Origin of the sequence: Stutzerimonas stutzeri (assembly GCF_024448985.1) — a bacterium.
Classification (GTDB): Bacteria; Pseudomonadota; Gammaproteobacteria; order Pseudomonadales; family Pseudomonadaceae; genus Stutzerimonas; species Stutzerimonas stutzeri_AP.
Window position 1 is genome coordinate 284408 of record NZ_JAMOII010000003.1, and the last position, 55894, is coordinate 340301.

A 55894-nucleotide genomic window follows, 5' to 3' on the forward strand; every position below is an offset into this window, starting at 1 on the left:
GAGAATGCGCAATGAGGCTTCGTGCAACGGCTTCGATTCGGCCAACAGCCAGCTGGGGCGTGGCGCGGTGCTGAATGAAGGTTCGTTCCGGTCAGCGTGCTGTGATCGCCAGGCACACTCGGGGCGATGGTCGTAGCGAGCCCCGAGTCCTTGCACGGCATCGTCACCCAGCCGGGCCCGCAGACGTTCGCGCAGCTGTTCCCAGGGTAGTGATTGATGTGGCCGTTCATCGAACAATTCGCGGTGCTTGGGGGTGAAGGCCGGTAGCTCGCGCGCTATCAGGCGTATCGCCAATACCGGGGCCGGCAATTGCAGATTCTCCAGACGTCCACGGGACAATTCGAACAACATGGCCGGATCACGCTCGGCGCTAAGCAGGCCGACCGGCACTTGACTGTCCGCCAGGTTGCGGTGTTCCAGGTGCAAGGCGAAGCGCTGCACGCCACTGTCGCGTCCGGCCAGATAGGCGGCGAGATCGGCTGTCAGGCGGCGCAGCGGGAATAGCAATGCCTGATGCGACTCGACTTCGAAGTTCAGCTCGAGTCGAGCCTTGAACACGTCTGGCGGTCGATGGAAGTCCAGCGCCAATGGCTGATGGCCGAGCAGGGTGTCGATGTGTTTCAGCGCGCCGGTCGGAAAGCGCTGCGCCAGGCCATGTCGAGGCATTTCAAGAATCTGCTTCAGTGTTCGCAGACCCATGCGTGAAAGGGCGGTCGCCACTTCACGGGGCACTCCGATGCGCTCTACGGGCAATGCAGCGAGCACGCCAGGCAGCGTTTCGGTATCCATCACCGCCAGACCGTCATGCGCGTTGGCCAAGACTCGCGCGGCGGCAGGGTTCGGCGCCAGGGTAATGCGATGCTGAAAACCCAGCATATTCAATTCTTCGCGTAAGCGTATCTCCAAACGAGGCCAGGGTCCGAACAGGCCGAGACTGGATTGCACTTCCAAAAGCAGGCAACGCGGATAGTGCAGGCTGACCTGCGAGCTAAAGCCGTAGGCCCAGGCGGCGAGAAATTGTTGCCAGCGCTCGATCGACGCCAGGTCATATTCAGCCGTGGCAAAGGCGTGAGTCAGCGCCTGGGCAGCGATCAACGATTGTCCTGGCTTGAGGCCGAGAGCCCGAGCAGCGGGATTGACTGCCTGCAGCACACGGCGTTGTGGTGTGCCGCTCAAGAGCGCCAGCGGCGATTCGGCATCGGCTCGGCTTCGCAGCACGCCGTCCATGGCCAGTTGAGGCAGCAATATGCAGACCCACAGCATGCTGACCTCAGCCCAACGCCGCAGCGGAAATGGGTAGCGTTCTGGGCAGGCCGCCGCGGCACTTGAGAACGCGCAGCTGCGACGGTCGGGTTTCGACCGCCAGGCGCAGCGCTGCCGGGGAAGGATTGGCCTCTTCGCGTAGCGGACGATAGGCGAAGGCCAATGTCTGGCCTGTTTCAGCCGCAACCTGCAGGCGGCGCAGAGCGCGATCATCGACCTGTTGCGGCCAGCACAACACCGCACCGCAACTGCCCGAGCGCAGGCATTGTTCGGTAGCCCACAAGGCGTCACGGCCCCGTGCGTTGATAATGAACAGCTGACGCAGATCTATGCCGGCAGCCAGCCAAGCTTGGGGATAAGGCACATAGGGCGGGGCCACCAGCACTACGCGCTCGCCGGCGGCGGTGAGGCGCGCCAGGGTGGGCCAAAGCAGGCGTAACTCGCCGATTCCGGTAGTGGCGAAGAGAATCTCGCTCAATGCCGATTCAGGCCAGCCGCCACCGGGTAATACTTCATCCAGCGCAGCATGCCCGGTTGGCTGGGCGTTGGGTGTAAGGACTTTGGTCTGGCCGCGCCAGAGCCGGCGCGTATCGATCAGGTGATTAAGGGCGACCACGGACGTCATGGTGGTGAATAATCCTAATACTGTATATAGGTACAGTATTCTGGCTGCCGGCTACAGGTCAAGGTGAAACGATGAAGAACGCTTTTTCAAATCTAAAACTGAAGCCCAGCTTGCAGACGCTGCCAGCACGCCTAGTGCCACTGATCACTGCATTCGTCCGTATCGAGTGCGGCAGACGGGCTTTGCTTGTGCTGAAAAAATCAGTCGATTAGGATTCGCGCCCGGGTATGAGTGCGAGCGCGAATGACGCTGCATATTCATGCCGAATGTTGAAGCCCGGCTCGAAGATGACCGGGCTTTTTCATGCGCCGGCTCGTAGCCATGAGCGGGCCGGTTCTGTCCCTGGTTATCCAGGGTGCCAGTCAAGAACAGAGAGGATTGCCATGCGCGAACGCTTGTTGGCCGCGGAAAAAGTGAAGGCTATCGAGTGGCAGGACGGGCAGTTGCGTTTGCTCGACCAGCGCAAACTGCCGCTGGAAGAGCTATGGCACACCTATGATTCTGCTGCGGCTGTCGCCAAGGCTATCCGTGAGATGGTCGTGCGCGGCGCGCCAGCGATTGGGATCAGCGCGGCGTATGGACTGGTTCTGGGACTCAGGGCGCGGCTCGCCGAGGGAGGTGACTGGCGCGCGGCGTTGGAGGCAGACTTCGAGGTGCTTGCCGACTCCCGTCCGACCGCCGTCAATCTGTTCTGGGCATTGAATCAGATGCGCGAACGGCTCGGCCGTCTGAAACCGGGCGAAGACCCGTTGACAGCGGCCGAGGCCCAGGCGACCTCCATTCACGACAGCGACCGCGAAGCCAATCTCACCATGGCGCAGTTCGGGGTCGACCTGATCCGCAAGCATCAAGGTAATCCGCAAAACCTGCTCACCCACTGTAATACCGGTGCGCTTGCCACCGGTGGTTTCGGCACTGCCCTCGGCGTGATCCGCGCTGCGCATCTGGAAGGGCTTGTCGAGCGTGTTTATGCCGATGAAACCCGTCCCTGGCTGCAGGGTTCGAGGCTGACCGCATGGGAGCTGGCCGGCGAAGGCGTGCCGGTGACGTTGAATGCCGACTCGGCTGCCGCGCACCTAATGAAAACGCGAGGTATCACCTGGGTGATTGTCGGGGCCGACCGGATCACCGCTAATGGCGACGTCGCCAACAAGATCGGTACCTATCAGCTCGCCGTACTTGCCATGCATCACGGGGTGCGGTTCATGGTCGTGGCGCCCAGTTCGACCATCGACATGGAGCTAGAATCTGGCGATGACATTCCCATCGAGGAGCGTGCCGGCAGCGAGTTGCTGGAAGTGAACGGCCAGCGGTTGGCGGCGGAGGTCGAAGCCTTCAACCCGGTATTCGATGTGACCCCGGCGGATCTCATCGATGCCATCGTGACCGAGAAGGGCGTCGTCGAGCGGCCAAGCGCGGCTAAACTCGCGGCCCTGATGAGCCGTAAGCGGTTGCATTAAGGTGCAAGATGACTAAAGCGGCTGGAGGCTAGGGGCGGCACGTTCCTTTGTAGTTGGCGCGTGCCTTTCCCATCGAGAAGCGGCGCGATCGAGCGCTTTCTTCGTTACGCCTCCAGCCTCCAGCGACCTCCCGCCTTGTGATACCATCCCGCGCTTAATCGCAGGACCCTGCTGACTATAAGGAACCAGGCTTCCATGGGCGAACTGGCCAAAGAAATCCTCCCGGTCAATATCGAAGACGAACTCAAACAGTCCTACCTCGACTACGCCATGAGTGTAATCGTCGGTCGTGCGCTGCCGGATGCGCGCGACGGACTGAAGCCCGTGCATCGCCGTGTGCTTTTTGCCATGAGTGAGCTGGGTAACGACTGGAATAAACCGTACAAAAAATCCGCCCGTGTGGTCGGTGACGTCATTGGTAAATATCACCCTCACGGTGATTCTGCTGTCTATGACACCATCGTGCGGATGGCGCAGCCATTCTCGCTGCGCTACCTGCTGGTCGATGGCCAGGGCAACTTCGGTTCGGTCGATGGCGACAGCGCCGCGGCCATGCGATACACCGAAGTGCGCATGGCCAAGCTGGCCCATGAGCTGCTGGCCGATCTGCACAAGGAAACTGTCGACTGGGTGCCGAACTACGACGGCACCGAACAGATCCCTGCAGTCATGCCGACCAAGATCCCGAACCTGCTGGTCAACGGCTCCAGCGGTATCGCGGTGGGCATGGCGACCAACATTCCTCCCCATAACCTGGGCGAAGTGATCGATGGCTGTCTGGCGCTGATCGCCAATCCGGATATCACTATCGATGAGCTGATGACCCATATCCCCGGTCCGGATTTCCCGACCGCAGGTATCATCAATGGCCGTGCTGGGGTCATCGAGGCTTATCGCACCGGCCGCGGTCGCATCTATATGCGTGCCCGCTCGACCATCGAAGACATCGACAAGGTTGGTGGTCGTCAACAGATCGTCATTACCGAGCTGCCTTATCAGCTGAACAAGGCGCGTCTGATTGAGAAGATCGCCGAGCTGGTAAAGGAGAAGAAGCTCGAAGGCATCACTGAGCTGCGCGACGAGTCCGACAAGGACGGTATGCGCGTAGTGATCGAGCTGCGCCGCGGCGAAGTGCCGGAAGTCATCCTCAACAATCTCTATGCTCAGACGCAGCTGCAGAGCGTGTTCGGTATCAACGTGGTGGCGCTGGTCGATGGTCAGCCGCGCACCTTGAATCTCAAGGAGCTGCTGGAAGCCTTCGTACGCCACCGTCGCGAAGTGGTCACCCGCCGCACGGTATTCGAACTGCGCAAGGCGCGCGAACGCGGTCATATTCTCGAAGGTCAGGCGGTCGCGCTTTCCAATATCGACCCGGTCATCGCGCTGATCAAAGCCTCGCCGACGCCGGCCGAAGCCAAGGAAGCGCTGATCGCTACCGCCTGGGAATCCAGTGCGGTGGAAGCCATGGTCGAGCGCGCCGGAGCCGATGCCTGCCGCCCGGAAGACCTCGATCCGCAATTCGGGCTGCGCGATGGCCGTTACTACCTGTCGCCGGAGCAGGCGCAGGCCATCCTTGACCTGCGCTTGCATCGCCTGACGGGACTCGAGCACGAGAAGCTGCTCAGCGAATATCAGGAAATTCTCACCCAGATCGGCGAGCTGATCCGCATCCTGACCAGCCCGGTGCGGCTGATGGAAGTCATCTGCGAGGAATTGGAAGGTGTTAAGGCCGAGTTCGGCGATGCGCGTCGAACCGAGATTCTCGAAGCGCGTTTGGATCTGACGCTGGCCGACCTGATCACCGAAGAAGAACGTGTCGTCACGATTTCCCATGGCGGCTACGCCAAGTCCCAGCCGCTGGCTGCCTATCAGGCGCAGCGCCGGGGCGGTCGCGGCAAGGCGGCAACTGGGGTCAAGGAAGAGGATTACGTCGAGCATTTGCTCGTCGCCAACAGCCACACCACGCTGCTGCTGTTCTCCAGCAAGGGCAAGGTGTACTGGCTCAAGACCTACGAGATTCCCGAGGCCTCACGCACTTCGCGCGGTCGTCCGCTGGTGAACCTGCTACCGCTTTCCGAAGGCGAGCACATCACCGCGATGCTGCAGGTCGACATCGAAGCAGCGCGCCAGCAGCAACTGAACGGCGATGAAGATATCGAAGACGCTGAAATCATCAGCGAAAGCGATGAAGTGGAAGAGTCGCTCGACGGTGAGGACGCCGACGAGTCGGTGGACGAGCCGACCGGTACCTACATCTTTATGGCGACCGCCAAGGGCACCGTCAAAAAGACTCCGCTTTCGCAATTCAGTCGTCCACGCAGCGTTGGCCTGATCGCGCTCGGCCTGGAGGAGGGCGACACGCTGATCGCCGCTGCGGTTACCGATGGTGCGCGCGAAGTGATGCTGTTCTCCGATGGCGGCAAGGTGATTCGCTTCAAAGAGAAACACGTTCGCACCATGGGCCGTACCGCCCGCGGCGTTCGTGGCATGCGTCTACCGGAAGGCCAGCGTCTGATTTCCATGCTGATTCCCGAGCCCGATGCGCAGATCCTCACCGCGAGCCTCAATGGCTACGGCAAGCGCACGGTGATCGACGAGTTCCCGCGTCGCGGTCGCGGTGGTCAGGGTGTTATCGCCATGGTGACCAATGAACGCAACGGTCCGCTGGTCGGTGCCGTTCAGGTGCAGCAGGGCGAGGAAATCATGCTGATTTCCGATCAGGGCACATTGGTGCGTACGCGTGTCGATGAGGTTTCATCGCTGGGGCGCAATACCCAGGGTGTAACGTTGATCAAGCTGGGTAAGAACGAGCACCTGGTTGGTCTCGAAAGGGTTCAGGAACCATCCGAAGAAGATGTCCTGGAAGATATCGAGGCGGTTCTTGATGACGAGGCGCTGGATAAGGAAATGCCTGTCGTCAGCACCGAGCCCAGCGAGGACGAGCTGCTTGGTGGGGGCGGGGACGTTCCTCCGGATGTAGTGCCTACCGACGACGAAAACTGATTCGGCAGATGCGGCGCCCAAGGGCGTCGCGCGTATCGATCGGCAACCCGCTACGGGTGAAGAAATTGCAAGCGCTGGACCTGAGCGCCTCGGCGACGGGCGGAGCGAGCATGGTATCGACCGTTTTTTGAGAGAACGAAGATGAGCAAACGCGCCTTTAATTTCTGTGCCGGTCCGGCCTCGCTTCCCGAAGCCGTGCTGCAGCGCGCCCAGGCTGAACTCCTTGACTGGCAGGGCCGAGGCCTGTCGGTAATGGAAATGAGCCACCGCAGCGACGAATACACGGCCATCGCCGAGAAGGCTGAGCAGGATCTGCGCGATTTGCTGAACATTCCCACCAACTACAAGGTGTTGTTCCTGCAGGGTGGCGCCAGCCAGCAATTCGCTGAAATCCCGTTAAATCTGTTGCCAGAAGACGGCGTCGCCGATTACATCGATACGGGTATCTGGTCGCGCAAAGGCATCGAAGAGGCTAGACGTTTCGGTCATATCAATGTCGCTGCCAGCGCCAAACCCTACGACTATTTCGCGATTCCAGGGCAGAACGAGTGGGCGCTCAGCGACAACGCGGCCTATCTGCATTACGCCAGTAATGAAACCATCGGCGGACTGCAGTTCGACTGGACGCCCGAACTGGGCGACACGCCGTTAGTGGTGGACATGTCTTCGGACATCCTCTCGCGTCCCATCGATGTGTCGAAGTTCGGCCTGATCTATGCCGGGGCGCAGAAAAACATTGGCCCGTCGGGCCTAGTGGTGGTGATCGTTCGCGAGGACTTGCTCGGTCGCGCGCGTTCCAGCTGCCCGACCATGCTCGATTACAAGATCGCAGCTGACAACGGCTCGATGTATAACACGCCAGCGACCTTTTCCTGGTATCTCTCCGGCCTGGTGTTCGAGTGGCTGAAGGAGCAGGGTGGCGTCGAAGCGATGGAGAAGCGCAATCGCGCCAAGAAGGACATGCTTTACGGCGCGATCGATTCCAGCGACTTCTATTCCAACCCGATTGCCAGCAATGCCCGCTCCTGGATGAACGTACCCTTCAGGCTGGCCGATGAGAAACTGGACAAGGCCTTTCTGGCAGGGGCCGATGCGCGCGGCCTGCTCAACCTGAAAGGCCATCGCTCGGTTGGTGGCATGCGTGCCTCCATCTATAACGCGGTCGGGCTGGATGCCGTCGAGGCACTCATCGCCTACATGTGCGAATTCGAGAAGGAGCAGGGCTGATGAGCGATGCCGATCGGCTGAAGGCACTGCGCGTCCGCATCGACAGCCTCGACGAGAGAATCCTCGAGCTGATCAGCGAGCGCGCTCGGTGTGCCCAGGACGTGGCCCGTGTCAAAACGGCTTCGCTGGCGGAAGGCGAGGAGGCGGTTTTCTACCGTCCCGAGCGCGAAGCCTGGGTGCTCAAACACATCATGGAGCTGAACAAGGGTCCGCTGGACAACGAGGAAATGGCGCGCCTGTTTCGCGAAATCATGTCCTCATGCCTAGCGCTGGAGCAGCCGTTGCGGGTCGCTTATCTCGGACCTGAAGGCACCTTCTCACAGGCGGCGGCGCTCAAGCATTTTGGCCACTCGGTGGTTAGCAAGCCCATGGCCGCCATTGATGAGGTCTTCCGCGAGGTGGTCGCCGGTGCGGTGAACTTCGGCGTAGTGCCGGTGGAAAATTCCACCGAAGGCGCCGTCAACCACACGCTGGATAGTTTCCTTGAGCATGACATCGTCATCTGCGGCGAGGTCGAGCTGCGTATTCACCATCACTTGCTGGTGGGTGAGACGACCAAGACCGACCGCATCACGCGCATCTATTCCCATGCGCAGTCGCTGGCGCAATGTCGCAAATGGCTGGATGCCCATTATCCAAGCGTCGAGCGCGTAGCGGTTTCCAGCAATGCCGATGCGGCCAAGCGCGTGAAGAGCGAGTGGAACTCCGCAGCGATCGCCGGTGACATGGCCGCTCAGCTTTACGGTCTGAGCAAGATTGCCGAAAAGATCGAAGACCGTCCGGACAACTCCACGCGCTTCCTGATCATCGGTAGCCAGGAAGTACCGCCTACCGGCGACGACAAGACTTCGATCATCGTCTCCATGCGCAACAAGCCGGGCGCGCTGCATGAGCTGCTGATGCCGTTCCATTCCAACGGCATTGATCTTACGCGGATCGAAACCCGCCCTTCGCGCAGCGGTAAATGGACCTATGTATTCTTCATCGACTGCATCGGCCACCATCAGGACCCGTTGATCAAGGACGTTCTGGAGAAAATCGGTCGTGAAGCGGTGGCGTTGAAGGTGCTGGGGTCGTATCCCAAGGCGGTACTTTAATAAGCAGCTGGAAGCCGGAAGCTGGAAGCCGGAACTTTGGGCAATGCGGATTGCTTCAAGCTTCAAGCTTCAAGCTTCGAGTTTTCAGCTTCAGCGGAGCTGAATATGTCCTGTGATTTCCTCGCCCTGGCACAGCCGGGCGTTCAGAAGCTGTCGCCCTACGTACCCGGTAAGCCCGTGGATGAGCTGGCTCGGGAGCTCAATCTCGATCCGCAGTCGATCATCAAGCTGGCCAGTAATGAAAATCCGCTGGGTCCCAGTCCGAACGTCATCAATGCGATCAGGGCTCAGCTCGACGAATTGACCCGCTATCCCGACGGCAACGGTTTTGTGCTCAAGCAAAAGCTGGCCGAGCGATGCGGCGTCAATATTGACCAGGTCACCCTCGGCAACGGCTCCAACGATATCCTTGAGCTGGTTGCGCGTGCCTACCTCGCGCCCGGGCTCAACGCGGTATTCAGCGAGCACGCCTTTGCGGTCTATCCGATTGCTACCCAGGCCGTCGGTGCACAGGCGAAGGCTGTGCCCGCCAAGCACTGGGGCCACGATCTCGAAGCCATGCTGGCAGCTATCGATGAGAACACCCGCGTCGTGTTCATTGCCAACCCCAATAACCCAACGGGTACCTGGTTCGATGCCGACGCGCTCGGCAGCTTCCTCGCAAGTGTTCCAGCGCACGTTCTGGTCGTTCTGGATGAGGCGTATATCGAATACGCGGAGGGTGGCGAGCTGCCGGATGGGTTGACCTTTCTGGCTTCGCATTCCAACTTGCTGGTGTCCCGCACCTTCTCTAAAGCCTACGGTCTGGCTGCGTTGCGTGTGGGATATGCGATCTGTTCGGCGCGGATTGCCGATGTGCTGAATCGTGTTCGTCAGCCGTTCAACGTCAACAGCCTCGCTCTTGCGGCCGCCTGCGCCGCACTTGACGATACCGAGTATCTGAGCCAGAGCAGGGCATACAATACCGCAGGCATGCAGCAGCTCGAGACGGGGTTCAAGCAGCTGGGACTGGACTGGATACCGTCTAGGGGGAACTTCATCGCGGTTGATTTTGGGCGTGATGCGTCACCGATCAACCAGGCGTTGCTGCGCGATGGTGTCATCGTTCGGCCTATGGCTGGCTATGGAATGCCAACTTTCCTTCGTGTGTCGATCGGAACCGAAGCCGAAAATGCACGATTTCTCGACGTTCTGCGCAAGGCGCTCGGGCGTTGAGTCGCGAAGTTGGAATGGCGAGCGCCGACGTACCGCTGGTGCGTCGTCTGGCTGTGATCGGTCTCGGACTGATTGGTGGCTCGTTCGCCAAAGGGCTGCGTGAGCGTGGGCTGTGTGGTGAGGTGGTGGGCTTCGATCTCGATGCCCGTTCTCGCGAGCTTGCCGTCGAACTTGGTGTGGTGGATCGCTGCGCAGACAGCCTTGCGGACGCTTGCCAGGGCGCGGATGTCATTCAGTTGGCCGTCCCGATCCTGGCGATGGAGCGTCTGCTGGCGGAGCTTGCAATGCTCGATCTCGGAAGTGCGGTGCTTACCGATGTTGGCAGCGCCAAGGGCAATGTGGTGCGTTGTGCTCGTGAGCGATTCGGGCGGATGCCGCCGCGTTTCGTGCCGGGCCATCCGATAGCTGGCTCGGAACAGAGCGGCGTCACCGCTGCCGAAAGCACGCTTTTTCGTCGGCACAAGGTGATCCTCACGCCATTGGAGGACACAGACCCTGCCGCGCTAACACTTGTGGATGGCTTGTGGCGGGCGTTGGGCGCCGATGTTGAACATATGGATATTCAGCATCACGACGAAGTGCTCGCAGCGACCAGCCATCTACCCCACCTGTTGGCGTTTGGTCTGGTGGATTCGTTGGCCAAACGCAACGAAAATCTAGAGATTTTCCGTTATGCGGCAGGTGGGTTTCGTGATTTTACTCGTATAGCAGGTAGTGATCCGGTTATGTGGCACGACATCTTCCTCGCCAATCGCGAGGCCGTGCTGCATACCCTTGATGATTTTCGTGCCGACCTCGATGCGCTACGCGCCGCGGTCGATGAAGGAGACGGGCATATGTTGTTGGGCGTATTCACGCGCGCCAGGGCTGCCCGAGAACATTTCAGCAAAATACTGGCTCGCAGAGCCTATGTGGACGTTATGCATTCCAAAGATCTGATCTTCCTCGCCAATCCTGGCGGCAGCCTTAGCGGCACACTTCGAGTACCAGGCGACAAATCCATTTCCCACCGATCGATCATGCTCGGCTCGCTTGCCGATGGGATCACCGAAGTGGAAGGATTTCTCGAGGGTGAGGATGCCCTTGCGACCATTCAGGCATTCCGCGACATGGGTGTGGTGATCGAGGGGCCGAACCAAGGGCGCGTCACTGTTCATGGTGTTGGCCTGCATGGTTTGAAACCCCCGCCAGGTCCGATCTACCTTGGTAATTCCGGAACCTCGATGCGTCTGCTGTCCGGTTTGTTGGCGGCGCAGCCGTTCGACACCACGCTGACCGGCGATGCCTCTCTGTCCAAGCGCCCGATGAATCGCGTCGCAAAGCCCCTGCGTGATATGGGTGCAGTGATCGAGACGGCCGCCGAGGGGCGTCCGCCGCTAACCATTCGTGGCGGGCAGAAGCTTTCCGGGATGCATTACGAAATGCCGATGGCCAGTGCTCAGGTCAAGTCCTGCCTGTTACTGGCGGGACTGTATGCTGCCGGGCGGACGTCCGTGACCGAGCCAGCCCCTACCCGTGACCATACCGAGCGGATGCTCCAGGGCTTCGGTTATCCGGTTATGGGGGAGGCCTGCACCGCTGCCGTCGAATCGGGCCATAAACTGCACGCCACGCAGATCGAGGTGCCTGCGGACATCTCTTCTGCGGCCTTCTTCATGGTCGCTGCCAGCATTGCGGAAGGTTCGGACGTCACCCTCGAGCACGTGGGGATCAACCCGACGCGTACCGGCGTCATCGACATTCTCAAGCTGATGGGCGCCGATATCGAATTGACCAATCAACGTGAGGTAGGCGGCGAACCGGTTGCGGACATACGGGTACGCGCTGCGCAGCTCAAGGGTATCGAGATACCGGAAAACCTCGTCCCGCTCGCCATCGATGAGTTCCCGGTGCTGTTTGTCGCGGCGGCTTGCGCCGAGGGCCGGACGACTTTGCGTGGTGCCGAAGAATTGCGGGTCAAAGAGTCCGACCGTATCCAGGTAATGGCCGACGGTCTGCAAACGCTCGGCGTGCAGGCTGCACCTACGCCGGATGGGATTATCATCGAAGGCGGCGCTGTCTTCGGTGGTGGTGAGGTCTGGGCGCACGGCGATCATCGAATCGCGATGTCTTTCAGTGTCGCTGCGCTTCGCGCCGGTGCTCCGATACGCATACACGATTGCGCTAACGTCGCCACTTCGTTCCCAAACTTCCTGGCGCTGGCCGAGCGGGCTGGGCTGCGGGTGGCTGTGGAGGGTGATTCATGATCAGACAGGTTCCGGTCATAACCATCGACGGTCCTAGCGGTTCCGGCAAGGGCACGGTGGCGGCGCTGCTGGCTGCAAAGCTGGGATGGAATTTCCTTGATTCCGGTGCGCTTTATCGTCTGCTTGCCTTCGCTGCACGCAACCATGGAGTCGATCTGACCAATGAAGAAGCGCTAAAGCTGCTCGCGGCTCATCTTGACGTCCAGTTCGGCGCAGGGGGTGGCCATGGCATGCAGATCATTCTTGAAGGAGAGGACGTCACCAGCGCGATTCGCAACGAGCAGGTCGGCGCTGGTGCGTCCCAGGTGGCCGCGCTACCGGTCGTTCGAGATGCACTCTTGCAGCGTCAAAAGGCCTTTCGTGAGCCGCCCGGGCTCGTCGCGGATGGGCGAGACATGGGGACCGTGGTGTTTCCGGACGCTCCGCTGAAGATTTTTCTCACCGCCAGTGCCGAGGAAAGGGCACGCCGGCGCTTCCTGCAGTTGAAGGCCAAGGGTGATGATGTTAATCTCGCGAGTCTTCTCGATGAGATAAGGGTGCGCGATGAGCGTGATACCCAACGTGAAGTGGCTCCGCTGAAGCCGGCAGACGATGCGGTACAGCTGGACTCTACTGATCTTTCCATCGAGCAGGTGTTAGGACAGATTCTGAGCGAAGTCGCCAAGCGCGATTTCGCCTGAAGAGCCACCGCCGAGGTGCGGTCCGACGGTTCTTGTTTAGAGAGCTGTTAACAAGGAGGCATGTGGGAGACCAGATCCAGTCCCGCAGGCCTTTTTTTATATGAATGAACCCACGTTATCTGGGGCGTGGAGATAGGGCGGATCCTCGCCCGAAAACAGCAGGAATAAACATGAGCGAAAGCTTTGCAGAACTTTTTGAAGAAAGCCTGAAATCCCTCGACATGCAGCCGGGCGCCATCATCACCGGCATCGTGGTCGACATCGATGGTGACTGGGTCACTGTCCATGCCGGTCTGAAGTCCGAGGGCGTCATCCCGGTCGAGCAGTTCTACAACGAGCAGGGCGAGCTGACCATCAGCGTGGGTGACGAAGTTCACGTGGCGCTGGACGCGGTTGAAGATGGCTTCGGTGAAACCAAGCTGTCCCGCGAGAAAGCCAAGCGTGCCGAGTGCTGGATTGTTCTGGAAGCGGCTTTCGCAGCTGAGGAAGTGGTTAAGGGCGTTATCAACGGTAAGGTTAAGGGCGGCTTCACTGTCGACGTTAACGGCATCCGTGCGTTCCTGCCAGGTTCCTTGGTTGACGTTCGTCCAGTGCGTGATACCACTCACCTGGAAGGCAAGGAACTCGAGTTCAAGGTCATCAAGCTGGACCAGAAGCGCAACAATGTTGTCGTTTCCCGTCGTAGCGTTCTGGAAGCCGAGAACAGCGCCGAGCGTGAAGCTCTGCTGGAATCGTTGCAGGAAGGCCAGCAGGTCAAGGGTATCGTCAAGAACCTCACCGACTACGGCGCGTTCGTGGATCTGGGTGGCGTCGACGGCTTGCTGCACATCACCGATATGGCCTGGAAGCGCATCAAGCATCCGTCCGAGATCGTCAACGTTGGCGACGAGATCGACGTCAAGGTGCTGAAGTTCGATCGCGAGCGTAACCGCGTATCCCTGGGTCTGAAGCAGCTGGGTGAAGACCCATGGGTTGCCATCAAGGCCCGTTACCCGGAAAACACCCGCGTCATGGCCAAGGTCACCAACCTCACCGACTACGGCTGCTTCGCCGAGCTGGAAGAGGGCGTCGAAGGCCTGGTGCACGTGTCCGAAATGGACTGGACCAACAAGAACATCCATCCGTCGAAGGTCGTACAGGTCGGCGACGAAGTGGAAGTCATGGTTCTGGACATCGACGAAGAGCGTCGTCGTATCTCCCTGGGCATCAAGCAGTGCAAGTCCAACCCATGGGAAGACTTCTCTGGCCAGTTCAACAAGGGCGACCGTATCTCCGGCACCATCAAGTCGATCACCGATTTCGGTATCTTCATTGGTCTGGACGGTGGCATCGACGGCCTGGTTCACCTGTCCGACATCTCCTGGAACGAAGCTGGCGAAGAAGCCGTGCGTCGCTTCAAGAAGGGCGACGAGCTGGACACCGTCATCCTGTCGGTCGATCCGGAGCGTGAGCGCATCTCCCTGGGTATCAAGCAGCTGGAAGACGATCCGTTCTCCAACTACGCTGCCGTCAACGACAAGGGCAGCATCGTTCGTGGCACCGTGAAAGAAGTTGATGCCAAAGGCGCCATCATCGATCTGGGCAACGATATCGAAGCAACTCTGAAGGCGTCCGAAATCAGCCGTGACCGCGTTGAAGACGCGCGCAACGTACTGAAGGAAGGCGATGAAGTCGAAGCTAAGATCATCAGCATCGACCGCAAGAGCCGTGTCATCAGCCTGTCCATCAAGTCGAAAGACGTCGAGGACGAGAAGGACGCGATGAAGGAACTGCGTACTAAGCAGGACGTAGAGCCAGCTGCTGGTCCGACCACCATTGGTGATCTGATCCGCGCACAGATGGAAAACCAGAACTAAGTTCTGCAATCCATAGAAAAAGGGCGACTTCGGTCGCCCTTTTTTGTGCTTCGAGTAAGTCGGAGATCGCTTCAAAACCTTCAGGCGCATCTGCGCGCCCAAGGTACTTAATGTCGATTGGTGCTGGTCGCCAGCGTCTGGTTCACTGCAAGCCAGCCGGATACGGCGTCATCGCCTGCCTGTTTGAACGCTCGTTCGAGTAGCCGTACCTGCTCTCGTCTAAGTAACTGTTCCAGCTTGGCGCCCTCTGCGGTGAAGCGCAGTATGCGCTTGCGCTTGTCGTCCTCCGCAGTTCTGCTTTCCACCAAATGCATCTCGATGAGCTGTCGTAGCGGGATATTCAGCGCCTGTTTGCTCACGCCGAGGTAGCCGAGCAGCTCCTTGATGCTGAGGTCTGGATAGCTCGCAATGAAGAAAAGAATGCGGTGATGGACCCGAGAAAGTCCGCGGCGCGCAAGCATCTCGTCTGGCTTGGCTGTGAAGGCCTGATAGCCAAGAAAGAAGCTCTCCATGATCCGGCGCTGAATTGTGCTTTTTTTTAGGTCAGTCATATTGACGTATTCGCAATCGCAGGCGTAATTTTGGTCAAGTAGTCTGACTTATTTTATTCCCTCTTGCATCTGGTGCCCTATGGCCTTCTCCGAACGCGTCGACCGCCTGAAAAGCTCGCTGATCCGTGAAATTCTCGCCGCTGCGCAGCGCCCAGAAGTGATGTCGTTCGCCGGAGGGCTGCCGGCCGAATCGATGCTGCCGAAGGTGGAGTGGGCGCAGATGCCGGCGACCATGGGGCAGTACGGTATGAGCGAGGGAGAACCGGCGCTGCGCGAGGCTATTGCCGCCGAAGCGCGTTCACTCGGTATCGACTGCTCGGCCAGTCAGGTTCTCATCGTCAGCGGCTCCCAGCAGACGCTGGATCTGGCATCGAAGCTATTCATCGATCGCGGTACCGAAGTGTTGCTGGAGGCGCCGACCTATCTGGCGGCGCTGCAGGCTTTCCAACTATTCGGTGCGGACTGTCTGGCGGTACCGCAGGAAGCTGACGGGCCGTCCCTCGCTGCGCTACGCCAACGGCTGGAGCAACACAAGCCGGCTTTCGCCTACCTCATTCCAACCTTTCAGAACCCGTCGGCGGTGCGCTACAGCGAAGAGAAACGCGACGCTGTCGCGGCGCTGCTGGATGAATTCAACGTCACTCTGATCGAGGACGAGCCTTATCGAGAGCTGGTTTTCGACGAAGGTAGCGCCAGGCCCATCGTCAGTCGCATGCGACAGGCAAGCTGGATTTACACCGGTACGGTCTCCAAAACGCTGCTTCCAGGGCTGCGGGTTGGCTATTTAATCGCAACTCCCGATCTGTTTCCTTATCTGCTACGGCTGAAGCAGTCGGCCGACTTGCATACCAACCGCATTGGCCAGTGGCAGGCATTGCAATGGCTGGGGAGCAAGCAATATGAGGCGCATCTGATCGAGTTGCGACGTTTCTATCGTCTGCGCCGCGATGAGATGCAGGCTGCGCTCAAGGCGCATTTTGGTGACCTGGCAGACTGGCAGCTCCCACAGGGCGGGTTGTTCTTCTGGTTGCAGCTGAAGCGTCCGGTAGATACGCGAACCCTGCTCAACTCGGCGCTGGCGCAGGACGTGGTATTCATGCCCGGCGAGCCTTTCTTCGTCGATCCCGAGCAGAACCCGGGATATCTGCGGCTGAACTTCAGTCACGTCGCCCCGGAGCGCCTGGCTGAGGGCGTACGTCGGCTGGCGAGCGTGATTCGAAGTGCCGGAATGGTCGATGCAGCGTAGCTTCATATCGCGGTGATTGCGGCGCCGCACGGAGAATGGATATGGCGTACAAGGTTTATGGCGATTATCGGTCCGGCAACTGCTACAAGGTGAAGCTGATGCTGCATCTGCTCGGTCGGGATTACGAGTGGATACCGGTAGATATTCTTCGCGGCGAAAGTCGTGAAGAGTGGTTCCGAAAAAAGAATCCTAACGGAAAGATACCGGTGCTCGAGCTGGATGACGGTTCCTGTCTATGGGAGTCGAATGCGATTCTCAATTTTCTTGCGGAGGGAACCGAGTTCCTGCCCAAGGATGCGCGTTTGCGCACCCAGGTTCTGCAGTGGCAGTTCTTCGAGCAGTACAGCCACGAGCCGTTCATTGCTGTGGCGCGATTCATCAAGGTCTATCTTGGTTTGCCCGACGATCGTCTCGATGAATATGCTGCCAAGCAACTGGACGGCTACCACGCGTTGGCCGTCATGGAGCAACAGCTACTGCGAACGCCGTATCTTGTTGGCGACCGTTATTCGATTGCGGACATCGCGCTGTATGCCTATACGCACGTAGCGGAAGAGGGTGGATTCAATTTAGAGAGCTACCCGGAAATCTGCGCGTGGCTACAGCGGATTGCCAGTCATCCGCGGCACATCGGGATGTTCGACTAAGGAAGACGAGAAAAAGAGGCTTGAGGCTGGGCGAGAAAGCAGCTGCGCGCCGCAAGCCTCAAGCAGCAAAGAAAGCTTGAAGTCAGCCCAGCCTCGTTTCTCTTATCTGACCAACCCGAGAAATTCGCTGCGGGTGGCGGCGTTTTCCCGGAACTGTCCGAGCATGACCGAGGTGACCATTGAGGAGTTCTGCTTCTCGACGCCACGCATCATCATGCACATGTGCTGGGCTTCAATAACAACAGCCACGCCCCAGGCGCCAGTGATCTTCTGGACCGCATCGGCAATCTCGCGGGTGAGGTTCTCTTGAATCTGCAACCGGCGAGCGTACATCTCGACGATACGCGCCACCTTCGACAGGCCCAGCACCTTGCCGTTGGGCAGGTAAGCAACATGGGCTTTGCCGATGAAGGGGAGCATGTGGTGTTCGCACAAGGAGTACAGCTCGATGTTCTTCACCAGCACCATTTCGCTGTTGTCGGAGCTGAACAGCGCGCCGTTGGTGACTTCTTCAAGCGTCTGCTGGTAACCCTTGCATAGGTACTGCATGGCTTTGGCGGCGCGCTTGGGCGTGTCGAGCAATCCCTCGCGGGTGACGTCTTCTCCGAGCTGGCCAAGGATCTCGGTGTAATTTTGTTCCAGTGACATTGAGCTACCTGTCGGGCTTCATGTGAGCGCAAGCGCGAAGGGTAGGGTGCACCCGCCGCGCTGGCAAGGGGGAAACAGCAAGCTGCACGCTACAAGCCGCAAGAAGAGCGACGGCTCGTTTGGCTTCGAGAGCTCTGTCAGCTTGGCGCTGCTACTCATCCCTCCCTTCGAGCATGGTGCGTTTGAGCATCACATAAACCGCCCCGGTGCCGCCATGTCTTGGCAGACATGAAGAAAAGCCAAGCACTTGGGCATGCTGACGCAGCCAGGTATTGACGTGGCTCTTGATCATTGGGCGTTTGCCGTCGACGCGTGCGGCCTTGCCGTGGGTGACCCGCACGCAGCGAATTTCGAACTTGCCGGCTTCGGCAAGGAAATCCCAGAGCAGCTCGCGTGCCTTCTCGACGCTGAGCCCATGCAGATCCAGGCTGCCTTCGAAGGGGATCTGGCCGGCTTTGAGCTTGCGCATCTGGCTGTCTTGCACACCGTCGCGTGCCCAATACAGCTCGTCTTCCGCTGCGACATCGATGACGAATTGATCGGAAAGCCCATCGATGCGAATTTCGCTGTCGCTGATGACTGCGTTTGCGCGCCGAGTGGCTATCTGCGCTTTATTGCTGCGTGGTTTGCCGGTGTCGGCGCGGTCGTGTTTGATTGGCTTGACGCCATGAACGGCTGATTTGAATAGGGAAAAGTCGTCGTCTTGCATGGGGCCTCCGCGTTGCAGGCGATCTTACCCGAAAGCCTTCGCTTTCAACCTGCTCGAAGCGCAGAGGTCAGCGCTTCTTCTTCAGTCCAGGGGATAGGCTCAGTCCGCCGGGTTCACGCAACCGGCGACGCACGCGGTGTCGGATGAACAGGCCGATCACCAGCAAAGCCAGGCCAAGCACCAGTAGCGTCACTGCTTCTTCATATTCGAACGCCATGTTGGCGAAGGCTGAATGGCTGCCGAACAGAGATGCCGCACCAGATCCCGCCAGAAGCACGCCGAGAATGCTCAGCAGCAATGCCAGCACGCCCCCGAGGCGTGCGCCCCAGCTCCGTTGCTCGCGAGGACGAAGTCGGCGTGCATCGAATCCATCGGTTCGTTTCATTCCGGTTACCTCGTCAGAACAGGCTATGACCGGGGCAGCCCGGTCAGTTTTATTCGCGGTCAGGTAACGCTTACGGCGCGAACGATTACGCCAGTGCTCCTACGTCAGCGACGCAAACAGCGAAGTTGTCCGCGAGAATGGTCATTTCCATGCGATGCACCTGTGCTGCTTCGAGCACACCGTCTCCCATTGGCAGATCGCGGGTGGCGCAGGCTTTGTCAACGAGCGTACAGCGGTACCCATAGTCTTTCGCGGCGCGAACCGTGGTGCTCACGCTGGAGTGGGTCATGAAGCCGCAGACGATGAGGTCGAGGCGGCCATGCTGTTGCAACAGCTCGTGCAATTCAGTGCCGGCGAAGGCGTTGGGCAAGGTCTTGCCGATCACGGTTTCGCCGGGGAGCGGCGCGGCTTCCGGCATGATCTGGCCGCGTAGGCCCTGCGGGTCGAACAGTCCGCCTGGAATACCCAGGTGATGAACATGCACGACGGGTGCACCGGCCGCGCGTGCAGCGCTGACCAGGCTCTTGATTTCCTCCAGCGCTGAGCTCAGGTTCGGTAGCGCAAGAGTCCCTGTCCGATATTCTTCCTGAGCGTCAATGACCACAACGGTCGCATTAGCCAGAGTCGCCGGTGCATAACTGCGGCCACTGAGCTGAAGCATGGTCTGTGGCTTGGACATCACTGACTCCTTGTTTTGAGAGGGGCCTGATTGTGGCGCTAGATGACCGATATGTGAACTGCCCAAGATGATGATTTCGCCAGCGGAGTTGCGCAATCCTGCAATAGACCCATGATCGTTCTATACGATTTGAGAAAGTCGCGAGGCCATCGGCTAAACTCTCGCGCTTTTCAGAAGGAGATGCTGCCGTGACCGCTTCGCCGTCCCAATTGCGCACCTTGCGCGATTACATTCGCTGGGCCGTCAGCCGCTTCCAGGCCGAACAGCTGTTCTTCGGCCACGGTACGGACAATGCGTGGGATGAAGCGCGTCAGCTGGTGCTTGGTGCCCTGCACCTGCCTTGGGAGATGGCTGACAGCTATCTCGACTGCCGGCTGGAAGATGATGAGCGGCAGCATTTGCAGGAACTGCTGCATCGTCGAATCGAGCAACGCGTGCCTACCGCTTACCTGCTGGGGCAGGCCTGGTTCTGCGGGCTGCCGTTCATTGTCGACGAGCGCGTGTTGATTCCGCGTTCACCAATTGGGCAACTGATCGATCGCCGCTTCGAACCCTGGCTGGCGCAGCCTCCGGCCCGGATTCTCGATCTGTGCACCGGCTCCGGTTGTATCGGGATTGCCTGCGCTTATGAGTTTCTCGATGCTGAAGTGGTACTGGCCGACCTGTCATTCGAGGCGCTCGAAGTGGCGAATCGCAATATCGAGCATCATGGCGTGGAGGATCGAGTCTACACCGTGCAGAGCGATGGCTTCGACGGGTTGCCCGGCCAGCGCTTCGATCTGATCGTCTCCAACCCTCCGTATGTGGATGCGGAAGATTTCGCTGACATGCCAGATGAATACCATCATGAGCCGGCTTTGGGGCTAGCCTGCGGGGATGATGGGCTGGATCTGGTGCGGCGCATGCTGGCCGAGGCGGCTGATCACCTGACCGAAACCGGCACTCTGGTTATCGAGGTAGGTAACAGCCAGGTGCACGTCGAAGCGCTTTACCCCGAGGTGAGCTTTACCTGGCTAGAATTCAGCGAAGGCGGGCACGGCGTATTTCTGCTTGCCGCCAGCCAATGCCGCGAGCATCAGGCATTGTTTCGCGAGCGCCTCAAAGGCTAGAAAGCAGCGCCTCGATGTGGGGTGGCACGGGACTCAGCGAGTCGCAATCCAGATCATCAGCCCCGCCTGGAACAGTGAGAAGGCGATCAGGCAGGCAATGGTGAATCGGAGCGTGCCATCTTCCCGGCGGAACTTGTTTAGCCGCTCCTGCAGGTCGCGAATCTTGTTTTCCTGCTCCAGCAGGTTCTGATCGGCCTGCTCCAGCATCGCGGCGGCATCCTTCAGGTCGATGATCTGGACTTTCTCCGGATTCCAGTCGGGGCGCAGTGAGCTGACACGAGACGCGCTATAGGTCGCCTTGAGTTTGCCGGGCTCCGGATAGAGCACATCGAAGCCTTGACTCAACAAGCTCTGGTCACGGCGTAGGCGCATGTCCTCTCCGGTTATGTCCGCGGCGGAAAGGGCGCCGCCTTCGACCAGATAGTGTGCCCAGCGCTTCTGAGCCCAAAGCGCACCCTGCGCCAGCAGAAAGCGTCCTAGGCCACGATTGACTGGTTGCACATGCAGGCCGGAGTCCGGGCCGAAGCGCAGCTCCTTGGCCCGATGATCCGCCCAGACTTCCAGTGCATTGTGCTTCTTCGACAACACCTGGCCCGGGAGTCGAACGAAAAGCTTCAGTAAACTCTGCTGTGGTGTATGCCGTTCGACCTGAGCCAGCTCGACGAACCTTAACGGCCGCGTACCGGTATCCCGGTCGGTCGGAAGTGGCGCCAGGCGCAGCAGTCGAAAACGATCTGGGGCGAGCTCCGCCCAAGGATGCGCCTGCGGCGTTGTTTCAGGCGTTTTGGCCTCGCTGTCGTTAGCGGAAGGCGAGCTGTCGGTCATGTCGGCGTCCATGGGCTCCAGGAGCGATTCGTTGCGTGGGCAAGGAGCGTATCGGCCGGCCCTCGGCTAGCTGGAGGCTGGCAATAAGCCATTCCTGTGCAGGAACTGGCTGATCCGCTCCGTCAGCGCATAGGCGATCGGCAGCTCGGGCTGGTTATAGGAGGCGGTCTGTTCGTTGCGGTCCATCGGTGTGATGCGCAATACATGATTCATCCCCTCGATCAGCGTCAACTCGGCGTCCTTTCGGGCGCGCTGCAAAGCTTCGGCGTCTTCCTGCTCGACTTGGATGTCATGCGTGCCCTGGATGACCAGCGCCGGGGCGGTCGTGTTGGCGAAGGCCTCTGCCGGATCCTGGCCGAACAGGGAAATCAGATAAGGTTGCACGCTTGAGCGGAACAGGATCTGTAGCGCATCAGGCACTTGCTCATGCACTCGTCCCGCCTTGAGTTCGTCGATCAGGTAATGCGCAGTTGCCAGTAGCGGTGGCGGCAGGCGGCCCTGGAGTTGCTCACGCAGCAGTAAGTCGATCGGGCGGCCGCTGCCGGCAATGCTGATCAGTGCGTCGGGCTCGGCGACAGACGTGGCCAGACTGGCGATCAGCGCGCCCTCGCTGTGGCCGATCAGCACGACAGCAGAGAAGCGCGGGTCGGCTTTCAGCATCTGTATCCACGCCGCCGCATCCGCAACGTAGCGTTCCACGTGCAGTTGCCTTTCGTCTGGAGCGACCGCAAGGCTTTGCCCAACGCCCCGTTTGTCATAGCGCAGGCTGGCAATGCCGTGCTTGGTCAGCGATTGTGCCAGCCGCTTGAGGCTGTCGTTGTGGCCCATTGGGCTATTGCCGTTGCGGTCGGTGGGGCCCGACCCGGCAATCAGCAGCGCGACCGGTATAGGTTCGGCGCTTTTGGGAAGCAGCAGGGTGCCATGTAGGCGACCTTCCGGCACTTGCACCGTAACGGCCCGATTCAGCAGCTTCTGAGCTTGGATGTGTGGAGCAAGCATGGCGAGAAGTACAAACAGGAAGAGCGTGCGCATGAGTAGGATCAACCATCGGCGAAGCGGATTGGATGCGATGAGAAGCACTTGGTTCGCCTGTCGATCATTATGCGCAGCCACCGAAGCAGTGAAACCTGCGGCGGCTCGGGTATACTTCCGCCCCCTCGTTTAGGTCGATCGCGGAGCGCCCTGCATGTCCGGCAATACATACGGCAAGCTGTTCACTGTCACCACAGCTGGTGAAAGTCACGGTCCGGCGCTGGTCGCGATCGTCGATGGTTGCCCGCCGGGGTTGGAATTGACCGTCGCCGACCTTCAGCGCGACCTCGATCGGCGTAAGCCCGGTACCAGCCGGCACACAACCCAGCGACAGGAAGCCGACGAGGTCGAGATTCTCTCCGGCGTATTCGAAGGGCGCACGACCGGGTGCCCGATCGGCCTGCTGATCCGTAACACAGACCAGAAGTCCAAGGACTACTCTGCGATCAAAGATCAGTTCCGCCCGGCTCATGCCGACTACAGCTACCACCACAAGTATGGCCTGCGCGACTATCGCGGCGGCGGACGCAGCTCGGCGCGTGAAACCGCGATGCGCGTAGCGGCCGGCGCCATCGCCAAGAAGTACCTGGCGACTCTCGGCATTCAGGTGCGCGGCTACATGAGTCAGCTAGGTCCAATCGAGATCCCTTTCAAGACTTGGAATAGCGTCGAGCAGAACGCGTTCTTCAGCCCCGATCCAGACAAGGTGCCGGAGCTCGAGGCTTATATGGATCAACTACGTCGCGATCAGGATTCGGTCGGTGCGAAGATTTCCGTCGTTGCCGAAGGCGTACCGCCAGGGCTTGGCGAGCCGATTTTCGATCGTCTGGACGCCGACCTGGCCCATGCGCTGATGAGCATCAACGCCGTCAAGGGCGTGGAGATCGGTGCCGGTTTCGCCAGCGTTGTTCAGCGTGGTACCGAGCACCGTGACGAGCTGACCCCGGACGGCTTCCTCTCGAACAATGCCGGCGGCGTGCTCGGCGGAATCTCCAGCGGCCAGCCGATCATCGCCCATTTGGCGCTCAAGCCGACCTCAAGCATCACCACGCCCGGCCGCTCGATCGACATCGACGGCAACCCGGTCGATGTCATCACCAAAGGCCGTCACGACCCCTGCGTTGGCATCCGTGCGACGCCCATCGCCGAAGCGATGATGGCCATCGTCCTGCTGGACCATCTGTTGCGGCATCGTGGTCAAAATGCCGGTGTGCGGGTGACGACTCCGGTGTTAGGGCAGCGATGAGCTTGAAGCTGGACGCTCGAAGCCGGAAATAGGAATTCCATCCTAACGCCACGGTTTCGCTTCCAGCTTCTGGCTTTCAGCTTATGGCTGCTTCCCTTCCTTACTGGCGCCTGTCCAGCTTCTATTTCTTTTACTTCGCGCTGCTCGGCTCCGCTGCGCCGTTTCTTGGGTTGTATTTCGATCACCTGGGATTCAGTGCCGAGCGCATTGGCGAGCTGGTCGCCATACCAATGCTGATGCGCTGCCTAGCACCGAATCTCTGGGGCTGGCTGGGCGACGTCACCGGACAGCGTTTGGCGATCGTTCGCATTGGTGCGCTCTGCACGCTGCTGTCGTTCGGTCTGATCTTCTTCGGCAAGAGCTACGCCTGGCTCGCGCTGGTCATGGCGCTGCATGCGTTCTTCTGGCATGCCGTGCTGCCGCAGTTCGAAGTCATTACGCTCGCGCATCTTCGTGATCAGGCATCGCGCTATAGCCAGATCCGCTTGTGGGGCAGCATCGGTTTCATTGCGGCGGTGGTTGGGCTCGGTGCGCTGTTCGAACGTCTCACCCTGGATATTTATCCCGTGGCGGTGATGGTGGTCATGGTGGGCATCGTCATCGCTAGTATCTGGGTGCCCAATGCCGCGCCGGAACAACGACCGGATCTGGCTGAGCAGGGTGGCTTCCTTCGTCAGCTGTGCCGTCCCGGTGTGCTGGCATTCTTTGTCTGTGTTGGCCTGATGCAGGTCAGTCACGGGCCTTATTACACCTTCTTGAGTATTCATCTCGAGGCGCTTGGTTATAGCCGGAGCACCATCGGCCTATTGTGGGCGCTGGGCGTGGTCGCGGAGATTCTGATTTTCCTGATCATGGCTGCGCTGATGGCGCGCTTTTCGTTGCGTCAGGTCCTGATTGCCAGCTTCGCGCTGGCGGCGATACGTTGGCTGCTGCTTGGCACGCTGGCCGATCATCTTAGCGTGCTGCTGATCGCACAGCTGATGCACGCGGCGACGTTCGGCAGCTTTCATGCGGCGGCGATCCATTTCGTTCAGCGCAGCTTTGGCCACCGTCAGCAAGGACAAGGGCAAGCGTTGTACGCGACGCTGGCGGGTGTCGGCGGGGCGCTGGGAGCGCTTTACTCTGGCTACAGCTGGGCCAGCCTCGGCCCGTTCTGGACCTTCGCCATCGCCAGCCTGGCGGCATTGGCCGCAGCCGTTATCATTGCCATCCCCAAGCAGGAGAACCGGGCATGACAGCCACTCGTGAACACTTGTCGCAGGCCATCATAGACGCGGGTCGTTTTCTCTATGGCCGCGGTTGGTCGCCGGCGACCAGCAGCAACTATTCGGCGCGACTGACCAGCGCCGAGGCGCTACTGACCGTTTCGGGCAAGCACAAGGGTCAGCTGACGGTGGATGATCTGCTGGCTGTCGATATGAACGGGCGCAGCCTGGAAGAGGGCAAGAAGCCCTCGGCGGAAACCCTGCTGCACACGCAGCTGTATCGCTGGCAGCCGGAAATCGGCGCCGTGCTGCATACGCACTCGGTCAACGCCACCGTGCTCTCGCGTGTATGCCTGAGTGACTCGCTGGTATTCGCCGATTACGAATTGCAAAAGGCGTTCAGCGGCATTGCGACCCATGAAGCCCAGGTAGTGGTACCGATCTTCGACAATGATCAGGATATCGAGCGACTCGCCGCGCGCGTTCAGCCCTGGCTCGACGAGCACCCCGACTGCGTTGGTTATCTGATCCGCGGGCACGGTCTCTATACCTGGGGCGCACAGATGAATGATGCGCTGCGCCAGATTGAGGCGTTCGAGTTCCTGTTCGATTGCGAACTGAAGATGCGCATGTTGCAGCGTGTCTGATCGCCGCTTTTCTGCTGCACGCAACGCGTGCCCGAATAATTGATGAGAAACCGGGACAGCACCCGGTTCGGAGACAACCAGTATGAGCATTCTCAGCGTCTATCAGGACACCGCTCCCGAGCAACCACTCAAGGTGCTCACCCATGTCGAAGATATCGCCGCCACATTGGCCGACGTTGGCGTGCGTCTCGAACGCTGGGAGGCTAGTGCGCCGCTTGGTGCCGGCGCCAGCTCGGAGGAGGTAATTGCCGCCTATCGGCCGCAGATCGACCGCCTGATGAACGAGCGTGGCTACGTTACGGTAGACGTCATCAGCCTGAACAGTGATCACCCACAGAAGGCCGAACTGCGGGCCAAGTTTCTCGAGGAGCACCGTCATGCCGAGGATGAGGTGCGTTTCTTCGTCGCCGGGCGCGGACTTTTCACCCTGCATATCGAAGACAAGGTCTATGCCGTGCTGTGCGAAAAGAACGATCTGATCTCCGTGCCCGCCGGGACCCGGCACTGGTTCGACATGGGTGAGAACCCGCATTTCGTGGCCATTCGCCTGTTCAACAATCCCGAAGGCTGGGTCGCGCAATTCACCGGCGAAGACATCGCCGGCCGCTTCCCGCGCCTGGAGGACTGAAGATGCCGATCAAAGCCATCCTCACCGATATAGAAGGCACCACCAGTGCGGTGAGCTTCGTGTTCGACGTGTTGTTTCCCTACGCCCGCGAGCATTTACCGGCGTTCGTGCGTAAGCATGCGGCGGAGCCGACGGTGGCTGCGCAGATCGAGGCCGTGCGCAGCGAAAGCGGCGAGCCGGAGGCCGGCGTGGAGCGAGTCGTCGAAATCCTACAGGAATGGATCGCTGCCGATCGCAAGGCCACGTCGCTGAAAGCGCTGCAGGGAATGGTCTGGGCCGAAGGTTATCGGGCCGGTCAGCTCAAGGGGCATGTCTACCCTGACGCGGTGGACGCGCTGCGCCGCTGGCACGAGCAGGGCTACGCGCTGTATGTGTATTCTTCCGGGTCGATCCAGGCGCAGAAGCTGATTTTCGGTTGTGCCGAAGTAGGGGACCTGACGCCCTTGTTCTCCGGTTACTTCGACACCGGCAGCGGCCACAAGCGTGAGGTCGAATCCTACCGACGAATAGCCGATTCGATCGGCCTGCCGGCAGATGAGATTCTGTTCCTGTCCGATGTGTTGGAAGAGCTGGACGCTGCTCGTCAGGCTGGCATGCATACCTGTGGCCTGGCCCGCGAGGGCGGCGAGCTGACCGGTCATGAAACGCTCCGTAGCTTTGCCGCAATCGACCTGGCCCGTTACTGACGGTGCGTCTTACTGAACCCTCAAACCGCCCAGGCATCCTAATTACGTACTCACTGTAATTGGAGTCTTACCATGACCGATGCCTTCGGCGGTATTTTCGGCCTGCTCATTCTGGCACTGGATGTCTGGGCCATCGTCAGCGTGCTGCGCAGCGACGCCACGACTGGCAAAAAGGCGATGTGGGTGTTGCTGATCGTGATCCTGCCGGTACTGGGTCTGATCATTTGGGGCATCATGGGGCCGCGTGGTAACCGTCCCGACGACAGGAACCTGAGACCCTAAGCCCATGGAAACCTGGAGTGCTCTGCTGGCAGTGGTAGTGCTGGTAGGCGATGTGCTGGCCATCGTTCAGGTGTGGCGCAGTCGTATCGAGGTGGGGCGAAAAATTATCTGGAGCCTCGTTATCCTGCTGCTACCGGTTGTAGGGCTGATCATGTGGTTCGTTGCGGCGGGACACATTGCCAAGGTCAGGTTGTGATCTGTACGGACCAAGTCTCGATCGGTTGGCTGTCCTACTAGCTCTTCGAGGATGTTGGCCTGGCTTTTTCATCCGGTCTTGTTTGCCCCGCCGTGACGCCGTAGTTCTGCCAGATATGTACCGCGGCGTAGGCCCGCCAAGGTCGCCATGCCTGCGATCGAGCCAATAGCTGTTTGGCTGTTATACCCTCGCTTCCCCATAAGGGCGCTTTCAGCAGGCCGAGATCGGCGGCCGGAAAAGCGTCCGCTTCGCCGAATCCTCTCAATGCAATGTACTCGGCGGTCCACGGGCCGATGCCAGGCAACATGCACAGCCTGCGAACAAGTTCGTCCGCACCGTCCTGAACATGAAGTTCGAGCGCACCTTCTGCCACCGCAGCCGCCAAGCGTTGCAGTGTTGCGACGCGCTTGCCAGGCATGCCGATATTGTCCAGTTGGGCCTGCGCTATCGCTTCCGGGCTGGGAAACAAAGTGAGCAAACCGGCGGCTTTGCTCGCCGTTGAGCGGGGCAGCTCGCCGCCGAGCCGCTCTGTCAGCCGTCGAGTGATGGTCACGGCGGCTTTCACCGTGACCTGCTGGCCAATGATGGCGCGCACAGCCTGTTCGAAGGGATCGAAAGCGCTAGGCAGGCGCAACCCAGGATTCCCAACGACCAGCGGCCCAAGCTGTGGATCGTCGATGAAATGCCGCGCTACGGCTGCCGGGTCGATGTCGAGATCGAACATCTTGCGAACCCGAGAAACCAGCGTGGGCGCGTGCTCATGTAACGAGTCGCTCATGGTCAGTTCGATGGCGTCCTGGTCAGGCAACGGTCGCACGCTGATCCAGCCGACACTTCCATCCATGCGAACGGTACGGCTATAGCGGTTGGCATCCAGCGCTTCGACTCCAGGCAACAGCCGCAGCGCGAAGTGCTGGTGAAATTGTGTCCAGCTCCAGGGGGCGATATAGGGCAGGTGTAGAGGCGTCATGGGCCGACCATAGCCGTCGTTGATGGGGTTGTCTTCACCGAATGCGCTTTGAAACGGTATGGTTTCCCCTGTCATGAGACCAAAGTAGAATGCGCCTCTTTGCCCACGGGCAGTCCGTGCGGCCTGCGGGCGGCTTGTCTGTTACGCCATCCATCAGGGAGACACCCCATGAGCGACTATCAGGAAACTCTCTACGAGGGATACGGCCAGCGCTTCAAGATCGACAAGATGCTGCATGAAGTGCGTACCGAACATCAACATTTGGTGATTTTCGAGAATGCCCGAATGGGACGCGTCATGGCGCTCGACGGCGTAATCCAGACCACCGAGGCCGATGAATTCATCTATCACGAAATGCTCACTCACGTACCGATTCTGGCGCATGGCCTGGCGCGCCGCGTGCTGATCATCGGTGGCGGCGATGGCGGAATGCTGCGCGAAGTCACCAAGCATCGCGACGTGGAAAGCATCACCATGGTCGAGATCGACGGCACCGTGGTGGATATGTGCAAGGAATTCCTGCCGGAGCACTCGAAAGGCGCATTCGCTGATCCGCGGCTGAACCTGGTGATCGACGACGGCATGCGCTTCGTTGCGACCACCGAAGAAAAGTTCGACGTGATCATTTCCGACTCGACCGACCCTATCGGCCCCGGCGAGGTGCTGTTCTCGGAGAACTTCTACCAGGCCTGCCGCCGCTGCCTCAACGAAGGCGGAATTCTGGTCACGCAGAACGGCACGCCGTTCATGCAACTGGCCGAAGTGCAGACCACCGCCAAGCGCATGACCGGGCTGTTCCCTGACTGGCATTTCTACCAGGCGGCGGTTCCCACCTACATCGGAGGGGCCATGACCTTTGCTTGGGGCGCTTGTGATTCGGCCAGTCGCAAACTGACGCTTGAAACCCTGAGCCAGCGTTTCGCCGGCAGCGGAATCGTCACCCGCTATTACAACCCACACATCCATATCGGCGCGTTCGCGCTGCCTCAGTATGTGTTGCAGGCCATCAGCAAGCCGAGCAACGATTGAGCGCTTAGCGCCCTGCGGCAGCCCATTTGCTGCAGGGTGCGGGTTGGCTTGATGTCTTTCATGCATCCGATAACGATGAGTACACCGTATGTCGTTGGATGACGGCATGCGGCGCCTGAACCGAACTACTCAGGACTGCTGAGGCCTATTGCTTATACCGCACTCTTTTTCCCGTTGCGGTTTCTTATCTGTTAAAGGTATTTGCGACTGGCTCTAGTCAGTCGATATCCGCAAAGAGGCTGACTCACTATCCATTCCCCCACCGTTTCATCCATGAGTGAGAGGAGGTTGTTTTATGAGTGCCACCTTCCATGAGGATGTAAGCAGCAACGTATTGATGAGGATGAAAGAGGGCGGATTCGATTTCGCCCGCGTCCATCCGATCGAGTTCTATGCCGTGTTTCCTGATCGCGAGTGTGCGTCTGTCGCCGCAAGCCAATTTCGCGGTGAATGCGTCAACGCTCAGATCGCCCCACGTGACGACGGCGCCTGGGACCTACAGGTCAGCAAGGTGATGTACGCCACCTTCGATGGCATTGGTGATTTCGAACAGGATCTGGAAAATCTGATCGAGCCGCTGGGTGGCGTGGTCGATGGCTGGGGTGTGACCCAGGAAATATCCGGCTGCTCCGTCTGATATCACATTCTTAACCACAGCTGAGCCCGCTTTGCAGTGCCTGGTCCCATGGCGGGACCGGGCCGAACCGGTTCTTCAGAAACTCTAGTAGCAACCGGCTGCGGGAGTCGGCTTCCCTGGTTAGGCGCAGGGCGTAGATGCCGCTTGGCTCCGGTTCTGGCAGTCCCTGTTCACAGAACAGCGGCAGCAATTCCCCACGCAGTAGGTGATCGCTGATCAGCCAGGTCGGTAGATGCGCAATACCCAGACCAGCCACGGTGCCGCAAAGCAGCGCTTCGGCATTGTTCGCGATCATCCGCAGGCGTCTCGGCCGTAAAAGCTGCAACTTGCCCTCATGCTCGAATCGCCAAGCGTGGGTTGGTGCCAGTGCATCCCAATCCAACCCATCATGTTCTGGCAGCTCCGAGACCGATATCGGAGTGCCTCGCCGCGTCAGATAGTCGGGGCTGGCGCAGACGATGCGTGTCATCGGCGCCAGTGCCGTCGCGACCAGCCGCGTGTCGGCCAGCGGGCCGATACGCAGTACCAGATCGACTTCGCCCAAGTGCTCGCCCTGCAAATCGACAAAGCTGTCGATCAGGCGTAGCTGGATATCGACGCCCGGATAGGCCTGCAGAAACTCCGCAAGCGCAGGTGCCAGATGCCGGCGGCCGAAAGGCGCTGGCGCATCGATACGGATGCGGCCTTCCGGTGTGCTTTGTAGCGATGTCATTTCGGCGCGTGCCAGGTTGAGTTCCTGAACGATACGTCTGGCGCGCTCGGCAAAGACCTGCCCGGCTGCGGTGGGCTTGATGGAATGGGTGTTGCGGCTGACGAGTTGGCAGACAAGCGAGCGCTCCAGCGCATCGATACGACGGGCAACGGAGGAGGGCGTGAGTCCGTGCAGGCGGCCCGCGGCTGAAAAGCTGGAGGTATCGATCACGGCGAGAAACAGGCGGAACTGATCGGTTAGTGCGTTGGCATCCATGATGCGTTGCTCCGCTTTGCGTAATTTGCAAAGCCATTGTGCAAGTTTGTGCGTGTACCTACTAGGCGTTGGTGAGTAGCATTGCGGTTTTCATCAGGAAGCGATCATGGACTTCGTCGGGTTCGGGCTGAATGTGGTGTTGGGTTTGGCGTTGGGAACACTTGGCGGTCTGTTCGGAATCGGCGGCGGGCTGATTGCGATTCCGGTACTGGGCGTGCTGTTCGGGCTGGATCAACAGGTTGCTCAAGGTACGGCATTGGTGATGGTGGTGCCTAATGTGCTGCTCGCCATCTGGCGTTATCACCAGCGCAACCGCATCGACCCGCGTCACGCCGCGGCGCTGGGCATAGCCAGTTTCTTTTTTGCCATCGCGGGTGCCGCCATTGCGGTTTCGCTCGATGCTGGCCGCATGCGCATCGCTTTTGTCGGCTTCCTCGTCGCCCTGGCCGCCTACACCTTGTTGCGCGTTTTCATCCGGTCGCAACCTGGGAGTACCGAATTGCGTCATCCATGGCCCTGGCTGGGCGTGCTGGGTGCTGGCGCCGGTGCGCTGGGTGGGTTGTTCGGCGTCGGCGGTGCGGTGCTTGCCACGCCGGTGCTTACGGCGGTGTTCGGTACGTCGCAGGTCGTTGCGCAGGGTTTGTCATTGTCGTTGGCGGCGCCAAGCACCGCTGTGACGTTATTCGCCTATGCCACCCACGGGCAGGTCGACTGGTCGCTGGGATTGCCGCTCGCCGTTGGCGGACTGCTCAGTATCAGCCTTGGCGTGAAACTGGCACACGCGCTGCCCGAGCGCCTGTTACGCGTTCTTTTCAGCGGGTTCCTGCTGATGAGCGCGGTAATGTTGGCATTCGAGGTCTGACATGGATCTCGGCGGCTAGGCAGTGGCCTGGCCCGCTTGCTGGCGTATCTCCCGTCGAGCGCTGCGCGCCAGCCGGATGGTGAGCAAGACCGCCGCGCAACTCAGGCCGGCGATCAGTCCTTGCCACAATCCCGCCGGTCCGCTCGGATCGCCGAACCTGTCGGTGAGACCCAGCAGGTAACCTACCGGCAGGCCGATCCCCCAATAAGCGAAAAGCGTGAAAATCATCGTCATACGGGTGTCCTGATACCCCCGTAGCGCGCCGGCTGCGGTGACTTGCACCACGTCGGAAAACTGGAACAGCGCGGCGTAGACGAACAGGCTGGCAGCGACTGCGATTACGGCCGGATCGGTGGTGTAGATGCGGGCGATCTGCTCGCTGAACAGCAGCATGCTGCCGGCCGAGAAGCAGGCATAGACCAGGCTCGATACGATCCCCACACCCGCTACGAAGCGGGCGTCTCGCGGCGCGTTACGTCCCAGTGTCTGGCCGATGCGTACGGTGATGGCCATACCCAGCGACAGCGGAATCATGAAGATCAGCGAGGTGAAGTTCAGCGCGATCTGATGCCCAGCGACGACAGTTGCTCCGAGACTACCGATCAGCAGAGCGATGACCGAGAAGATGCTGGCCTCGGCGAATACCGCAACCCCGATCGGTACACCAACGGAAAGTAGACGGCTCAGTACGGCCCAGTCCGGCCAATTGAAACGGGCAAACAGTTGGTTTGGTTGGTAGTAGTCGGCACGCCGGACCCAGAACAGCATGGCCAGCAGCATGAAGCCCATGACCACGGCAGTGGCCCAGCCGCAACCGACACCGCCCATGGCCGGCAGACCAAGCTTGCCGTAGATAAAGATGTAGTTGAGCGGGATGTTCAATGCCAGCGCAAGAAGCCCTACGACCATGCTAGGGCGCGTGTGTCCGAGGCCGTCGCTGTAGCAGCGCAACACCTGATACAGGGCCACCGCCGGAAAGCCGCAAGCCACCGCTCTCAGATAGGCCATTGCCGGCTCAATCAACGTCTGATCGACCTGCATCAGGTGCAGCACGGGTTCGGCATTCCACATCAAGATCGCCAACAGCGTCCCGATCCCAAAGCCCATCCATAATGCCTGGCGCACCAGCGGGCCGATCTGCTCATGCTGCCCACTGCCGAAGCGCTGTGCGACATTGGGTGTCGTTGCCAGAATGATCCCTGTGAGAAGCAGAAACACAGGGACCCAGATGGAGTTGCCCAGCGCTACGGCAGCGAGATCGCGGGGGCTGACGCGCCCGGCCATCAATGTATCGACGAAGCCCATGGCGGTGTTCGCCAGTTGCGCAATCATCATGGGCAGAGCGAGAGCGAAGAGGGTGCGCAATTCAACGCGAACCCTGCTGAGTTTCGACTCAGTGGGCATTCAGGTGTATCCAATTGTATACAGAGCCGCTCAGTCTACGCCGTGAGAGGTGTTCTCGGAAGGCAGCAGGGCGCTGCGAGGAGGTCTAGAATGGGCCCATCAATGACGGAGCCTGCCAATGCGCATCCTTGCCGATGAAAATATTCCGCTGGTCGAAGCTTTCTTTGCCGAGCACGGCGAGATTCGCCGTATGCCTGGCCGTAGCATCAATAGAGCGTCGCTCGAACACGCAGAGGTGCTTCTGGTTCGTTCAGTCACCCGTGTCGACCGCGAGCTGCTCGAAGGTAGCGCCGTGCGCTTCGTTGGCACCTGCACCATTGGCACCGATCATCTGGATATCGATTATTTCGAGGACGCGGGCATTAGCTGGGCGAGCGCGCCGGGCTGCAATGCCCGGGGCGTCGTCGATTATGTGCTCGGCAGTCTCCTGGCGCTGGCCGAGCGTGAGGGCACGGAGCTGGCTGATCGCCGTTATGGTGTGGTCGGTGGCGGGCAAGTGGGTGGCAGACTGGTGGAGGTGCTGCGCGGTCTGGGTTGGAATGTACGGGTGTGTGATCCGCTGCGGCAGGCCCGTGAGGTGGGTGAGTTCGTCGGTCTGAATGAAATCCTTGCCGAATGCGACGTCATCAGCCTGCACACACCCTTGACGTTGGAGGGCGAGCATTCGACGTTTCACCTGCTGGACCGATCCCGTCTGCAACAGCTGCGCCCGGGCGCCTGGCTGATCAACGCAGCTCGCGGTGCGGTCGTCGACAACGCAGCTCTGCGCGAGCAGCTGACCAGACGGCCCGATATCCAGGCGGTGCTCGACGTTTGGGAAGGGGAGCCGCAGGCTGACGTCGAACTGGCCAGGTTATGTCGGATTGCCACACCGCACATCGCCGGCTACAGCCTGGACGGCAAGTTGCGCGGAACAGCCCAGATATACGAGGCGTTCTGCGCCAGCAAAGGGCTGGCACCCACGGTGGATCTGGCCGAGCTGATGCCGGTCGCGCCGTTGCGTGGGCTGTCCTTCGATGCATCGGCGTCACCCCGTGACGCGCTGGCGACAATATGCCGAGCGGTTTACGACCCGCGTAGCGACGATGCAGCGTTTCGCCGAAGCTTGACCGGCAAAGACGAACAACGTCGCAACGGCTTCGATCTGCTGCGCAAACAGTACCCTCCGCGTCGAGAGATAGAGGGGCTGCACGTCGAGATCAGCGACACCCAGCCGCAGTTGGAGCAGTTGGTACGCGCACTGGGCGCGACCCTGAAGCGTTGACACGACGATGACGTGGTTGCGAGCTGCATCTGCTTGGCTGACGACAGGCCGGATGCAATTTGCGGCCTGCTCCGCTAGCATTACCCGTCCTCTGCTTTCCCCGCGATGGTGTTATGAGTTATCAGGTTCTAGCCCGTAAATGGCGTCCGCGTTCGTTCCGCGAAATGGTCGGGCAGACGCATGTGCTCAAGGCCCTGATCAATGCGCTCGATAGCCAGCGCCTGCATCACGCTTATCTATTTACCGGTACCCGCGGGGTGGGTAAAACCACTATCGCGCGGATCATCGCCAAGTGCTTGAACTGCGAAACAGGCGTCAGCTCCACGCCTTGTGGCGAGTGCTCTGTGTGTCGCGAGATCGATGAAGGCCGTTTCGTCGATCTGATTGAAGTCGATGCTGCGAGCCGCACCAAGGTTGAAGACACACGCGAGTTGCTGGACAACGTGCAGTACGCGCCCAGCCGCGGGCGATTCAAGGTTTACCTGATCGACGAAGTGCACATGCTCTCGTCGCACTCTTTTAACGCGCTGCTGAAGACGCTCGAAGAGCCGCCGCCACACGTCAAGTTCTTGCTGGCCACCACCGATCCGCAGAAGCTGCCCGTCACCATTCTTTCGCGCTGCCTGCAGTTCTCATTGAAGAACATGCCGCCGGAGCGGGTAGTCGAGCACTTGAGCCATGTACTGAGTGCTGAAAACGTACCCTTCGAGCAAGACGCCCTTTGGCTGCTTGGGCGCGCCGCCGACGGTTCGATGCGCGATGCCATGAGCCTGACCGACCAGGCAATCGCCTTTGGTGAGGGCAAGGTGCTGGCCGAGGACGTGCGCAGCATGCTCGGCACCCTGGATCACGGCCAGGTTTACGGGGTAATGCAGGCGCTGCTGGAGGGCGACGCACGCGCCATGCTGGAAGCGGTCCGGCACTTAGCGGAGCAAGGCCCGGACTGGGGCGGCGTGCTGGCCGAAATGCTCAATGTGCTGCACCGCGTCGCCATCGCCCAGGCGCTGCCGGAGGCGGTGGATAACGGCCAGGGCGATCGTGAGCGGGTGCTGGAGTTGGCCCAGGCATTGCCGGCTGAAGACGTGCAGTTCTATTACCAGATGGGCCTGATCGGTCGGCGTGATCTGCCGCTGGCGCCGGACCCACGCAGTGGCTTCGAAATGGTCCTGCTGCGCATGCTGGCGTTTCGACCGGCTGATAGTGAAGACGCACCACGAACACCGCTAAAGAACCTGGGGATCAGTCCGGCCACGGCTGATTCCAGACCAACCGATGTGGCCGGTCCAGCAACATCGGCTGCGCCGGAACCTGAGTCGCGTGTGCTGCCTTCGCCAGCGCCAGCGGCTTCGCCTTCGACGCCCGTTGTCTCTTCATCGCCACCGGAGCCGGTCACCGCTCTGGTGTCAGTCAGCCCCGATCCCGCTCCGACTCCTGCGATCAAGCCCGAGTTGGTGTCCGAACCTGCTCCTTCGGTCGTCGACTTGCCTTGGAATGAGCCCCCCGTTACGCCCCCAGTAGCGGTGGAAAGCGAGGCACTTGAACAGAGAATCGCGCCGACTGGCGAGCCCGAGCATGTGGCCGCAGTCGTCGAGGTGAACGAGCCGGACGATGACGAGCCGCCGTTGACCGATGAGGATTATTTTGAAGTCGAAACTCAGGCCGAAGCCTATCTCGAAGGGCTGGATGACCCGGCATCAGAACCACAGGTCGTCACGCCGGCCCCTGCGGTCGAGCCTGCTACTGGTTTGGCTGCCGAGTGGCTTGATATTTATCTGAAGTTGGGTCTGGGTGGCCTGACAGGCAGCATCGCGGCCAATTGCACGCTGATCTCTGTGAACGATGATCGTTGGCTGATGCACCTGGACCCCGCGCAAAGTGCGCTGTTCAACGCGACCCAGCATCGACGCCTTAACGAGGCGCTGAATCAATACCACGGGCGCACATTGCGGCTGGATATCGAGTTGCAGACGCCGCAGCAGGAAACCCCCGCTCAGGCAGCGGCACGACGCCGTGGTGAGCGCCAGCGGGCGGCCGAGCAGTCGATCCAGGCTGATCCCGTGGTGCAGCAATTGGTGCAACAGTTCGCCGCCGTCATTCGTGACGGTACCATCGAACCCGTAGAACACTCCGAACCCTGATCCGAGGTAAATCCCATGATGAAAGGTGGCATGGCCGGCCTGATGAAGCAGGCGCAGCAGATGCAGGAAAAAATGCAGAAGATGCAGGAGGAGTTGGCCAACGCAGAGGTCACCGGCCAGTCCGGCGCCGGCTTGGTGAGCGTTGTGATGAACGGCCGGCACGACGTCAAACGCGTCAGCCTGGACGACAGCCTGATGCAGGAAGACAAAGAAATCCTTGAAGATCTGATTGCTGCCGCGGTGAACGATGCCGTGCGCAAGATCGAGCAGAACAGCAAGGAAAAAATGGCGGGTATGACCGAAGGCATGCAGTTGCCGCCGGGTTTTAAAATGCCGTTTTAAGAGAAGCCATAAGCTGGAAGCTGGAAGCTTGAGGAAGAGCTTGCAAACCATCCGATTGCCCGCACGCTCGCTTCCAGCTTCCAGCTTCCAGCTTCCAGCTTCCAGCTTCCAGCTTCCAGCTTCCAGCTTCCAGCTTCCAGCTTCCAGCTTCCAGCTTCCAGCTTCCGCTTTTCTCCGAGAACTACATGAGTTTTAGTCCACTTATTCGTCAACTCATCGATGCGCTGCGCGTTCTTCCCGGTGTCGGGCAGAAAACCGCCCAGCGCATGGCGCTCCAGATGCTCGAGCGTGATCGAAGTGGCGGGCTGCGATTGGCGCAAGCGCTTAAACGGGCGATGGAAGAAGTGGGCTATTGCCGGCAATGCCGTACGTTGAGCGAGGACGAAGTCTGTCCGCAATGTGCCGACCCGCGGCGGGACGATTCGCTGCTATGCATCGTCCAAAGCCCGGTGGATGTGTTCGCTGTGGAACAGACCGGTTTTCGTGGACGCTACTTCGTCCTGAAGGGGCACCTATCGCCGCTCGACGGGCTGGGTCCCGAGGCTATTGGTATCCCTGAGTTGCTTGTGCGTGTGGCTGAAGGCAGTTTCAGTGAAGCGATATTGGCAACCAACCCGACTGTCGAAGGTGAGGCGACTGCTCATTACATCGCCCAGCTGTTGATTCCGAAGGGGCTGACGTTGAGCCGCATCGCACATGGCGTGCCGCTTGGTGGAGAGCTCGATCTGGTCGATGGCGGCACGCTTGCCCACGCCTTGGCTGGACGGAAGACGATCACGCTCTGATTTTTTCCGTAGTGCAATCTCAGCAACTTATAACCTCCGGTTTAATGCTTATGGCTGTTAACTAGTGCCGTTCAGAAATAACTTCGTGTAAAGTTCTAAGCCAGAATTGATTTATAACTAAATGAAATAGAAAGCTTTCTTTTGGTTATATGACTAAACGCTGCCTAAGAGCTTGAGGTTGATATGAAGGCAAAACACTGGCTGGTCCCTGCGCTACTGCTACTCAGCGCTTTCGCGCAAGCTCAAGAAAAGTTCAAGGTTGGCTTCATCCGGGTTATGGACGATGCTCAAGCGATGGTTGCCTTCGAAGGCGACTTGTACAAAAAGCATGGACTGGATGTAGAACTAGTCGAATTCAGCTCCGGGACCGATCTGATCAAGGCGATCGTGGGCGGGCAGCTGGATACAGGTGTCCTGGGCTTCACCAACGCGGTCGCCTGGGCTTCAAAAGGCGCCGATCTGAAAGTGGTCGGTGGTGCCCAGCAGGGTTACCACTCGATTCTCGTGCGTAACGAAACCGGTATCGATGATGTGGCCGGTCTCAAGGGCCACAGCTTGGCTTCGCAGCGCGAGGGCAGCACCGCCGATTCGGTACTGCGCGGCGTGACGCTGAAGTCTGCCGGTCTGCAACCTAGTGACGTGAACATCATGGGCGTCAGCCCGGCGGTTGCGGTGCAGTCGCTAGTTTCCGGTCGAGTCGATGCGGCTTTCCTGTTCGAGCCCTATGATCGCATCGCCCAGCTGGTAGCGCCGGTCAAGCAGATCTACGAGATCGGTGAGGTCTGGCCTTTCCCCTGCATGGTTGTGATCACTTCCGGCGAAACGTTGGCCAAGCGCAAGGATGCCGTCTGGAAATCTCTCGATGCCCAGCGTGAGGCCATCGAGTTGCTGGAGAAGCAACCTGCCGAAGCCGCCAAGCTGATCGCCGATTACTTCATTGCCGAACCGACACTCAAGACGCTCGAGCGTGGTGAGTTGTCACGTGAAGTGGTAATCGAGGAAGCCATCGCGACCCAGGACTTCACCGCCAAACTGGACGATGCCGATCTGGCGCGCATCCAGGAGCTGGCCGATATCCTTCAGGAACTGGGTTCGCTGAAAACCCGCGACGGCAAGCCGTTCGATACCAGCGCGATCCTGGATCTTTCCTGGCAGGAAGCACGCGAACTCTGATCGTCGTATCGGCGACCTGTTAATGGCGCTGATCGCTCATTGCCCGGCCACGTGCCGGGCAGTTTTCATTCTGCCGGTCGTTGCCGGTGAAGTTCTTTCAGGTTTTTCATGCAGCTCAGATTCGAAGAAGTAGACAAGCAGTTCGGGCAACTGGAAGTCATCAAGGGTTTCAACGGCGAGTTTGCCCAGGGCGAGCTGGTAGCGTTGGTCGGGCCTTCCGGTTGTGGCAAATCGACCTTGCTGCATCTGGTGGCCGGGCTGGAAAACCCGACTGCAGGACGCGTGTTGGCCGATGGTAAGAAGATTCCCGGGCCGAGCCCGCGGCGCACCCTGGTATTCCAGGAACATGCGCTCTATCCCTGGTTGAGCCTGCAGGCCAATGTAGCCATGGCGCTGGAGCTGCAGGGCGTGGCCAAGGCCTGTGCCTTCGAGCAAGCCGCTGCCTGGTTGGCCCGGGTGAGTCTGGAAGGCTTCGAACATTATTACCCCCATCAGGTTTCGGGCGGCATGCGCCAGCGCACGGCATTGGCGCGTGCCTTCATCGCCAAACCCGAGGTACTGCTGCTCGATGAGCCCTTCGGTGCGCTGGATGCACTGACCCGCATGGCGCTGCAGGACGTGCTGCTGGAGCTGATCAAGGAGCATCAGCCCACCGTGTTGCTGGTGACCCATGACGTCGACGAGGCGCTGTATCTGGCCGACCATGTCCTCGTATTCAGCGCGCGCCCGGCACGGGTGCTAAAAACCTTCAATTTCACCCATTGCGAAAAGAGTCACGATCTCACCGCATTTGCCGCTGAGCGCACCGAGATTTTGCGGTTGCTGGGCATCAAGACGGAGGTCGGTCAGCCATGAGTCAACCTCGTCGTCTAACCGGGCCGAAGAAACATCTTGCCGTGGTGCTGGCGGTCCTGTTCATCCTGCTGATTTGGCAGGCTGCCGCCTGGAGCCTGCCATCGTTTCTGATGCCAGGGATTCCCACGGTGCTCGAACGGCTGTTCGCCACGGTACAAGAGCCCGAGTTCCGCGAAGGTCTATACGGCAGCATGAGCCGTCTCGGGAGTGGCTACGGCTTTGCGCTGCTGTTTGGCATTGGCTTTGGTCTCGTCGGGGGCGTGCTGTTTTTCTTCCGGGAGATCCTGCGCTCGGCCATCGTCATCCTGCAGTCGATTCCCTCGATCGCCTGGGTGCCGCTATTTCTCATCGTCATGGGGTTCGGCAACTTGCCGATCATCGTGGTGGTGGCCCTGGCGGCATTCTTCCCAATGGCCCTGTCGGTGATGAACGCCACCGAAAGCGTGCAGCCGGTACATGTATCGGCCGCGCGGGTAATGGGAGCGTCGCGCTGGCAACTGTTGCGCCGCGTCTATCTACCGGCAGTGATGCCGGAACTGATTACCGGTGCCCAGCTGGCCTTCGGTAACGCTTGGCGTGCGCTGATTTCCGCTGAAATGCTGATCGGCTTCGGGCAGGGACTGGGGCGTTCACTGGCCTATTCCGGCGAGATCGCCGACATGGTCGGGGTGATGATGAATATCCTGGTGATCGCCATTCTTGCCACGCTGATCGATCAGGTGGTGCTGGAAAAATTCAAGCAAAGGATGCTTCGCTACCAGTACGTCTGAGAAGGAGGTGCCGTGAAGTCTCATCTGCTGCGGTTGTTGATCGTGCTGCTGATGCCGGCCAGTGCGCTTGCGGCACCCTTGCAGGCGATGCTAGTCGGCGATTATCGGCCGCTCAAGGCGACTGAAGCGGAGGCGGTTACCGAAGGGTTCGAGGCCGCCTGGCTTGCCAGCTTGGGTGAGGCGTTGGGGAGCGCCATCGACCTCGCCGACGCACAGCCACAGGCACAGGCGGAGCTGCGTATCGGAGCGGTTGGCTCGGGCGCCGTCTATTACTCCAGCGAGATCGCGGCGCTGGCTGCGGCCGAAGCGGGGCCAGCCGAATGGACTGACCTTGCTGGCGCACCCGTCTGCATCGCGGCTGGGAACCCTCATGCCGCTACCGTTGTGTCTCGCTTCGATGGCATTGCCCGCGCTTATCCAAGTGCGGCGCAGACATTGATTGGGTTGAAGCTTGGCGAATGCCAGGCGGTAGTGGGTGATCAGTTGTTGCTCCAGCAGATCGCCGCGCTACCGGAATGGCGTCGCTACAATCGGCTGCTGCCCGTGCTGGAAGAGTCCGTGCCGACACTGAGGATCGAGGCGGACGATGCGCTGCTACAGCAGCGCATCGAGCAGATCCTTTCAAGCGAGCAAGGACAGGAGATGCTGGTTGAAGCCACTCAGTACTGGATCGACGAAGTGGCATTTCAGGCCTATGTCCTAGCCGACACCTTGGATTGCCACTAGGGCTGGTTTTCCCGCCAGAATTGTCACTCGGCTCCGATGATCCGCGGCAGGGCCTGGCGCAGCCCCTCCAGCTTCAAGGGTGCGCGGATGTGGCCGCGCAGGCTGCCATCGGGGCCTACGATGGCTAGATTGCCGCTGTGGCTGACGCTGTAGTCTCCTTCGGTTTGCTTTGCCGGGACGAACGGAAGCCCCAGCGCCTTGGACAGTTTCTGCAGCTGCGCCATGTCGCCTGTCAGACCCTCGAATTCGGCGCGGTAGTAACCGAGATAGGTGCGCAGCACCTCGGGCGTGTCGCGCGCCGGATCGGCAGTGATCAACACCAGCTGGAGCTGTTCACGGACATCAGAAGGCAGTTGGCCGAATAGCCGGCGCATGTCGCTCAGTGTCGTGGGGCAGATATCCGGGCAGGCAGTGAACCCGAAGAACATAAGGTGCCAGCGTCCGCGAAGAGAATCGGTGCTGACGGCCTGGCCTTGCTCGTTTATCAGCTCAAGGGACGGTAACGGCCGCTCGCGCGGCAGAAGCAGCAGATTCGCATCATCGAGTAACGCGTTGCGGTCGAGGGCAAACGACGTGGAGCCGAACGTCACCAGCAAAACTGCGCAGCTGATAATCCTCGTTGCCCTGCGGAACATGATCAGCGCTCGTTCAGCTCGAATGCGGTGAGCGTGAACGTGGGAATGCCCATGTCCTGCAGTTTGCGTGATCCACCCAGTTCGGGCAGATCGATGATTGCGGCGGCTTCATGAACCTGGGCGCCCATGCGGCGAACCAATTGCGCAGCAGCTACCAGCGTGCCGCCGGTGGCGATCAGATCGTCCAGCAGCAACACCGAATCGCCTTCACAAAGACTGTCAGCGTGAACTTCAAGGAAGGCTTCGCCGTACTCAGTGCTGTAGGACGCGGCCAGCACGTCGGCCGGGAGCTTGCCTTTCTTGCGAAACAGGATCAGCGGTCTGTTCAATTCGTAGGCGATAATCGAACCGATGATGAAGCCACGGGCGTCGAGTGCGCCTACATGGCTGAAATTCGTTTCGACATAGCGTTGAATCAGGCTGTCCGCCACCATGCGCAGCGCCTTGGGCGACTGCAGCAGCGGGGTGATATCGCGGAATACCACACCCGGCTTGGGGAAATCGAGGACTGGGCGTATCAGTGTCTTGATGGCAAATTCATCGAAAATCATAACGGGCTCTCGCTACTAGGCGTCCATGTTTCCGCCCGCAAGGGCGCATAACCGGATTGAATCGAGGATACGAACTTCCTTGCCTTCTGCTTCCAGCAGGCCGTTGGCCTGGCAGCGGGTAAACACCCGGGAGACCGTCTCGACCGCCAGCCCCAAGTAATTGCCAATCTCATTGCGCGACATGGGCAGCCGAAACTGGTTCGCGGAAAATCCGCGCGCACTGAAGCGGGCCGACAGGTTGATCAGAAAGGTTGCGATGCGCTCGTCGGCGCTCTTCTTCGAAAGCAACAGCATCATTTGTTGATCATCGCGAATTTCGCGGCTCATGATGCGCATCAACTGACGGCGAAGCTGCGGCAGCAACACGCTGAGTTCATCGAGGCGATCAAAAGGAATTTCGCACACCGAAGTCGTTTCAAGCGCTTGCGCGGTTACCGGATAGGTTTCGGTATCCATGCCGGAAAGGCCTACCAGCTCGCTAGGCAGATGGAAACCGGTGATTTGCTCTTCGCCAGCGTCGGTGACGCTGAACGTGCGCAGGGCGCCGGAGCGGATGGCGAAAACCGAGCTGAACGGCTCACCCTGGCGGAACAACACTTCACCCTTTCGCAGCGGGCGCCCGCGCTTGACGATCTCGTCCAGCGTATCCATGTCCTGCATGTTCAACGAAAGCGGCAAGCAAAGGCCGGAAAGACTGCATTCTTTGCAATGAGCTTGCGGCTGCTTACGGACCTTGATCGACTCGGACATCGGTGGTTCCTGAAAAACCTTACGGGACGTGCAAGATTAACCCAGGCCAGTGACTTAGGCCAATTGGCGCGAGGGTCGCAGGCAAGAGCGACATAAGGTCAGATCGCGCGGGAAAAGAGCCGGGCGGGACGAGGCGGGCGATTGTCGAACTGCATGCACACCGAGCTCGCCAGCAGGCGGCCGGCCGGCAGGATGCTGATGGTGTCTGCCTTGAGTTGAATGAGTCCGTCGGCAGCCATCTGCTCCAGAACTGGCCAGCTGTCCTTGAAATAGGTTTTGAAATCGATCCCGTGGGCGCTTTCGATTTCGTCGAAACGCAGTTCGAAATTACAGATCATCGCTTCGATCACCCGGTGCCTGATCCGGTCGTCCTCGCTGCATCGTAGCCCGCGAACCGTGGCCAGCTGCCCTTGATCCAGCATCTGCTGATAAAGCGTGATATCGCTGTGGTTCTGGCAGTTCAGATCGCCGATCTGGCTGATCGCCGATACGCCGAGACCGATCAGATCGCAATGACCATGTGTGGTGTAGCCCTGAACGTTGCGTTTTAGTGTGCCGTCCTCCTGCGCCATTGCCAGCTCGTCATCAGGCAGGGCGAACTGATCCATGCCGATATAGCGGTAGCCGGAGCGGGTCAGTTGTTCCACGCTGTGTTGCAGCATTGCCAGCTGGTCGCTCGATGCGGGTAGGTCCGTGGCGCTTATTCGTCTCTGCGTCATGTGCCGTTCGGGTAGATGAACGTGATTTGAAACAGATATGCGATCAGGCTGCAGCGCAAGAACAGCTTCTACCGTGCGAGCGAAGCGTTCGCGGGTCTGCAGTGGCAGGCCATAGACGAGGTCCATATGTAGCGAGCGGTATTGCAGGGTCCGAGCTGCCTCGATGATCGTCTGGGTCTGCTCGATCGTCTGCGGCCGATTAATGGCTTGTTGTACATCTGGATCCAGCGCCTGCAGACCCACACTTATCCGATTGAAGCCAAGCTCGCGGAGCAATCCCATCGTCGGCCAGCCCGCTTCGCGGGGATCGATTTCGATACTGAAGTCGGCGTGATCGTCGTCCTGCAGATTGAAATGCTTGCGCAGATGCGCCATCAGTCGTCGCAGATCGTCATGGCTGAGCAAGTTAGGCGTGCCGCCGCCGACATGCAGCTGCTCGACCACCTGATGCGGGGCGAGATGACAGGCAATCATCTCGATTTCCTGTTCCAGCCGTTGCAAATAGGATTGGATGCGGCTGCGGTCGCTCGTGATGACCTTGTTGCGGTGGCAGTGGTAGCAGGCCGTTGCGCAGAACGGTAGATGGATATAAAGCGAAAGCGGGCGGCTGGCCTGTCGACTGCGGCGCAATGCATGCAGCAGATCGAAAGAGCTCAGTCCCCCGCTGAACTGGAACGCCGCGGGATATGACGGGTGGCTCGGCCCAGCCTGACCGTAACGATGGATCAGGTCGGCATCCCAGCGAATGGCGTCGAGCATCATACGGTCTCGGTTTGACTGCGGTGACGGGATTCTAGGACTGGCGCTTCCGCGTAGACTTGACCTGTATCAAGCAAGTCCAGGCCCAGCGGTGGGCGCCGAGACCGGTGGCGCGGACATGGAGATTTATCGCCGAACCGTGGTCGGATTAGTCAAACTAGGGCTTGAACCGAAACCGTTCATCCGCATAGGAGACACACATGCATAGTCGCCAACAAGAGATCGCTGCCGCACTCAACGTTTGCTCACCGTTTGATGGGCCTGCAGCGGTCCAGGCCGATATCGATCGGCGGGTTGCCTTCATCCAGGCATGCCTGCGCGATTCGGGCATGAAAACTCTGGTTCTGGGGATCAGCGGTGGCGTCGATTCGACCACGGCTGGCCTGCTTGCTCAGCGTGCTGTGGAGGGGATGCGTGCTGCCGGGGAGGGCGACGATTACCGCTTCATTGCGGTCCGTCTGCCGTATCAGGTTCAGCATGACGAGGACGAAGCGCAGCTGGCGATTGACTCGATAAAGCCGGATGAATGCCATACGGTCAACATCGGCGCCGCAGTGCAGGGCTTGGCACGGGCGACCGAGGCGCTCGATGACTTGACTCCGGCGAAGCGCGACTTCGTGCTGGGCAACACCAAGGCGCGGATGCGCATGGTAGCTCAGTACACCATTGCTAATGCACGACAAGGTCTGGTGATCGGCACCGATCATGCGGCCGAAGCGGTGATGGGATTCTTCACCAAATTCGGTGATGGCGCCTGTGACCTCACACCGCTGGCTGGGCTGGTCAAGCATCAGGTGCGGGAATTGGCCGCCGCGTTAGGCGCGCCCGAGCAATTGGTCAAGAAGGTGCCGACAGCTGATCTGGAAGAGCTCTCGCCAGGCAAGCCGGACGAAGACGCGCATGGGGTGAGCTATCAGAATATCGATGCGTTCCTGCAAGGCCTGCCGGTTCCTGACGAGGCGGCTCGCATCATCGTCGAGACCTACGACAAGTCGGCACACAAGCGTCAAATGCCGAAAGAGCCGGACTAGAGCAGCTTGAAGCTTGAAGCTTGAAGCTTGAAGCCGGAAGGAAGCTGGATGCACCGCAGGTAAATTAGACGGATTACCTGCCTGCGCTTCTTCCAGCTTCCAGTTAATGACCCATCAACCAGTGCTGATGCGGGCCGGGAAGTGTCCAAACGCCGAAAAGGATTACCGTGATGCCGCCGATCGTTCTCACGCCGCGTTTGCGTAATACCGCGGTGAGTCGTTCGGCGGCCAGGCCGGTCGCCAGGAGTACGGGCCAGGTGCCGATACCGAATGTCAGCATCAGCAGTGCACTGTCCAACGCGTCGCCTTGGCTCGCAGCCCATAGCAATGTGCTGTAGACCAGGCCGCAAGGTAGCCAACCCCAGAGCGTGCCAAGCAGCAAGGCTCGCGGCACGCTGCGGACCGGCATGAGCCGACTGGCGAAAGGTTGGATGTGACGCCAGAGGCCGCGTCCTACTGCTTCGACACGCGTCAGTCCACTCCACCAGCCGGCCAGATAAAGCCCCATGCTGATGAGCAACACCGCGGCTACGACTCGTAGCGCCATGGCGGCTGGGCTATTGGCTACTGCCCAGCCGGCCAGCCCGATGAGCAGACCCGCACTGGCGTAGCTGAGCACTCGTCCCAGGTTGTATGCCAGCAGCAAACGCAGGCGTCTGCCGCGCTGTTGCGCCGGGATTGCCATGGTCAGTGCGCCCATCAGGCCGCCGCACATGCCCAGGCAGTGCCCGCCGCCCAGCAAGCCGAGTACGAATGCCGACACCAGCAGCGGCAATAGCTCAGTCATGATCGTTTTTTCCCTCGTCGCTGCCCTTGTCCGCTTCTTCGATGCCGGCGCGATGCTTGGGGTCTTCCTCGTCGAACAGGATGCTGTGGGCAGGGCCGTCCAGATCGTCGTACTGGCCACTGTCGACCGCCCAGAAAAATACCCAGATAGCCAGTGCGACCAGAACCACGGCGACGGGAATCAGAATGTAAAGTGCGGCCATAGCGGGTCTCCAGATGGGTTCGGCTACGCAGCCTTGGCAGACGCGGACTATCCTACGCCCGGCAGAGCAGAATGTCGGGGCGCAGATGGAGCAGGCAGGCGCGTCAGTCGCAATGCATTGAGCACCACCACCAGTGAACTTGCCGACATGCCCAGGGCTGCCCACAACGGCGTTACCCAGCCGATGGCGGCGAATGGCAGAATCAAGCCGTTATACAGGCTCGCCCAGGCGAGGTTTTCGATGATGATGCGACGGCTGCGGCGCGCCACGGCGAAAGCTTGCACCAGGCTGTCGAGCCGGTTGGTGAGCAGGACGGCATCGGCGCTGGTTTTGGCCAGGTCGGTCGCCGAGCCCATTGCTACGCTGATGTCCGCCGCAGCCAAAACCGGAGCGTCGTTGACGCCATCGCCAAGCATCAGCACGCGACGACCTTCGGCTTGCAGCCTTTGTAGATGGGCGAGTTTGTCGTTCGGGGTCATGCCAGCGTGTGCGTCTTCGATGCCGAGCTGTCGAGCGATTTCGCCAACCATCGGCGAGCTGTCACCGGATAGCAGCACTGTTTTCCAGCCACGGTTTTTGCAAGCTTGCAGCAGTGCAGGCGCATCGCCGCGCAGACGGTCATCGAGCACTAACCACGCGAGTGGTCCCTGCGTGTCGCCAAGCAACAACCATTGGCCCTTGTCGCCCGGAATTTCGGGCGCGACGCCTGCATAGCCGGCCGCAACAAAGCCCGGCTGGCCAATACGCAGAACGCGTCCAGCAACCGATCCCTGCAGGCCCAGCCCAGGAGTGCTGTCCACCGCATCGGCTGCTTGCGGCGCGCGGCCGAACGCTCTGGCGATCGGGTGCTCCGAGCGGTTTTCCAGCGCGGCGGCCAGCTCCAGGCATGCGTTGGCATCTAGCTCGCCCAGTGGCCGGACCTCGCTCAGCGTCAGACGTCCTTCGGTGAGGGTACCGGTCTTGTCGAAAATCACGGTATCGATCTGATTGAGCCCCTCCAGAACGTGCCCGCGGGTGAGCAGCAGCCCGAGCTTGTGCAGCGTCCCGGTGGCGGTAGTCAAGGCGGTCGGGGTGGCCAACGACAGCGCGCAGGGGCAGGTCGCGACCAGCAAGGCGAGAACGATCCAGAACGCGCGTTGAGGATCAATCTGCCACCAGACGATGCCGACAACGGCAGCGGTCAGTAGCACGATCAGCAGGAACCACTGCGCGACACGATCGGCCAGCTCGGCGAGGCGTGGTTTATCCGATTGGGCGCGCTCCAGCAGACCGACGATGGCGGAGAGGCGAGTGTTGTCACCCAGTGCCTGGACTTCTAGAGTCAGGGCGCCTTCGACGTTGAGGGTGCCGGCGGTAACCGCGTCGCCGATACTTCGTGGCTGCGGTAGATACTCTCCGGTAAGAACCGATTCATCGACGCTCGATTGCCCGCTGACGATGCGACCATCGGCCGGGATCAGTGCGCCGGGATGTACCAGCACATGATCGCCGACCTGCAACTCGCTCAGCAGAATGCGTGCCGTCTGGCCTTTTTCGACGAGCTTCAGGCACGACGCCGGTAGCAGATTGACCAGCTGCGCAGTCGCTGCGGCCGTGCGTTCGCGTGCGCGGCGTTCGAGAAAGCGTCCGGCGAGCAGGAACAGGGCAAACATGCCCACGGCGTCGAAGTACAGCTCGCCCTGACCGGTCACTGTCGACCAGATCCCAGCGATGTAGGCTCCTCCGATCGCCAGCGATACCGAAACGTCCATGCTCAGGTGGCGGGTACGCAAGTCCCGCAACGCGCCCTTGAAGAAGTCGGTGCAGCAATAGAAAACGATAGGCGTGGTGAGCACCAGCGCGGTCCAGCGCAGGGTGACGAAGAAGCTTTCTGAAAGATCCAGATTGAATTCCGGCCATGTCGCCATGGTTGCCATCATCACCTGCATCCAGAGCAACCCGGTCACACCCAGTTGACGCATGCTGCGGCGGTTTTCCCGTGCGAGCTGTTCCGCCGCCTGATCGGCCTGGTAAGGATGAGCGGCATAGCCGATGCGCCGAAGTTCGGCGAGCAATTCGCTGAGCGGCAGGGCCGCGTCGTTCCAACGCACCCGCAAGCGATGATTGGAAAGATTGAGGTTGGCTTCGGCGACTCCATCGAATCCCCGCAGGTGTTTTTCGATCAGCCAACCACAAGCCGCGCAACTGATGCCCTCGATCATCAGTGAAGTGTCGGCCAGCTCGCCTTCGTGCTGCACGAACGGCTGTTGCACATCCTTGCGGTCGTAAAGTGCCAGCTCTTCGCTCAGCGCCTGCGGCAGGGCGCCGGGATTGATGGAGGTATCGCTGCGATGCAGATAGTAGCTTTCCAGACCGCCTTGAATGATCGCTTCTGCGACCGCCTGGCAACCTGGACAGCAAAGCGCCCGCTGTTCATTGAGAACGCGGGCGTGAAAGGCGCTGCCGGCGGGAACCGGCAGGCCGCAGTGAAAGCAGGGGGTTGGGTTCGCCATCGACCGGTCAGTAGCTTAATTCGAGCTTCTGGCCGCTCACGATGTCCTTTTCCTCGAACAGACGCCAATCCTGATCGCCCTCGCGACCGAGCAATTCGACATAACGCCGGCCAGTGACCGGCTCTTGCATCTGCCCTTGGTAGAAGCCGTTACCCTGGGGTTGGAGCACGATGCGGCGGTCGCGTTCGGGCTGAGTGGGGGAGAGCAGGTTGAGTACCAGTTGCTGTGGCCCGCTATGGCCGCTCAACTGTACCTCGGCCAGCCCACGATCGTCGTTGAGCGTCAGCTGTGCCTGTACTTGCAAGCGCTCGGCGAGCTTTTCGCGCTCCAGCGACTGGTTGATGCCCTTGCCGGCATCGTAATAATTGTCCGATACCAGCGTGTCGGAATTGCGGATCGCGATGACCAGCATCGAGGTGCCGAGGATCACCGACATCATCAGGATGCCGATGACGAACCAGGCCCAGAATTGCTTGTACCAACGGCTATTTTCAGTATCGGAGGATGCTTTCATGTACTACCTGTTCAACGAATGCTGGGGCCGATGAAGCGGCTTTCGGCTTCATCTTCGATTGCGGAATCGTCTGCCGATCTGATGTGGAAGACTATTTCATTGGTGCTCGATGGAAGTTGTTCCGGTGCGACCGAAAGCTCCACCGGGACCGTGACCAGCTCGCCAGCGGCGGCGTGGATCTCGTTGCGGCCTTCGTATTGCAGGCCGTCCAGCCCAGTGGCTTCGATGATGAAGGTCTGCTCGTTCTGAGCCTTGTTCATCACTTTCAGCGTATAAACGTTCTCGATCCTGCCTTGCTCGTTCTCGCGATAGAGCATGCGGTCCTTGAGTACGTCGAGCTTGACTAGTGCGCGGTCCGAGACGGAATACGCAAACACAGCCATCATCGCAAGCAATGCGATGGCATAGCCGATCAGTCTCGGCCGAGCTAGCCGGGTTTTCTGCCCCGACAGGTTGTGCTCCGTGGTGTAGCTGATCAGACCCCTTGGGTAGTTCATCTTGTCCATGATGGTGTCGCAGGCGTCGATGCAGGCCGCGCAGCCGATGCACTCGACTTGCAGGCCGTCGCGAATGTCGATGCCGGTCGGGCAGACTTGTACGCACATGGTGCAATCGATGCAGTCACCGAGGCCCAGGGCCTTGTAGTCGGCGTCCTTCTTGCGCGGGCCGCGGCGCTCGCCACGGCGCGGGTCGTAGGAAACGATCAGCGTATCCTTGTCGAACATCACGCTCTGGAAGCGCGCGTAGGGACACATGTAGATGCACACCTGCTCGCGCAGGAAACCGGCGTTGCCATAGGTGGCGAGGGTGAAGAAGCCGACCCAGAACAGCGCCCAGCCGCCGACTTCCAGTGTGAATAGGTCCGGCACCAATTCACGAATCGGCGTGAAGTAGCCGACGAAGGTAATACCGACGACCAGCGAAACGCCCAGCCAGATGGCATGTTTGGCCAGCCTGCGCCCAAATTTACCGGCGCTCATCGGGGCATTGTCGAGCTTCATACGCTGGTTGCGATCACCTTCGGTGATCTTTTCCGCCCACATGAATACCCAGGTGAACACGCTCTGGGGGCAGGTGTAGCCACACCAGACGCGGCCAGCGAATACGGTGATGAAGAACAGTCCAAACGCGCAGATGATCAGCAGCGCGGAAAGAAGAATGAAATCCTGTGGCCAGAAGGTAGCGCCAAAAATATAGAACTTGCGCTCGGGCAGGTCCCACCAGACGGCCTGGCGACCGTTCCAGTTAAGCCATACGGTGCCGAAATAGAGCGCGAACAGCAGCGCACCGCCGACGAGTCGCAGGTTGCGGAACAGGCCGGTAAAGGAGCGTGTGTAGATTTTTTCGCGGGCGGCGTAGAGGTCGGATGAAGCATTGACCTTGGCCGGAGGAGTTACATCATGGACGGGAATTTGCTCAGACATCGAATGCGTACCACGGCGGAGGGTGAGTGTCCCGGTCAATACGTGTCGACCGTGATCCTTAGCTGACCTGTTGCAAATGGTACGCCTCGATAGCCGGCATCAGGTGCGACCGTAAGTCGCGCCTGTGCGGGTTGGATCAGTTCTCCGGCTGTTGCGAGAGGCTGTACACATAAGCCGCCAGCAAATGCACCTTGTCATTGCCAAGGATGTGTTCCTGGGCTGGCATGCGACCGTTTCGGCCATAGCGCAGGGTCTGCTGAATCTGACCGAAGCTCGAGCCGTACAGCCAGACGTTGTCGGTCAGGTTCGGTGCGCCCATGGCTTCGGTGCCTTTACCGTCGGCTCCATGACAGGCTACGCAGTTGGCAGCGAAGATCTTTTGACCCTGCTCAACGTCGGCGTTGATGCCTTCAGGAATCTCCCGGCCGGACAGAGTACGGACGTAACCAGCCACGTTGCGAATGCCTTCTTCACCGATCACATCACGCCACGCCGGCATGACGGCCTGACGTCCACCCATGATGGTGGTCTTGATGGTTTCGGGCGCGCCGCCCCACAGCCAGTCATGGTCGGTCAGGTTGGGGAAGCCGTAGGCACCTTTGGCGTCCGAGCCATGGCAGACGGAGCAGTTGGAAGCGAACAGGCGGCCACCCATTTTCAGGGCTTGCGGATCCTGCGCCACTTGCTCGACCGGCATCGCTGCGAACTTGGCGTAGAGCGGGCCGTACTGTTCGTTTGCCTTGTCGACTTCACGCTGCCATTCCTTGACCTGGGTCCAGCCACCTTCATAGCCGGGCATCACGCCTTTCCAGTTACCCAGGCCTGGGTACAGAACCAGATAGCCAAGGGCAAAGATCACGGTGGCGACGAACAGCATGAACCACCAGCGCGGGAGCGGGTTGTCATACTCCTCGATACCGTCATAGGAATGGCCGACGGTTTCTTCGGTGCTGTCGTGGCGTTGTCCCTTGCGAGTCGCAAGCAGCAGCCAGACCAGTGCCGCAATGGTCCCCAGGCTGAGCAGGGTGATATACCAACTCCAAAACGAGGTCATCTATTTCTTACTCCTGGAAGCTTCTTCTTCACGCTTCTTGGCGTCGGGCTCGTCTGCGAAGGGCAAGTTGGCGGCTTCATCGAAGCTTTTCTTGCGTTTGCTGCTGTAGGCCCAGAGCACGATGCCAATGAAGGCGACGAAAACAAGAATGGTGCCCAGACCGCGAAGAGTCCCGATTTCCATGGTGCGTTACCGTTTGTTGGTGAGTGCAGTGCCAAGGACCTGCAAGTAGGCCACCATGGCATCCATTTCGGTCTTACCCTTGACCGCGTCCTTCGCACCGGCGATGTCTTCATCGGTGTAAGGCACGCCCAGGGTGCGCAAGGCTTCCATCTTCTTGGCGGTATTTTTTCCGTCCAGGCTGTTCTCTACCAACCAGGGGTAGGAAGGCATTTTGGACTCCGGTACCACGTTGCGCGGGTTGTACAGGTGCGCGCGGTGCCAGTCATCGGAATAGCGACCGCCGACACGGGCCAGATCCGGGCCAGTACGCTTGGAGCCCCACAGGAACGGATGGTCGTAGACGCTTTCACCAGCGACTGAGTAATGACCGTAGCGCTCGGTCTCGGCGCGGAACGGACGAACCATCTGCGAATGGCAACCGACGCAGCCTTCACGGATGTACAGGTCACGCCCTTCGAGCTGCAGCGCGGTGTAGGGCTTCATGCCTTCCACCGGCTCGTTGACCACGTCCTGGAAGAACAGCGGAACGATCTGTGTCAGACCACCGATGCTCACCGCGAGGATCATGAACAGGGTCAGCAGACCGATGTTCTTTTCGAGTATTTCGTGATTCTTCATTTAACGGTTCCTCAGGCGATCTGCGCGGCGGCTTCGAATTCAGCCGGCTTGGCGGCACGCACGGTACGCCAGGTGTTGTAAGCCATCAGCAGCATGCCGGCGAGGAAGAATGCACCGCCCAGCGCCCGAACGATGAAGCCCGGATGGCTGGCTTCCAGCGCCTCGACGAAAGAGTAGGTGAGGGTGCCGTCTTCGTTGATCGCACGCCACATCAGACCCTGAGTGATGCCGTTGACCCACATCGAAGCGATGTAGAGCACGGTGCCGATGGTGGCCAGCCAGAAGTGAGCGTTGATCAGGCCGATGCTGTGCATCTGCTCGCGAGCGAAGACCTTCGGAATCAGGTGATACATGGAGCCGATGGTGATCATCGCTACCCAGCCGAGCGCGCCGGCGTGTACGTGGCCAATGGTCCAGTCGGTGTAGTGGGAAAGGGCGTTGACGGTCTTGATGGCCATCATCGGACCTTCGAAGGTCGACATGCCGTAGAACGCCAGGGATACGACCAGGAAGCGTAGGATCGGGTCGGTGCGCAGCTTATGCCAGGCGCCCGACAGGGTCATCATGCCGTTGATCATGCCGCCCCAGCTCGGCGCCAGCAGGATGATCGACATCACCATGCCCAGGCTCTGTGCCCAGTCCGGCAGTGCGGTGTAGTGCAGGTGGTGCGGACCAGCCCAGATGTACAGGGTGATCAATGCCCAGAAGTGCACGATGGACAGACGATAGGAGTAGACCGGGCGGCCAGCCTGCTTCGGAACGAAGTAATACATCATGCCCAGGAAGCCGGTGGTCAGAAAGAAACCAACCGCGTTGTGACCGTACCACCACTGAACCATCGCGTCGGTAGCGCCCGCGTAGATCGAGTAGGACTTGAACCAGGACACCGGGATTTCCAGGTTGTTGACGATGTGCAGCATCGCCGTGACCAGGATGAAACCGCCGAAGAACCAGTTGCCCACATAGATGTGGCGGACCTTGCGCTTCATGATGGTGCCGAAGAATACCGTCGCGTAGCTGATCCAGACGATCGCCAGCAGGATATCGATCGGCCATTCCAGCTCGGCGTATTCCTTGGAGCTAGTGAAGCCCAGCGGCAGGGTGATCACGGCCAGAACGATGACCGCTTGCCAGCCCCAGAAGGTGAAGGCGGCCAGGCCGTCGGAAAACAGACGCGTCTGCGAGGTCCGCTGGGCCACGTATAGGGATGTTGCCATCAGGGCGCAGCCGCCGAAGGCGAAAATCACCAGATTGGTGTGCAACGGACGTAGGCGGCCAAAGCTGGCCCAGGGCAGGTCAAAGTTGAGTGAGGGCCACACCAACTGCGAGGCGATAAGGACGCCCATACCCATCCCAATGATTCCCCACACCACCGTCATGATGGCGAATTGGCGAATCACCTTATAGTTATATGCAGTCTCACTTATTGCTGTGCTCATGCAAGGCTTCCACGCTAAATGGCATTTCAGGGGGCAAAAACGGCGGCAAGTATGGAGAAAGGAGGGGGGCAATGCAATCAACGCCCAGGCCATCTCGTGCCGTTCAGACCCCGATTCCAAGCGTTTTCCATGCTCTTTGCAGGGTCGTTTTCACATCATGCTGATGTGATGAATCGAGGGCTTCGCCTTGTAGTTCTGCGGGGGTTCGGCGAGTGGGGAGGAATATAGAAGCAGGCGGGCTGAAGGGCAAACGGGGAGTGGGGTGAGCGGTCTGCGACAGAGCGTCGCACTGGCACTTTTATAATGAGGATTGATTTGGAACAGGGCGGTATCGCAATACCGCCCTGCCATGATTTATTGCTTCGCCAGGCGTTCTGACTGTTGCGAGAGACTGTAAACGTAAGCGGCCAGCAAGTGCACCTTATCGTTGCCCAGGTATTGCTCCTGCGCCGGCATCTGGCCGTTGCGGCCGTGGCGGATGGTCTGCTGCAGTTGCGGCAGGCTGGAGCCATAGATCCAGCCGGCGGGGTTGGTCAGGTTCGGCGCACCCAGTGCGGCCATCCCTTCACCGTTCGAGCCATGGCAGACCGAGCAGGTTTGGGTATAGACCTGAGCGCCAGCGACGACATCCGCGTCGCTACCTTCCGGCAGCGATAGGCCGGCCAGGTCGCCGCGCACATAAGCCGCGACGTTCTTCACGCCTTCTTCACCGATGACCTGTCCCCAGGCCGGCATTGCCGCGACACGGCCATGGAGGATGGAGGCCTTGATGGTTTCAGCGTCGCCGCCCCAACGCCAATCGTTGTCGGCGAGATTGGGGAAGCCATTCGCGCCCTTGGCGTCCGAGCCATGGCAAACCGAACAGTAGTTGGCGAAGAGACGACCACCAATCTTCAAGGCGCGTTCATCCTGGGCGACTTGCTCGACATCCATGGCCGAGTATTTGGCGAAGATCGGACCGAACGTGGCATCGGCCTGATCGACTTCACGCTGCCATTGCTTTTCCTGCGTCCAACCGTCTTCGTAGCCGGGGAACACGCCTTTCCAGTTGCCCAGGCCCGGATAGATGATCAGGTAGAGGATGCCGAACACCAGGGTACCGATGAACAGCCAGAACCACCACTTGGGCAGCGGATTGTCATACTCCTCGATGCCGTCGAAGGAATGCCCCATGGTCTTGTCGGTCGTACCGGCCGACTCGCCCTTGCGGGTGGCGAAGATCAGCCAGAACAGCGCTACGATGGTGCCCAGCGTCAGCAGGGCGATGTATCCACTCCAGAAAGTGCTCATGTGCTACTCCTGGACAGCCCGAGCCACTCTGGCTGTCCGTGATTATGAAGTCCCTGACGGCTGTTTTTGCAGCGCGCCGCTTTCGATGGTCAGCGCTTGTTAGTCAGAGCCGTGCCAAGAACCTGCAGGTA

57 protein-coding genes (2 of these 57 cut by a window edge) are annotated in these 55894 nt (G+C 59.9%); 30 read left to right on the plus strand and 27 right to left on the minus strand.

Annotation, left to right across the window (positions count from 1 at the left end):
* Positions 1 to 1263, minus strand: partial view of a Y-family DNA polymerase gene (locus tag NA647_RS06875; RefSeq protein ID WP_256056989.1) — the 5' portion only. The gene continues 153 nt to the left of window position 1, outside the view; only the first 1263 of its 1416 coding nucleotides appear in the window; it begins with the start codon at positions 1261 to 1263; the stop codon falls past the left edge of the window.
* Positions 1264 to 1270: 7 nt separating this feature from the next.
* Positions 1271 to 1888, minus strand: a complete 618-nt coding sequence (gene imuA, locus NA647_RS06880) for a translesion DNA synthesis-associated protein ImuA (protein ID WP_256056990.1) — start codon at positions 1886 to 1888, stop codon at positions 1271 to 1273.
* A gap of 383 nt (positions 1889 to 2271) precedes the next feature.
* Here imuA and mtnA point away from each other — a divergent pair, with 383 nt between their 5' ends.
* The 8 genes from mtnA to rpsA all read left to right on the plus strand — a co-directional run bounded on the left by mtnA (position 2272) and on the right by rpsA (position 14672).
* Positions 2272 to 3348 carry an S-methyl-5-thioribose-1-phosphate isomerase gene (mtnA, locus tag NA647_RS06885; RefSeq protein WP_256048229.1) on the plus strand — a complete coding sequence of 359 codons (1077 nt, stop codon included), beginning with the start codon at positions 2272 to 2274 and terminating at the stop codon, positions 3346 to 3348.
* Between the two features lie 195 nt (positions 3349 to 3543).
* A complete protein-coding gene (gene gyrA / locus NA647_RS06890) occupies positions 3544 to 6351 on the plus strand; it encodes a DNA gyrase subunit A (protein WP_256056991.1) in 2808 nt (935 codons plus the stop codon).
* A gap of 141 nt (positions 6352 to 6492) precedes the next feature.
* Positions 6493 to 7578, plus strand: a complete 1086-nt coding sequence (gene serC / locus NA647_RS06895; RefSeq protein ID WP_256056992.1) for a 3-phosphoserine/phosphohydroxythreonine transaminase — start codon at positions 6493 to 6495, stop codon at positions 7576 to 7578.
* On the plus strand, positions 7578 to 8675 hold the full coding sequence (gene pheA, locus NA647_RS06900) for a prephenate dehydratase (RefSeq protein ID WP_256056993.1): 1098 nt from the start codon (positions 7578 to 7580) through the stop codon (positions 8673 to 8675). The genes serC and pheA overlap by 1 nt, the downstream gene beginning before the upstream one ends.
* Positions 8676 to 8780: 105 nt before the next feature.
* On the plus strand, positions 8781 to 9890 hold the full coding sequence (gene hisC, locus NA647_RS06905) for a histidinol-phosphate transaminase (protein WP_256056994.1): 1110 nt from the start codon (positions 8781 to 8783) through the stop codon (positions 9888 to 9890).
* 14 nt (positions 9891 to 9904) lie between these two features.
* Positions 9905 to 12136 carry a bifunctional prephenate dehydrogenase/3-phosphoshikimate 1-carboxyvinyltransferase gene (locus NA647_RS06910; protein ID WP_256057078.1) on the plus strand — a complete coding sequence of 744 codons (2232 nt, stop codon included), beginning with the start codon at positions 9905 to 9907 and terminating at the stop codon, positions 12134 to 12136.
* Entirely contained in the window at positions 12133 to 12816 is a 684-nt protein-coding gene (cmk, locus tag NA647_RS06915) for a (d)CMP kinase (protein ID WP_256056995.1), read from the plus strand. Before NA647_RS06910 ends, cmk begins: the two co-directional genes overlap by 4 nt.
* A gap of 170 nt (positions 12817 to 12986) precedes the next feature.
* On the plus strand, positions 12987 to 14672 hold the full coding sequence (gene rpsA / locus NA647_RS06920; RefSeq protein WP_131648523.1) for a 30S ribosomal protein S1: 1686 nt from the start codon (positions 12987 to 12989) through the stop codon (positions 14670 to 14672).
* 107 nt (positions 14673 to 14779) lie between these two features.
* Here rpsA and NA647_RS06925 read toward each other — a convergent pair whose 3' ends face one another.
* The gene (locus NA647_RS06925) at positions 14780 to 15223 is read right to left on the minus strand and encodes a MarR family winged helix-turn-helix transcriptional regulator (RefSeq protein WP_256048236.1); all 444 of its coding nucleotides are present in this window, start codon (positions 15221 to 15223) and stop codon (positions 14780 to 14782) included.
* Positions 15224 to 15302: 79 nt separating this feature from the next.
* Between NA647_RS06925 and NA647_RS06930 the strand changes: the two genes are divergently transcribed.
* Both NA647_RS06930 and NA647_RS06935 read left to right on the plus strand, forming a co-directional pair.
* Positions 15303 to 16469: a PLP-dependent aminotransferase family protein gene (locus NA647_RS06930; RefSeq protein ID WP_256056996.1), complete on the plus strand. Its 1167-nt coding sequence runs from the start codon at positions 15303 to 15305 to the stop codon at positions 16467 to 16469.
* A gap of 41 nt (positions 16470 to 16510) precedes the next feature.
* Positions 16511 to 17116, plus strand: a complete 606-nt coding sequence (locus NA647_RS06935; RefSeq protein WP_256056997.1) for a glutathione S-transferase family protein — start codon at positions 16511 to 16513, stop codon at positions 17114 to 17116.
* A 102-nt stretch (positions 17117 to 17218) separates the two neighbouring features.
* Here the strand turns inward: NA647_RS06935 and folE are convergent, their stop codons facing one another.
* From folE to NA647_RS06955, 4 genes are all read right to left on the minus strand, one after another.
* Positions 17219 to 17764: a GTP cyclohydrolase I FolE gene (folE, locus tag NA647_RS06940; RefSeq protein WP_256056998.1), complete on the minus strand. Its 546-nt coding sequence runs from the start codon at positions 17762 to 17764 to the stop codon at positions 17219 to 17221.
* 151 nt (positions 17765 to 17915) lie between these two features.
* Positions 17916 to 18473: a Smr/MutS family protein gene (locus NA647_RS06945; RefSeq protein ID WP_256056999.1), complete on the minus strand. Its 558-nt coding sequence runs from the start codon at positions 18471 to 18473 to the stop codon at positions 17916 to 17918.
* 67 nt (positions 18474 to 18540) lie between these two features.
* On the minus strand, positions 18541 to 18858 hold the full coding sequence (locus NA647_RS06950; RefSeq protein ID WP_256057000.1) for a hypothetical protein: 318 nt from the start codon (positions 18856 to 18858) through the stop codon (positions 18541 to 18543).
* 85 nt (positions 18859 to 18943) lie between these two features.
* Positions 18944 to 19537, minus strand: coding sequence for a cysteine hydrolase family protein (locus NA647_RS06955; RefSeq protein WP_131648530.1), 594 nt, complete (start codon positions 19535 to 19537; stop codon positions 18944 to 18946).
* Between the two features lie 188 nt (positions 19538 to 19725).
* Here NA647_RS06955 and prmB point away from each other — a divergent pair, with 188 nt between their 5' ends.
* Positions 19726 to 20646, plus strand: a complete 921-nt coding sequence (gene prmB, locus NA647_RS06960) for a 50S ribosomal protein L3 N(5)-glutamine methyltransferase (RefSeq protein ID WP_256057001.1) — start codon at positions 19726 to 19728, stop codon at positions 20644 to 20646.
* A gap of 33 nt (positions 20647 to 20679) precedes the next feature.
* Here the strand turns inward: prmB and NA647_RS06965 are convergent, their stop codons facing one another.
* Together NA647_RS06965 and NA647_RS06970 are read right to left on the minus strand one after the other, a co-directional pair.
* Complete coding sequence (locus NA647_RS06965) at positions 20680 to 21471, minus strand: hypothetical protein (protein WP_256057002.1); 792 nt, start codon at positions 21469 to 21471, stop codon at positions 20680 to 20682.
* Positions 21472 to 21537: 66 nt separating this feature from the next.
* The gene (locus NA647_RS06970; protein WP_256057003.1) at positions 21538 to 22503 is read right to left on the minus strand and encodes an alpha/beta hydrolase family protein; all 966 of its coding nucleotides are present in this window, start codon (positions 22501 to 22503) and stop codon (positions 21538 to 21540) included.
* A gap of 154 nt (positions 22504 to 22657) precedes the next feature.
* Here NA647_RS06970 and aroC point away from each other — a divergent pair, with 154 nt between their 5' ends.
* From aroC to NA647_RS07005, 7 genes are all read left to right on the plus strand, one after another.
* Entirely contained in the window at positions 22658 to 23749 is a 1092-nt protein-coding gene (aroC, locus tag NA647_RS06975; RefSeq protein ID WP_256057004.1) for a chorismate synthase, read from the plus strand.
* An 83-nt stretch (positions 23750 to 23832) separates the two neighbouring features.
* Positions 23833 to 24984: an MFS transporter gene (locus tag NA647_RS06980; RefSeq protein ID WP_256057005.1), complete on the plus strand. Its 1152-nt coding sequence runs from the start codon at positions 23833 to 23835 to the stop codon at positions 24982 to 24984.
* Positions 24981 to 25601, plus strand: coding sequence for a methylthioribulose 1-phosphate dehydratase (locus tag NA647_RS06985; RefSeq protein ID WP_256057006.1), 621 nt, complete (start codon positions 24981 to 24983; stop codon positions 25599 to 25601). The genes NA647_RS06980 and NA647_RS06985 overlap by 4 nt, the downstream gene beginning before the upstream one ends.
* An 82-nt stretch (positions 25602 to 25683) precedes the next feature.
* Positions 25684 to 26229, plus strand: a complete 546-nt coding sequence (locus NA647_RS06990) for a 1,2-dihydroxy-3-keto-5-methylthiopentene dioxygenase (RefSeq protein WP_256057007.1) — start codon at positions 25684 to 25686, stop codon at positions 26227 to 26229.
* 2 nt (positions 26230 to 26231) lie between these two features.
* Complete coding sequence (gene mtnC / locus NA647_RS06995; protein WP_256057008.1) at positions 26232 to 26915, plus strand: acireductone synthase; 684 nt, start codon at positions 26232 to 26234, stop codon at positions 26913 to 26915.
* Between the two features lie 72 nt (positions 26916 to 26987).
* Positions 26988 to 27197 (plus strand): PLD nuclease N-terminal domain-containing protein, encoded by a 210-nt coding sequence (locus NA647_RS07000; protein WP_131648539.1) that lies wholly within the window; start codon positions 26988 to 26990, stop codon positions 27195 to 27197.
* Positions 27198 to 27201: 4 nt separating this feature from the next.
* Positions 27202 to 27393 carry a PLDc N-terminal domain-containing protein gene (locus NA647_RS07005; RefSeq protein WP_256057009.1) on the plus strand — a complete coding sequence of 64 codons (192 nt, stop codon included), beginning with the start codon at positions 27202 to 27204 and terminating at the stop codon, positions 27391 to 27393.
* A gap of 37 nt (positions 27394 to 27430) precedes the next feature.
* Here the strand turns inward: NA647_RS07005 and NA647_RS07010 are convergent, their stop codons facing one another.
* Positions 27431 to 28363, minus strand: a complete 933-nt coding sequence (locus NA647_RS07010) for a DNA-3-methyladenine glycosylase family protein (protein WP_256057010.1) — start codon at positions 28361 to 28363, stop codon at positions 27431 to 27433.
* Between the two features lie 168 nt (positions 28364 to 28531).
* On the opposite strand from NA647_RS07010, the gene speE reads away from it, so the two are divergent.
* Together speE and NA647_RS07020 are read left to right on the plus strand one after the other, a co-directional pair.
* Positions 28532 to 29392 (plus strand): polyamine aminopropyltransferase, encoded by an 861-nt coding sequence (gene speE, locus NA647_RS07015; protein ID WP_256057011.1) that lies wholly within the window; start codon positions 28532 to 28534, stop codon positions 29390 to 29392.
* 295 nt (positions 29393 to 29687) lie between these two features.
* Positions 29688 to 30029 carry a ribonuclease E inhibitor RraB gene (locus NA647_RS07020; RefSeq protein WP_256057012.1) on the plus strand — a complete coding sequence of 114 codons (342 nt, stop codon included), beginning with the start codon at positions 29688 to 29690 and terminating at the stop codon, positions 30027 to 30029.
* A 10-nt stretch (positions 30030 to 30039) separates the two neighbouring features.
* Here the strand turns inward: NA647_RS07020 and NA647_RS07025 are convergent, their stop codons facing one another.
* The gene (locus NA647_RS07025; protein WP_256057013.1) at positions 30040 to 30996 is read right to left on the minus strand and encodes a LysR family transcriptional regulator; all 957 of its coding nucleotides are present in this window, start codon (positions 30994 to 30996) and stop codon (positions 30040 to 30042) included.
* A 106-nt stretch (positions 30997 to 31102) separates the two neighbouring features.
* Here NA647_RS07025 and NA647_RS07030 point away from each other — a divergent pair, with 106 nt between their 5' ends.
* On the plus strand, positions 31103 to 31858 hold the full coding sequence (locus NA647_RS07030) for a sulfite exporter TauE/SafE family protein (RefSeq protein WP_256048254.1): 756 nt from the start codon (positions 31103 to 31105) through the stop codon (positions 31856 to 31858).
* Between the two features lie 15 nt (positions 31859 to 31873).
* Here the strand turns inward: NA647_RS07030 and NA647_RS07035 are convergent, their stop codons facing one another.
* On the minus strand, positions 31874 to 33262 hold the full coding sequence (locus NA647_RS07035; RefSeq protein WP_256048255.1) for an MATE family efflux transporter: 1389 nt from the start codon (positions 33260 to 33262) through the stop codon (positions 31874 to 31876).
* A 118-nt stretch (positions 33263 to 33380) separates the two neighbouring features.
* Here NA647_RS07035 and pdxB point away from each other — a divergent pair, with 118 nt between their 5' ends.
* The 8 genes from pdxB to NA647_RS07075 all read left to right on the plus strand — a co-directional run bounded on the left by pdxB (position 33381) and on the right by NA647_RS07075 (position 41315).
* Positions 33381 to 34526: a 4-phosphoerythronate dehydrogenase PdxB gene (gene pdxB, locus NA647_RS07040; RefSeq protein ID WP_256057014.1), complete on the plus strand. Its 1146-nt coding sequence runs from the start codon at positions 33381 to 33383 to the stop codon at positions 34524 to 34526.
* A gap of 113 nt (positions 34527 to 34639) precedes the next feature.
* Positions 34640 to 36664 carry a DNA polymerase III subunit gamma/tau gene (gene dnaX / locus NA647_RS07045; RefSeq protein WP_256057015.1) on the plus strand — a complete coding sequence of 675 codons (2025 nt, stop codon included), beginning with the start codon at positions 34640 to 34642 and terminating at the stop codon, positions 36662 to 36664.
* A 15-nt stretch (positions 36665 to 36679) separates the two neighbouring features.
* Positions 36680 to 37006, plus strand: a complete 327-nt coding sequence (locus NA647_RS07050) for a YbaB/EbfC family nucleoid-associated protein (protein WP_131648549.1) — start codon at positions 36680 to 36682, stop codon at positions 37004 to 37006.
* A gap of 185 nt (positions 37007 to 37191) precedes the next feature.
* Positions 37192 to 37791, plus strand: a complete 600-nt coding sequence (gene recR / locus NA647_RS07055; protein WP_256057016.1) for a recombination mediator RecR — start codon at positions 37192 to 37194, stop codon at positions 37789 to 37791.
* Between the two features lie 183 nt (positions 37792 to 37974).
* On the plus strand, positions 37975 to 38964 hold the full coding sequence (locus tag NA647_RS07060) for an ABC transporter substrate-binding protein (RefSeq protein WP_256057017.1): 990 nt from the start codon (positions 37975 to 37977) through the stop codon (positions 38962 to 38964).
* Positions 38965 to 39072: 108 nt separating this feature from the next.
* Positions 39073 to 39819 carry an ABC transporter ATP-binding protein gene (locus NA647_RS07065; RefSeq protein ID WP_256057018.1) on the plus strand — a complete coding sequence of 249 codons (747 nt, stop codon included), beginning with the start codon at positions 39073 to 39075 and terminating at the stop codon, positions 39817 to 39819.
* A complete protein-coding gene (locus tag NA647_RS07070) occupies positions 39816 to 40589 on the plus strand; it encodes an ABC transporter permease (protein ID WP_181102094.1) in 774 nt (257 codons plus the stop codon). Before NA647_RS07065 ends, NA647_RS07070 begins: the two co-directional genes overlap by 4 nt.
* A 12-nt stretch (positions 40590 to 40601) precedes the next feature.
* A complete protein-coding gene (locus tag NA647_RS07075) occupies positions 40602 to 41315 on the plus strand; it encodes an amino acid ABC transporter substrate-binding protein (RefSeq protein ID WP_256057019.1) in 714 nt (237 codons plus the stop codon).
* A gap of 23 nt (positions 41316 to 41338) precedes the next feature.
* Here NA647_RS07075 and NA647_RS07080 read toward each other — a convergent pair whose 3' ends face one another.
* The 4 genes from NA647_RS07080 to hemN all read right to left on the minus strand — a co-directional run bounded on the left by NA647_RS07080 (position 41339) and on the right by hemN (position 44729).
* Positions 41339 to 41950 (minus strand): SCO family protein, encoded by a 612-nt coding sequence (locus NA647_RS07080; protein WP_256057020.1) that lies wholly within the window; start codon positions 41948 to 41950, stop codon positions 41339 to 41341.
* Between the two features lie 2 nt (positions 41951 to 41952).
* On the minus strand, positions 41953 to 42501 hold the full coding sequence (locus tag NA647_RS07085) for an adenine phosphoribosyltransferase (RefSeq protein WP_256057021.1): 549 nt from the start codon (positions 42499 to 42501) through the stop codon (positions 41953 to 41955).
* Between the two features lie 15 nt (positions 42502 to 42516).
* Positions 42517 to 43251, minus strand: a complete 735-nt coding sequence (gene fnr, locus NA647_RS07090; RefSeq protein ID WP_256057022.1) for a fumarate/nitrate reduction transcriptional regulator Fnr — start codon at positions 43249 to 43251, stop codon at positions 42517 to 42519.
* Between the two features lie 98 nt (positions 43252 to 43349).
* On the minus strand, positions 43350 to 44729 hold the full coding sequence (hemN, locus tag NA647_RS07095; RefSeq protein ID WP_256057079.1) for an oxygen-independent coproporphyrinogen III oxidase: 1380 nt from the start codon (positions 44727 to 44729) through the stop codon (positions 43350 to 43352).
* A gap of 200 nt (positions 44730 to 44929) precedes the next feature.
* Here hemN and nadE point away from each other — a divergent pair, with 200 nt between their 5' ends.
* Positions 44930 to 45760, plus strand: a complete 831-nt coding sequence (gene nadE / locus NA647_RS07100) for an ammonia-dependent NAD(+) synthetase (protein WP_256057023.1) — start codon at positions 44930 to 44932, stop codon at positions 45758 to 45760.
* A gap of 103 nt (positions 45761 to 45863) precedes the next feature.
* Here the strand turns inward: nadE and NA647_RS07105 are convergent, their stop codons facing one another.
* The 11 genes from NA647_RS07105 to ccoO (NA647_RS07155) form a co-directional block, all read right to left on the minus strand.
* Entirely contained in the window at positions 45864 to 46547 is a 684-nt protein-coding gene (locus tag NA647_RS07105) for a sulfite exporter TauE/SafE family protein (protein ID WP_256057024.1), read from the minus strand.
* Positions 46540 to 46749, minus strand: a complete 210-nt coding sequence (ccoS, locus tag NA647_RS07110; protein WP_256057025.1) for a cbb3-type cytochrome oxidase assembly protein CcoS — start codon at positions 46747 to 46749, stop codon at positions 46540 to 46542. The genes NA647_RS07105 and ccoS overlap by 8 nt, the downstream gene beginning before the upstream one ends.
* 47 nt (positions 46750 to 46796) lie before the next feature.
* Positions 46797 to 49241: a heavy metal translocating P-type ATPase gene (locus tag NA647_RS07115; RefSeq protein ID WP_256057026.1), complete on the minus strand. Its 2445-nt coding sequence runs from the start codon at positions 49239 to 49241 to the stop codon at positions 46797 to 46799.
* 7 nt (positions 49242 to 49248) lie between these two features.
* The gene (locus NA647_RS07120) at positions 49249 to 49755 is read right to left on the minus strand and encodes a FixH family protein (protein ID WP_256057027.1); all 507 of its coding nucleotides are present in this window, start codon (positions 49753 to 49755) and stop codon (positions 49249 to 49251) included.
* An 11-nt stretch (positions 49756 to 49766) separates the two neighbouring features.
* Positions 49767 to 51179: a cytochrome c oxidase accessory protein CcoG gene (gene ccoG / locus NA647_RS07125; RefSeq protein ID WP_256057028.1), complete on the minus strand. Its 1413-nt coding sequence runs from the start codon at positions 51177 to 51179 to the stop codon at positions 49767 to 49769.
* Between the two features lie 136 nt (positions 51180 to 51315).
* Positions 51316 to 52233 (minus strand): cytochrome-c oxidase, cbb3-type subunit III, encoded by a 918-nt coding sequence (gene ccoP, locus NA647_RS07130; protein WP_256057029.1) that lies wholly within the window; start codon positions 52231 to 52233, stop codon positions 51316 to 51318.
* On the minus strand, positions 52234 to 52416 hold the full coding sequence (locus NA647_RS07135) for a cbb3-type cytochrome oxidase subunit 3 (protein WP_256048272.1): 183 nt from the start codon (positions 52414 to 52416) through the stop codon (positions 52234 to 52236). It lies immediately after the preceding gene.
* A gap of 6 nt (positions 52417 to 52422) precedes the next feature.
* Complete coding sequence (gene ccoO / locus NA647_RS07140; protein WP_256057030.1) at positions 52423 to 53034, minus strand: cytochrome-c oxidase, cbb3-type subunit II; 612 nt, start codon at positions 53032 to 53034, stop codon at positions 52423 to 52425.
* Positions 53035 to 53045: 11 nt separating this feature from the next.
* Positions 53046 to 54473, minus strand: coding sequence for a cytochrome-c oxidase, cbb3-type subunit I (gene ccoN, locus NA647_RS07145; protein ID WP_256057031.1), 1428 nt, complete (start codon positions 54471 to 54473; stop codon positions 53046 to 53048).
* A gap of 354 nt (positions 54474 to 54827) precedes the next feature.
* On the minus strand, positions 54828 to 55763 hold the full coding sequence (gene ccoP, locus NA647_RS07150; protein ID WP_256057032.1) for a cytochrome-c oxidase, cbb3-type subunit III: 936 nt from the start codon (positions 55761 to 55763) through the stop codon (positions 54828 to 54830).
* 89 nt (positions 55764 to 55852) lie between these two features.
* Positions 55853 to 55894: the 3' portion of a cytochrome-c oxidase, cbb3-type subunit II gene (ccoO, locus tag NA647_RS07155; protein ID WP_256057033.1), read on the minus strand. Its footprint extends 570 nt past the window's final position; 42 of the gene's 612 nt are visible here — the last part of the coding sequence; the start codon falls outside the window, past its right edge; the stop codon is at positions 55853 to 55855.

Coding starts and splice junctions, on each gene's coding strand:
- pdxB (WP_256057014.1), top strand. CDS start 33,381: ATGCGCATCCTTGCCGATGAAAATATTCCGCTGGTCGAAGCTTTCTTT.
- NA647_RS07030 (WP_256048254.1), top strand. CDS start 31,103: ATGGACTTCGTCGGGTTCGGGCTGAATGTGGTGTTGGGTTTGGCGTTG.
- NA647_RS06945 (WP_256056999.1), bottom strand. CDS start 18,473: ATGCAAGACGACGACTTTTCCCTATTCAAATCAGCCGTTCATGGCGTC.
- NA647_RS07010 (WP_256057010.1), bottom strand. CDS start 28,363: ATGACGCCTCTACACCTGCCCTATATCGCCCCCTGGAGCTGGACACAA.
- pheA (WP_256056993.1), top strand. CDS start 7,578: ATGAGCGATGCCGATCGGCTGAAGGCACTGCGCGTCCGCATCGACAGC.
- NA647_RS07050 (WP_131648549.1), top strand. CDS start 36,680: ATGATGAAAGGTGGCATGGCCGGCCTGATGAAGCAGGCGCAGCAGATG.
- NA647_RS07020 (WP_256057012.1), top strand. CDS start 29,688: ATGAGTGCCACCTTCCATGAGGATGTAAGCAGCAACGTATTGATGAGG.
- NA647_RS06985 (WP_256057006.1), top strand. CDS start 24,981: ATGACAGCCACTCGTGAACACTTGTCGCAGGCCATCATAGACGCGGGT.
- NA647_RS06910 (WP_256057078.1), top strand. CDS start 9,905: ATGGCGAGCGCCGACGTACCGCTGGTGCGTCGTCTGGCTGTGATCGGT.
- ccoO (WP_256057030.1), bottom strand. CDS start 53,034: ATGAAGAATCACGAAATACTCGAAAAGAACATCGGTCTGCTGACCCTG.
- serC (WP_256056992.1), top strand. CDS start 6,493: ATGAGCAAACGCGCCTTTAATTTCTGTGCCGGTCCGGCCTCGCTTCCC.
- NA647_RS07060 (WP_256057017.1), top strand. CDS start 37,975: ATGAAGGCAAAACACTGGCTGGTCCCTGCGCTACTGCTACTCAGCGCT.
- NA647_RS07135 (WP_256048272.1), bottom strand. CDS start 52,416: ATGGAAATCGGGACTCTTCGCGGTCTGGGCACCATTCTTGTTTTCGTC.
- nadE (WP_256057023.1), top strand. CDS start 44,930: ATGCATAGTCGCCAACAAGAGATCGCTGCCGCACTCAACGTTTGCTCA.
- NA647_RS06950 (WP_256057000.1), bottom strand. CDS start 18,858: ATGAAACGAACCGATGGATTCGATGCACGCCGACTTCGTCCTCGCGAG.
- aroC (WP_256057004.1), top strand. CDS start 22,658: ATGTCCGGCAATACATACGGCAAGCTGTTCACTGTCACCACAGCTGGT.
- recR (WP_256057016.1), top strand. CDS start 37,192: ATGAGTTTTAGTCCACTTATTCGTCAACTCATCGATGCGCTGCGCGTT.
- dnaX (WP_256057015.1), top strand. CDS start 34,640: ATGAGTTATCAGGTTCTAGCCCGTAAATGGCGTCCGCGTTCGTTCCGC.
- NA647_RS06930 (WP_256056996.1), top strand. CDS start 15,303: ATGGCCTTCTCCGAACGCGTCGACCGCCTGAAAAGCTCGCTGATCCGT.
- NA647_RS07025 (WP_256057013.1), bottom strand. CDS start 30,996: ATGGATGCCAACGCACTAACCGATCAGTTCCGCCTGTTTCTCGCCGTG.
- NA647_RS06980 (WP_256057005.1), top strand. CDS start 23,833: ATGGCTGCTTCCCTTCCTTACTGGCGCCTGTCCAGCTTCTATTTCTTT.
- NA647_RS07070 (WP_181102094.1), top strand. CDS start 39,816: ATGAGTCAACCTCGTCGTCTAACCGGGCCGAAGAAACATCTTGCCGTG.
- speE (WP_256057011.1), top strand. CDS start 28,532: ATGAGCGACTATCAGGAAACTCTCTACGAGGGATACGGCCAGCGCTTC.
- NA647_RS07085 (WP_256057021.1), bottom strand. CDS start 42,501: ATGATTTTCGATGAATTTGCCATCAAGACACTGATACGCCCAGTCCTC.
- ccoG (WP_256057028.1), bottom strand. CDS start 51,179: ATGTCTGAGCAAATTCCCGTCCATGATGTAACTCCTCCGGCCAAGGTC.
- NA647_RS07005 (WP_256057009.1), top strand. CDS start 27,202: ATGGAAACCTGGAGTGCTCTGCTGGCAGTGGTAGTGCTGGTAGGCGAT.
- NA647_RS06925 (WP_256048236.1), bottom strand. CDS start 15,223: ATGACTGACCTAAAAAAAAGCACAATTCAGCGCCGGATCATGGAGAGC.
- NA647_RS07065 (WP_256057018.1), top strand. CDS start 39,073: ATGCAGCTCAGATTCGAAGAAGTAGACAAGCAGTTCGGGCAACTGGAA.
- fnr (WP_256057022.1), bottom strand. CDS start 43,251: ATGTCCGAGTCGATCAAGGTCCGTAAGCAGCCGCAAGCTCATTGCAAA.
- NA647_RS06965 (WP_256057002.1), bottom strand. CDS start 21,471: ATGACCGACAGCTCGCCTTCCGCTAACGACAGCGAGGCCAAAACGCCT.
- ccoP (WP_256057032.1), bottom strand. CDS start 55,763: ATGAGCACTTTCTGGAGTGGATACATCGCCCTGCTGACGCTGGGCACC.
- NA647_RS07035 (WP_256048255.1), bottom strand. CDS start 33,262: ATGCCCACTGAGTCGAAACTCAGCAGGGTTCGCGTTGAATTGCGCACC.
- cmk (WP_256056995.1), top strand. CDS start 12,133: ATGATCAGACAGGTTCCGGTCATAACCATCGACGGTCCTAGCGGTTCC.
- NA647_RS07120 (WP_256057027.1), bottom strand. CDS start 49,755: ATGAAAGCATCCTCCGATACTGAAAATAGCCGTTGGTACAAGCAATTC.
- NA647_RS06955 (WP_131648530.1), bottom strand. CDS start 19,537: ATGTCCAAGCCACAGACCATGCTTCAGCTCAGTGGCCGCAGTTATGCA.
- folE (WP_256056998.1), bottom strand. CDS start 17,764: ATGTCACTGGAACAAAATTACACCGAGATCCTTGGCCAGCTCGGAGAA.
- mtnC (WP_256057008.1), top strand. CDS start 26,232: ATGCCGATCAAAGCCATCCTCACCGATATAGAAGGCACCACCAGTGCG.
- NA647_RS06990 (WP_256057007.1), top strand. CDS start 25,684: ATGAGCATTCTCAGCGTCTATCAGGACACCGCTCCCGAGCAACCACTC.
- NA647_RS07115 (WP_256057026.1), bottom strand. CDS start 49,241: ATGGCGAACCCAACCCCCTGCTTTCACTGCGGCCTGCCGGTTCCCGCC.
- hisC (WP_256056994.1), top strand. CDS start 8,781: ATGTCCTGTGATTTCCTCGCCCTGGCACAGCCGGGCGTTCAGAAGCTG.
- gyrA (WP_256056991.1), top strand. CDS start 3,544: ATGGGCGAACTGGCCAAAGAAATCCTCCCGGTCAATATCGAAGACGAA.
- ccoP (WP_256057029.1), bottom strand. CDS start 52,233: ATGACCTCGTTTTGGAGTTGGTATATCACCCTGCTCAGCCTGGGGACC.
- NA647_RS07080 (WP_256057020.1), bottom strand. CDS start 41,950: ATGTTCCGCAGGGCAACGAGGATTATCAGCTGCGCAGTTTTGCTGGTG.
- NA647_RS07000 (WP_131648539.1), top strand. CDS start 26,988: ATGACCGATGCCTTCGGCGGTATTTTCGGCCTGCTCATTCTGGCACTG.
- rpsA (WP_131648523.1), top strand. CDS start 12,987: ATGAGCGAAAGCTTTGCAGAACTTTTTGAAGAAAGCCTGAAATCCCTC.
- ccoS (WP_256057025.1), bottom strand. CDS start 46,749: ATGGCCGCACTTTACATTCTGATTCCCGTCGCCGTGGTTCTGGTCGCA.
- mtnA (WP_256048229.1), top strand. CDS start 2,272: ATGCGCGAACGCTTGTTGGCCGCGGAAAAAGTGAAGGCTATCGAGTGG.
- imuA (WP_256056990.1), bottom strand. CDS start 1,888: ATGACGTCCGTGGTCGCCCTTAATCACCTGATCGATACGCGCCGGCTC.
- ccoN (WP_256057031.1), bottom strand. CDS start 54,473: ATGAGCACAGCAATAAGTGAGACTGCATATAACTATAAGGTGATTCGC.
- NA647_RS07105 (WP_256057024.1), bottom strand. CDS start 46,547: ATGACTGAGCTATTGCCGCTGCTGGTGTCGGCATTCGTACTCGGCTTG.
- NA647_RS06935 (WP_256056997.1), top strand. CDS start 16,511: ATGGCGTACAAGGTTTATGGCGATTATCGGTCCGGCAACTGCTACAAG.
- NA647_RS06970 (WP_256057003.1), bottom strand. CDS start 22,503: ATGCGCACGCTCTTCCTGTTTGTACTTCTCGCCATGCTTGCTCCACAC.
- hemN (WP_256057079.1), bottom strand. CDS start 44,729: ATGCTCGACGCCATTCGCTGGGATGCCGACCTGATCCATCGTTACGGT.